Source organism: Mobiluncus porci (assembly GCF_009695935.1).
GTDB classification, from domain to species: domain Bacteria; phylum Actinomycetota; class Actinomycetes; order Actinomycetales; family Actinomycetaceae; genus Mobiluncus; species Mobiluncus porci.
Genome location: NZ_VUMY01000004.1, coordinates 1 through 57671 on the forward strand (window position 1 = coordinate 1; position 57671 = coordinate 57671).

51 protein-coding genes and 4 tRNA genes (1 of these 55 running past the window's edge) are annotated in these 57671 nt (G+C 58.7%); 36 read left to right on the plus strand and 19 right to left on the minus strand.

Going from position 1 to position 57671, the window contains the following annotated elements:
- Positions 1–217 precede the first annotated feature (217 nt).
- Positions 218–299, minus strand: a tRNA-Tyr gene (locus tag FYJ63_RS02730).
- Positions 300–866: 567 nt separating this feature from the next.
- Here FYJ63_RS02730 and FYJ63_RS02735 point away from each other — a divergent pair.
- The 5 genes from FYJ63_RS02735 (at position 867) to purT (ending at position 6665) form a co-directional block, all read left to right on the plus strand.
- On the plus strand, positions 867–2450 hold the full coding sequence (locus tag FYJ63_RS02735; RefSeq protein ID WP_154543741.1) for an MFS transporter: 1584 nt from the start codon (positions 867–869) through the stop codon (positions 2448–2450).
- Positions 2451–2565: 115 nt separating this feature from the next.
- Complete coding sequence (locus FYJ63_RS02740; protein WP_154543573.1) at positions 2566–3723, plus strand: MFS transporter; 1158 nt, start codon at positions 2566–2568, stop codon at positions 3721–3723.
- A 215-nt stretch (positions 3724–3938) separates the two neighbouring features.
- On the plus strand, positions 3939–4367 hold the full coding sequence (gene rplK / locus FYJ63_RS02745) for a 50S ribosomal protein L11 (RefSeq protein WP_154543575.1): 429 nt from the start codon (positions 3939–3941) through the stop codon (positions 4365–4367).
- Positions 4368–4381: 14 nt separating this feature from the next.
- Positions 4382–5074, plus strand: a complete 693-nt coding sequence (rplA, locus tag FYJ63_RS02750) for a 50S ribosomal protein L1 (RefSeq protein ID WP_154543577.1) — start codon at positions 4382–4384, stop codon at positions 5072–5074.
- 316 nt (positions 5075–5390) lie between these two features.
- Entirely contained in the window at positions 5391–6665 is a 1275-nt protein-coding gene (purT, locus tag FYJ63_RS02755) for a formate-dependent phosphoribosylglycinamide formyltransferase (protein ID WP_154543579.1), read from the plus strand.
- 264 nt (positions 6666–6929) lie between these two features.
- On the opposite strand, the gene FYJ63_RS02760 is transcribed toward purT, so the two are convergent.
- Positions 6930–7619 carry a hypothetical protein gene (locus tag FYJ63_RS02760; protein ID WP_154543581.1) on the minus strand — a complete coding sequence of 230 codons (690 nt, stop codon included), beginning with the start codon at positions 7617–7619 and terminating at the stop codon, positions 6930–6932.
- Positions 7620–8149: 530 nt separating this feature from the next.
- On the opposite strand from FYJ63_RS02760, the gene rplJ reads away from it, so the two are divergent.
- Both rplJ and rplL read left to right on the plus strand, forming a co-directional pair.
- On the plus strand, positions 8150–8677 hold the full coding sequence (rplJ, locus tag FYJ63_RS02765) for a 50S ribosomal protein L10 (protein ID WP_154543583.1): 528 nt from the start codon (positions 8150–8152) through the stop codon (positions 8675–8677).
- 78 nt (positions 8678–8755) lie between these two features.
- Entirely contained in the window at positions 8756–9145 is a 390-nt protein-coding gene (rplL, locus tag FYJ63_RS02770) for a 50S ribosomal protein L7/L12 (protein WP_154543585.1), read from the plus strand.
- Positions 9146–9346: 201 nt separating this feature from the next.
- On the opposite strand, the gene brnQ is transcribed toward rplL, so the two are convergent.
- The 5 genes from brnQ to FYJ63_RS02795 all read right to left on the minus strand — a co-directional run bounded on the left by brnQ (position 9347) and on the right by FYJ63_RS02795 (position 15828).
- Positions 9347–10774, minus strand: coding sequence for a branched-chain amino acid transport system II carrier protein (gene brnQ, locus FYJ63_RS02775; RefSeq protein ID WP_154543587.1), 1428 nt, complete (start codon positions 10772–10774; stop codon positions 9347–9349).
- Positions 10775–10875: 101 nt separating this feature from the next.
- The gene (rarD, locus tag FYJ63_RS02780; protein WP_338106797.1) at positions 10876–11964 is read right to left on the minus strand and encodes an EamA family transporter RarD; all 1089 of its coding nucleotides are present in this window, start codon (positions 11962–11964) and stop codon (positions 10876–10878) included.
- A gap of 325 nt (positions 11965–12289) precedes the next feature.
- Positions 12290–13492 (minus strand): site-specific DNA-methyltransferase, encoded by a 1203-nt coding sequence (locus tag FYJ63_RS02785; protein ID WP_338106798.1) that lies wholly within the window; start codon positions 13490–13492, stop codon positions 12290–12292.
- 62 nt (positions 13493–13554) lie between these two features.
- On the minus strand, positions 13555–14877 hold the full coding sequence (locus FYJ63_RS02790) for a HAMP domain-containing sensor histidine kinase (protein WP_154543589.1): 1323 nt from the start codon (positions 14875–14877) through the stop codon (positions 13555–13557).
- Between the two features lie 273 nt (positions 14878–15150).
- Positions 15151–15828 carry a response regulator transcription factor gene (locus FYJ63_RS02795; RefSeq protein ID WP_154543591.1) on the minus strand — a complete coding sequence of 226 codons (678 nt, stop codon included), beginning with the start codon at positions 15826–15828 and terminating at the stop codon, positions 15151–15153.
- A gap of 170 nt (positions 15829–15998) precedes the next feature.
- Here FYJ63_RS02795 and FYJ63_RS02800 point away from each other — a divergent pair, with 170 nt between their 5' ends.
- The 4 genes from FYJ63_RS02800 to FYJ63_RS02815 all read left to right on the plus strand — a co-directional run bounded on the left by FYJ63_RS02800 (position 15999) and on the right by FYJ63_RS02815 (position 18945).
- The gene (locus FYJ63_RS02800; protein ID WP_338106799.1) at positions 15999–16775 is read left to right on the plus strand and encodes a Maf family protein; all 777 of its coding nucleotides are present in this window, start codon (positions 15999–16001) and stop codon (positions 16773–16775) included.
- A 146-nt stretch (positions 16776–16921) separates the two neighbouring features.
- Positions 16922–17278: a GntR family transcriptional regulator gene (locus tag FYJ63_RS02805; protein WP_287847477.1), complete on the plus strand. Its 357-nt coding sequence runs from the start codon at positions 16922–16924 to the stop codon at positions 17276–17278.
- Between the two features lie 67 nt (positions 17279–17345).
- Positions 17346–18080 (plus strand): ABC transporter ATP-binding protein, encoded by a 735-nt coding sequence (locus tag FYJ63_RS02810; protein WP_154543593.1) that lies wholly within the window; start codon positions 17346–17348, stop codon positions 18078–18080.
- Positions 18070–18945, plus strand: coding sequence for a hypothetical protein (locus FYJ63_RS02815; RefSeq protein ID WP_154543595.1), 876 nt, complete (start codon positions 18070–18072; stop codon positions 18943–18945). Before FYJ63_RS02810 ends, FYJ63_RS02815 begins: the two co-directional genes overlap by 11 nt.
- Positions 18946–19119: 174 nt before the next feature.
- Here the strand turns inward: FYJ63_RS02815 and FYJ63_RS11130 are convergent, their stop codons facing one another.
- Positions 19120–20538, minus strand: coding sequence for a 5-(carboxyamino)imidazole ribonucleotide synthase (locus FYJ63_RS11130; protein ID WP_229769901.1), 1419 nt, complete (start codon positions 20536–20538; stop codon positions 19120–19122).
- Positions 20539–20651: 113 nt separating this feature from the next.
- Complete coding sequence (gene purE / locus FYJ63_RS02830; protein ID WP_154543597.1) at positions 20652–21188, minus strand: 5-(carboxyamino)imidazole ribonucleotide mutase; 537 nt, start codon at positions 21186–21188, stop codon at positions 20652–20654.
- A 261-nt stretch (positions 21189–21449) separates the two neighbouring features.
- Between purE and FYJ63_RS02835 the strand changes: the two genes are divergently transcribed.
- The 18 genes from FYJ63_RS02835 to nucS all read left to right on the plus strand — a co-directional run bounded on the left by FYJ63_RS02835 (position 21450) and on the right by nucS (position 37059).
- Positions 21450–23063, plus strand: coding sequence for a sensor histidine kinase (locus FYJ63_RS02835; protein ID WP_229769902.1), 1614 nt, complete (start codon positions 21450–21452; stop codon positions 23061–23063).
- Between the two features lie 74 nt (positions 23064–23137).
- On the plus strand, positions 23138–23626 hold the full coding sequence (locus tag FYJ63_RS02840) for a response regulator (RefSeq protein ID WP_154543599.1): 489 nt from the start codon (positions 23138–23140) through the stop codon (positions 23624–23626).
- 134 nt (positions 23627–23760) lie between these two features.
- Positions 23761–25392 carry an SLC13 family permease gene (locus FYJ63_RS02845; protein WP_229769903.1) on the plus strand — a complete coding sequence of 544 codons (1632 nt, stop codon included), beginning with the start codon at positions 23761–23763 and terminating at the stop codon, positions 25390–25392.
- A 9-nt stretch (positions 25393–25401) separates the two neighbouring features.
- Positions 25402–26073 carry an L-threonylcarbamoyladenylate synthase gene (locus tag FYJ63_RS02850; RefSeq protein WP_154543601.1) on the plus strand — a complete coding sequence of 224 codons (672 nt, stop codon included), beginning with the start codon at positions 25402–25404 and terminating at the stop codon, positions 26071–26073.
- A gap of 180 nt (positions 26074–26253) precedes the next feature.
- Complete coding sequence (locus tag FYJ63_RS02855; protein ID WP_154543603.1) at positions 26254–27405, plus strand: MraY family glycosyltransferase; 1152 nt, start codon at positions 26254–26256, stop codon at positions 27403–27405.
- 53 nt (positions 27406–27458) lie between these two features.
- Positions 27459–27911 carry a Cg1360 family ATP-synthase-associated protein gene (locus FYJ63_RS02860; RefSeq protein WP_277028078.1) on the plus strand — a complete coding sequence of 151 codons (453 nt, stop codon included), beginning with the start codon at positions 27459–27461 and terminating at the stop codon, positions 27909–27911.
- Between the two features lie 104 nt (positions 27912–28015).
- The gene (gene atpB / locus FYJ63_RS02865; RefSeq protein ID WP_154543605.1) at positions 28016–28846 is read left to right on the plus strand and encodes a F0F1 ATP synthase subunit A; all 831 of its coding nucleotides are present in this window, start codon (positions 28016–28018) and stop codon (positions 28844–28846) included.
- A gap of 57 nt (positions 28847–28903) precedes the next feature.
- Positions 28904–29122: an ATP synthase F0 subunit C gene (gene atpE, locus FYJ63_RS02870; RefSeq protein ID WP_154543607.1), complete on the plus strand. Its 219-nt coding sequence runs from the start codon at positions 28904–28906 to the stop codon at positions 29120–29122.
- Positions 29123–29154: 32 nt separating this feature from the next.
- The gene (locus FYJ63_RS02875) at positions 29155–29709 is read left to right on the plus strand and encodes a F0F1 ATP synthase subunit B (protein ID WP_229769910.1); all 555 of its coding nucleotides are present in this window, start codon (positions 29155–29157) and stop codon (positions 29707–29709) included.
- A 45-nt stretch (positions 29710–29754) separates the two neighbouring features.
- A complete protein-coding gene (locus tag FYJ63_RS02880; RefSeq protein WP_154543611.1) occupies positions 29755–30576 on the plus strand; it encodes a F0F1 ATP synthase subunit delta in 822 nt (273 codons plus the stop codon).
- Between the two features lie 56 nt (positions 30577–30632).
- Positions 30633–32252 carry a F0F1 ATP synthase subunit alpha gene (gene atpA / locus FYJ63_RS02885; RefSeq protein ID WP_154543613.1) on the plus strand — a complete coding sequence of 540 codons (1620 nt, stop codon included), beginning with the start codon at positions 30633–30635 and terminating at the stop codon, positions 32250–32252.
- A 20-nt stretch (positions 32253–32272) separates the two neighbouring features.
- Complete coding sequence (locus FYJ63_RS02890) at positions 32273–33205, plus strand: F0F1 ATP synthase subunit gamma (protein WP_154543615.1); 933 nt, start codon at positions 32273–32275, stop codon at positions 33203–33205.
- A gap of 23 nt (positions 33206–33228) precedes the next feature.
- Positions 33229–34665 (plus strand): F0F1 ATP synthase subunit beta, encoded by a 1437-nt coding sequence (gene atpD, locus FYJ63_RS02895; protein WP_154543617.1) that lies wholly within the window; start codon positions 33229–33231, stop codon positions 34663–34665.
- Positions 34666–34667: 2 nt separating this feature from the next.
- Positions 34668–34997 (plus strand): F0F1 ATP synthase subunit delta/epsilon, encoded by a 330-nt coding sequence (locus FYJ63_RS02900; protein ID WP_154543619.1) that lies wholly within the window; start codon positions 34668–34670, stop codon positions 34995–34997.
- Between the two features lie 10 nt (positions 34998–35007).
- Positions 35008–35454: a DUF2550 domain-containing protein gene (locus FYJ63_RS02905; RefSeq protein WP_154543621.1), complete on the plus strand. Its 447-nt coding sequence runs from the start codon at positions 35008–35010 to the stop codon at positions 35452–35454.
- Between the two features lie 77 nt (positions 35455–35531).
- Positions 35532–35735, plus strand: coding sequence for a type II toxin-antitoxin system VapB family antitoxin (locus FYJ63_RS02910; protein WP_154543623.1), 204 nt, complete (start codon positions 35532–35534; stop codon positions 35733–35735).
- Entirely contained in the window at positions 35732–36172 is a 441-nt protein-coding gene (locus tag FYJ63_RS02915) for a PIN domain-containing protein (protein ID WP_154543625.1), read from the plus strand. The genes FYJ63_RS02910 and FYJ63_RS02915 overlap by 4 nt, the downstream gene beginning before the upstream one ends.
- Positions 36173–36303: 131 nt before the next feature.
- Positions 36304–37059 (plus strand): endonuclease NucS, encoded by a 756-nt coding sequence (nucS, locus tag FYJ63_RS02920; RefSeq protein ID WP_277028084.1) that lies wholly within the window; start codon positions 36304–36306, stop codon positions 37057–37059.
- A gap of 7 nt (positions 37060–37066) precedes the next feature.
- Here the strand turns inward: nucS and FYJ63_RS11350 are convergent, their stop codons facing one another.
- Positions 37067–37519: an SDR family NAD(P)-dependent oxidoreductase gene (locus tag FYJ63_RS11350; protein ID WP_268233699.1), complete on the minus strand. Its 453-nt coding sequence runs from the start codon at positions 37517–37519 to the stop codon at positions 37067–37069.
- Complete coding sequence (locus tag FYJ63_RS11355; protein ID WP_268233700.1) at positions 37465–37824, minus strand: SDR family NAD(P)-dependent oxidoreductase; 360 nt, start codon at positions 37822–37824, stop codon at positions 37465–37467. The genes FYJ63_RS11350 and FYJ63_RS11355 overlap by 55 nt, the downstream gene beginning before the upstream one ends.
- 147 nt (positions 37825–37971) lie before the next feature.
- Here FYJ63_RS11355 and FYJ63_RS02930 point away from each other — a divergent pair, with 147 nt between their 5' ends.
- Together FYJ63_RS02930 and FYJ63_RS02935 are read left to right on the plus strand one after the other, a co-directional pair.
- A complete protein-coding gene (locus FYJ63_RS02930) occupies positions 37972–42975 on the plus strand; it encodes a 2-oxoacid:acceptor oxidoreductase family protein (RefSeq protein ID WP_154543627.1) in 5004 nt (1667 codons plus the stop codon).
- Between the two features lie 20 nt (positions 42976–42995).
- Positions 42996–45986 (plus strand): sulfide/dihydroorotate dehydrogenase-like FAD/NAD-binding protein, encoded by a 2991-nt coding sequence (locus FYJ63_RS02935; protein ID WP_154543629.1) that lies wholly within the window; start codon positions 42996–42998, stop codon positions 45984–45986.
- A 375-nt stretch (positions 45987–46361) separates the two neighbouring features.
- On the opposite strand, the gene FYJ63_RS02940 is transcribed toward FYJ63_RS02935, so the two are convergent.
- From FYJ63_RS02940 to FYJ63_RS02950, 3 genes are all read right to left on the minus strand, one after another.
- Positions 46362–46443: transfer RNA gene (locus FYJ63_RS02940), tRNA-Leu, on the minus strand.
- A 283-nt stretch (positions 46444–46726) separates the two neighbouring features.
- Positions 46727–47392: a hypothetical protein gene (locus tag FYJ63_RS02945; RefSeq protein ID WP_154543631.1), complete on the minus strand. Its 666-nt coding sequence runs from the start codon at positions 47390–47392 to the stop codon at positions 46727–46729.
- Positions 47393–47550: 158 nt separating this feature from the next.
- On the minus strand, positions 47551–48249 hold the full coding sequence (locus FYJ63_RS02950) for a vitamin K epoxide reductase family protein (protein ID WP_154543633.1): 699 nt from the start codon (positions 48247–48249) through the stop codon (positions 47551–47553).
- A gap of 122 nt (positions 48250–48371) precedes the next feature.
- Between FYJ63_RS02950 and FYJ63_RS02955 the strand changes: the two genes are divergently transcribed.
- From FYJ63_RS02955 to rpmG, 3 genes are all read left to right on the plus strand, one after another.
- Positions 48372–48444, plus strand: a tRNA-Thr gene (locus FYJ63_RS02955).
- 33 nt (positions 48445–48477) lie between these two features.
- Positions 48478–48551 (plus strand) — tRNA-Met (locus FYJ63_RS02960).
- A gap of 49 nt (positions 48552–48600) precedes the next feature.
- On the plus strand, positions 48601–48771 hold the full coding sequence (rpmG, locus tag FYJ63_RS02965; RefSeq protein ID WP_277028089.1) for a 50S ribosomal protein L33: 171 nt from the start codon (positions 48601–48603) through the stop codon (positions 48769–48771).
- A gap of 311 nt (positions 48772–49082) precedes the next feature.
- On the opposite strand, the gene FYJ63_RS02970 is transcribed toward rpmG, so the two are convergent.
- Positions 49083–50618, minus strand: a complete 1536-nt coding sequence (locus FYJ63_RS02970; protein ID WP_154543635.1) for a cell wall-binding repeat-containing protein — start codon at positions 50616–50618, stop codon at positions 49083–49085.
- 171 nt (positions 50619–50789) lie between these two features.
- On the opposite strand from FYJ63_RS02970, the gene trpS reads away from it, so the two are divergent.
- Together trpS and FYJ63_RS02980 are read left to right on the plus strand one after the other, a co-directional pair.
- On the plus strand, positions 50790–51929 hold the full coding sequence (gene trpS, locus FYJ63_RS02975; RefSeq protein ID WP_420846013.1) for a tryptophan--tRNA ligase: 1140 nt from the start codon (positions 50790–50792) through the stop codon (positions 51927–51929).
- Positions 51930–52226, plus strand: a complete 297-nt coding sequence (locus FYJ63_RS02980) for an isocitrate dehydrogenase (protein ID WP_154543637.1) — start codon at positions 51930–51932, stop codon at positions 52224–52226.
- Positions 52227–52249: 23 nt separating this feature from the next.
- On the opposite strand, the gene glgX is transcribed toward FYJ63_RS02980, so the two are convergent.
- The 4 genes from glgX to FYJ63_RS03000 all read right to left on the minus strand — a co-directional run.
- A complete protein-coding gene (gene glgX, locus FYJ63_RS02985; protein ID WP_154543639.1) occupies positions 52250–54751 on the minus strand; it encodes a glycogen debranching protein GlgX in 2502 nt (833 codons plus the stop codon).
- 194 nt (positions 54752–54945) lie between these two features.
- The gene (mnmA, locus tag FYJ63_RS02990) at positions 54946–56055 is read right to left on the minus strand and encodes a tRNA 2-thiouridine(34) synthase MnmA (protein ID WP_338106800.1); all 1110 of its coding nucleotides are present in this window, start codon (positions 56053–56055) and stop codon (positions 54946–54948) included.
- 21 nt (positions 56056–56076) lie between these two features.
- Positions 56077–56367 carry an ATP/GTP-binding protein gene (locus FYJ63_RS02995; protein WP_277027629.1) on the minus strand — a complete coding sequence of 97 codons (291 nt, stop codon included), beginning with the start codon at positions 56365–56367 and terminating at the stop codon, positions 56077–56079.
- A gap of 159 nt (positions 56368–56526) precedes the next feature.
- Positions 56527–57671 carry the 3' portion of an N-acetylglucosamine-6-phosphate deacetylase gene (locus tag FYJ63_RS03000; RefSeq protein ID WP_154543641.1) on the minus strand. Its footprint extends 112 nt past the window's final position, so only the last 1145 of its 1257 coding nucleotides appear in the window; its start codon lies off the right edge, out of view; the stop codon is at positions 56527–56529.

A 57671-nucleotide genomic window follows, 5' to 3' on the forward strand; every position in this document is an offset into this window, starting at 1 on the left:
ACCCGGGAAAACAGACACACAATTTGACCGACCCCAAAGTTCAGCCAAACCAACTTTCAACCCGACTTTAAGGCTCTACAACAACAAAAATCCCGGATAAAAAACACACAATTTGTCCTTTAACCCCGTTTTTGCTTTAACCACGCTTGCAAGCAAGCTTGCGCGCGGTTAAAGCAAAAACGCAGACCGTCGGCATTTCGCTCGGTCTGCGTCGTTGTGGCGGGTAAGGGATTCGAACCCCTGAAGCATTGCGCAGCTGATTTACAGTCAGTCCCCTTTGGCCACTCGGGAAACCCGCCTTGCCTTGGCTTGCACCAAGAACGCCAAACTAGATTACCAAAAAACGGGGCTGGTTCGCAAAGTGAGGTGAGCTTTGGCCCTCGGACGGAGTCATACGGGAAGTGGTCTCCGTAATTCCTAGCGATGTCTCCCCTTAGCATAGGGGGAAAGTCATCTCTGGGCCCCTCGGAAGTCACCTTGTAAAACCCCAAAATATAGGGAGATCCTCGCTGAAATCTAGGGAATGCCTAAACGCCTTGACTGACTGCAGGGAGTCCGGGGCATCTCCCGTGATGACCACACAGCTGCGTCCTGGGCGGCCACTTTGATCGTGATTCCTATCGACTAGAATTTACATAATCGCTGATCATGGCGATTTGGTTGTCGTCACGACCCCGAAAAATACTACCTAAGCGGCCGCCCAGGACGAGGCGACGGCTGTCAGGTCACTCTGACAACCTCAAAATCTCATCCGCCGGAATAACTGCGTATCTCTTGGTGTTGACAATTTGGGCAATGGGGGTAGCGTAGGCTTGCCAGTCCATTACAATGCCAGAGTACAAATATTTTAAAGATTGACGGTGACCATGACTTTTAACACGAAAAATGCAGGTAAAGAACCTGATGAAGAGCGATTTGTGACAGTCCCGGGAAGTGATAAAAAGTATCGCAAGTCCCTCATCTTGACAGTCGTTCTTGTGGGCCTCTCCCTGACCCTTCTCCAGGTCTCTACCGTCAATGTTTCCCTCGCGCTTCTTCCCAAATCAATCGGCGCTACTCCCCAAGAAGTGCAGTGGGTTATCTCCGGCTACGCGCTCGCCATCGGCCTGTCCCTAGTCCCGATGGGGCGCATTGGTGACCTGTTCGGGCGCTCTTTGATGTTCGTCATCGGTCTTTTCCTCTTCTCGGTGACCTCTCTGGCCTGTGCGGTCTCGAGCGATGGGGCAATGTTGGACTGGATGCGGGTTCTGCAAGGGATTGCCGCAGGTGTCTACAGCCCACAAGCCTCTGGTATTATCCAGCAATATTTCTCCGGTCAAGCCCGCGCTCGCGCCTACGCTTTGATGGGCCTCGTGGTCTCGGTAACGGTCGCCGCCGGCCCCTTGCTTGCCGGAATTCTCATCGCTGCCTTCGGTTCAGAACTGGGATGGCGTCTCGCTTTTTCAATGAACCTGCCTTTGGGACTTATCGGGATTATCTGTGCCGCGCTGTGGCTGCCGTTCAAGCGGGAGCGGATTTTTGCGCGTCGCGCCCGGAAAGAGGCCCTGGAACGCGAAATCGCCGCCGCCGCGAAAGTGGGACACAAACCGCCGAAACGCCAAAAAGTCGACCTGGATCCGCTCGGGATGATACTCCTCGGTGCCGCAGTTATCGGGATCATGCTCCCCTTCGTTACGACCGGTACCCCCTGGCGCTACCTGCTTATTCCTGCGGCTTTGGTCGCGCTCGCAGTCTGGGTGCATTGGGAGAAGTTCTATAAGTCACGCGGCCACTACCCGATGGTTGATTTGGGTTTGTTCAAACTCCCGTCTTTCTCCTATTCAACTGCCATCGGGGCGATTCAGTTCCTCGGCACGACCTCGGTTTGGGCAGTGAATGCGATTTACCTGCAAAATGGCTTCGCGCAATCTGCGCTTATAGCCGGTCTTGTCGGACTCCCTGGGGCGATTATTTCCGGTATCGCTTCGATTGCGGTGGCGCGACACACCATCAAACACGGCGCCGCGATTCAAGTCTGGTCTCTCGTCATCATGATTGTTGGTGTCATCGCGACTGCCGGTCTTGCCTGGATTTATGCCTGGCACGGCAACGTGTGGTTTTTGGCAATCGGGCTTGCCATATTCGGCATCGGCACCGGTGCTATGGGGTCGTCCAACCAGACCCAATCCATGCTCGATGTGCCCCCGTCCCAGGGCGGGATTGCCGGCGGGATTCAACAAACGGGCCAGCGGATTTTCACCGCCATCGGTTCCGCCGTTTTGACCGGCATCTTCTTTGGAGCCACGCTGGGCTTAGAGGCGACCGCGCCGGGGGAGGATCTGGCGCTGGCTGGGAGGTGGACAACCGGATATTCGCTTGCATTCGCGGGTTCGACCGCTTTCCTGGCGGTCGCCTTGGTTGTCGCAATTGTTTACTGGATTCACGTCCGGCGTAAGGCGTGGCGAAATTAGCTTGAGACGGCTTCGCCGGGGGTCAGACCCTTTGGCTTCGTTCGCGTTGCTCACTTCGCCAAGAGGTCTGACCCGCCGGCGATGCCGATGGCTCCGCTAAGTTAGGATTGAACTCATGAGTAAGGCCGACCCTGGGATTTGGCATGACCAGCGACGGATGCTGCCACCGCTGACTGTCGGGCTCATGATTGGCGGCTTCTATGTCACCGCTGCGGGTTCGCTGATAGCGACTCTCTCCCGAGATCTCCGTGTTTCTCCCGCAAGTCTCGCATTTCTCGGCTCCGCCTTCGGCGTGGGAATGCTTGTTTCCGGACTCGCCGCGCCGTTCTTTCTGCGCTACGGGCCGGTGTGGAATCTGCGTTTCGCCCCACTTCTTGCCGCTATCGGGACTTTGCTCACCCTGTGGAGCCCGAATGCTGCCGTCGCCATCACCGGCGTTACTCTGGCTTGCTTTGGGGCAACCCTGGTAACTTCAGCAGTCGCTGGGACCTTTACCGGGGTGGAAGGTGGGAAATATCTAGCCCTGGTAAACGGCGTTTCTTCCGCGGTCTCGATTCTTACGACCATCTTGATAGCGCTGGTAGAGCGGCTTTTTCCGGGCTTCGGACGCTTCGCGGTGCTCTTCGCCTTCATCGCGATTATTCCGACCTTTATTCTCGCTTGGCGACTTCCCGCCGTGCCTTTTGCAACGTTCATCAAACCCCTGAAAGCGGTTGAAGAGTCACCCGCCGAAGTGACGAGAAAAGCCCCGAAATCCCTCCTGGCCTGGCAGATCGTGCGTCTGATCCTGGTGGCGGGAGTGGAGTTCGCGATGTACGCCTGGGCGGTGACACGCCTCCAACAAGTTGGACTCGACCTTGCCGCAGCCTCGGCTTTCGCTACCGCTTTCGCCGTCGGGATGGCGCTCGGGCGTATTTTCGGTGCGCGGTTTACCGCCCTACGTCCGGCCTGGTACGTGTTCCTCGCGCTAGGCGCCCTCGGAACCGCTCTGACCGCCTACAGTCCGCTCACCTGGAGCGTTACTGGCGGACTGGTTTTGGCGGGTCTGGGAGTCAGTTGTCTTTACCCGATTGGGGCCTCGGAGTTCTCGGGGCTTCCCGGCGTGAAAGCGCACAATGCTGCTGGGGTCATCAGTATCCTGTCGGGCACTGGCGCCCTGGTGACGCCGTTGCTCTTGGGGATTTTATTAAACGCTATTGGGCTCCAGATGAGTTTCGCGGTTTTGTTGGTTTTTTATGCGGCGCTGCTCGTTATCCCGCGGCCGCGCGGGTGAGGGGTGTGACTGCGCCGGCTAGGCCTGACTCAAATTGGCGAAACGGCGGGGAAAGTTTTAGAATATTCTTTCGTGCGCCTTGCGGCGCGCGAAAGTTGCCCGAGGGGAGCGAAACGCGGGCTAGCCGAGCTAGTTTGCGGGGCGCGTATCAAAGGGCAACGCCCGGAAGGAATGACCTTCCGGATTGACAATGACCATTGAAAAGGACCCAAAAAATGGCACCTAAGAAAAAAGTTATTGGCTTGATTAAACTTCAGATTCAAGCCGGTTCCGCCAACCCGGCTCCGCCGATTGGCCCCGCGCTGTCTCAGCACGGCGTGAACATCATGGATTTCTGTAAGGAATACAACGCCCAGACCGAATCCATGCGCGGCTCCATCGTTCCGGTGGAAATCACCGTTTACGAAGACCACAGCTTCACCTTCGTCCTGAAGACCTCTCCGGCCTCCGAGATGATTCGCAAGGCTGCCGGCATCCAAAAGGGATCCGGCACTCCGAACACCGTCAAGGTCGCGAACCTCACCTGGGACCAGGTCGAGAAGATCGCCGAGGAAAAGATGAAGGACCTGAACGCCAACGATATCGAGGCGGCGAAGAAGATTATCGCTGGCACCGCTCGTTCTATGGGCGTGACGGTCGGCTAGGGGAAGGAACTGAAATGAAACACGCTAAGAAATACGTTGAAGCAGCGAAGAAGATTCTTCCCGATACTCTCTACCCGATTAACGACGCTTTCAAGCTCGTGCGTGAGACCTCCACGACAAAGTTCGATGCCACCGTCGAAGCGGCGCTGCGCTTGAACGTGGATCCCCGCAAGGCTGACCAGCTCGTTCGCGGAACCGTGAACCTCCCGAACGGTACCGGTAAGACTGCTCGCGTTTTGGTTTTCGCAGTTGGTGAAAAGGCAGCCGACGCCGAGGCAGCCGGCGCTGACGAGGTCGGCGGCGACGAACTCATCGAAAAGGTCTCCAAGGGCTACACCGACTTTGACGTGGCGGTGGCCACCCCGGATTTGATGGGTAAAGTCGGGCGCCTCGGTAAAATCCTCGGCCCTCGCGGTCTTATGCCGAACCCCAAGACAGGCACCGTGACGATGGACGTAGCGAAAGCCGTCAAGGACATCAAGGGTGGCCGTATTGAATTTCGCGTTGACAAGCATGCGAACCTCCAGTTCGTGGTAGGCAAGGTCTCTTTCACTCCCGAGCAGCTCGCGGAAAACTACCGCGCGGTTCTCGATGAGGTGCTGCGTCTGAAGCCGACGACCGTAAAGGGACGCTACCTGAAGAAGGCCTCTATATCGACCACGATGGGACCCTCAATTCCGCTGGTTCTCGCGGAAAAGGAAGCCTAGGGCCTCTTAGGTTTTTGGTTGGCGACTCGGTTTTCCGGGTCGCCAACCTTTTTAAGTTTCGGGAAAGATAGAGCAGTCGGTCGTGCCTTTCGCTGGCATGGGCAACCACAGGGGGCGCGCCGATAACCTCACCCCTCGCGCTACAAGGTAGCATACGGAAAACTGAAGTGCCCTGACCAGCGGGTTTAAAAAGCGCCTTCCAAAAATGCGTGCTACTGTGGTTATTCACGCACTAGCTGTCGAGATTCGGGCCGGCACTTCGTCAGGATTGTCAAAGTTGAAAACTTTAAGGACGCACAGAGACTAGGATGGCACTATGACCTTTCCTGTGACTTTTCCCGCGAAAATCCTCATCCTCGGCTCCGGCGAACTCGGCAAAGAGCTCACGATTTCCTTGCAACGCTTGGGATGTCATGTGATTGCCTGCGACTCCTATGCGGGAGCGCCGGCAATGCAGGTCGCCACGGAAAGCAGGGTTCTCGATATGACCGATTCTGCCGGTCTGGAAAGGCTTATCGCGGAGACTGCCCCTGACCTCGTGGTTCCGGAGGTTGAGAAGCTCGCTGTCGCGGCTCTTGTGGCAGCAGCCGACCGTGGAACTCGGGTCATTCCTTCGGCTCGGGTTGTGGAACTGACGTTCGACCGGCAGGGAATCCGGACGCTCGCTGCCGAGCACGCCAAGGTGCCGACCTCGCGCTATGCCTTTGCTGACTCCCTGGAATCCTTGCGGGCAGCCGCCTCGGAGGTAGGCTTCCCCTGCTTTGTCAAGCCCACTATGTCGTCCTCCGGACACGGCCAATCTCGGGTCGCGGACGCTTCCGAACTCGAAGCGGCCTGGAATGAAGCCCAAGCGGGAGCGCGGGCGGAAACCGGACGGGTTATTGTGGAAGAACAAATCGATTTCGACTTTGAGATCACCTTGCTGACCGTGCGGCACTTAGATACGACTGGAACTGTCGAGACGAGTTTCTGCGCCCCGATTGGACACCGACAGGTCAGTGGGGACTACGTGGAATCCTGGCAGCCCCAACAGATGACTCCAGAACTCCTAGCCAAGGCTCAAGCTACCTCGAAGGCTGTATTGGATGCGCTGGCGCAGGAGACTATGCGCGCCGCGGGGGGATGTGGCTCAGGCATGGAAAGCTCCGCGGGTTCTGCAAACGCCGATGCCACTAACCCGATGCTCGGGATTTTTGGGGTGGAAATGTTCATCAAGGGCGACGAGGTTTATTTCTCCGAACTTTCCCCGCGCCCGCATGATACCGGTATGGTTACAATGATTACCCAGCCGCAAAGCGAATTTGACCTTCACGCGCGGGCGATTCTGGGCCTGCCACTGGATACCTCGATGTACCCACACGTGCCTGCCGGCGCCTCTACGCCATTGAAGTCCCCAGTTGAATCGGAAGATCCGCGCTATTCCAACGTTGATGCGGCTCTCTCGGTGGGGTCGGACGTCCAGGTGCGGATCTTCGGGAAGCCTGTGGCTCACGTGGGGAGGCGGATGGCGGTGGCGCTGGCAACCGGTGCTGACACGAATTCGGCGCGAGCACGCGGGAAGGCCGCCATCGAGAAGCTTCAGATTAGCTAAAACCGCGGATCGCATTTTCCTGAATTCCGAGATACCGTACCCGAATAACCTCAGGATGTACCCGGAAAACCCAATCCAGCCCGGAATCGGGCTTACGAACTGGCTCGAATTTCGATTTTGCGAGGTGAGAGGCAGTCGCTGGCGGTAAGTTCTTTCCGAGGTGGGTATTCAGGTACAGGCTTGGGTTATTCGGGTACGCGTCAATTAACCGTCATTAAAAGGTGACCCCCGCTTCAAGGCGGGGGCACTTTGCTAGCAGGCAACCTACTTGGTTGCTGCTACTGTTTCTGGTTTCTTGCCTTTCACCAAGAAAGGCACCGCCACTAGCAGGATTCCGATTACGATGAGACCGATACCGGCAGCCTTTGCTACGGTTCCAAGCAATCCCCAGCCGTATGCGGACAAGAGTGTCCCGCGAATCATGTTGCCTTGGAAGAAAGTGTTGTTCTTCAGATTATTCAGGGCATTGATTTGCTTGATATCCTCGGCATAAGCCGGATCCTCGGCCTTAGCCTTGAGAACTCCCGGAAGCTGGGCGCGACGGTTTTCGTCCTTCAGAGTTGAATCCTCGGCCTTAGCCTTTTCCCACACCTTATCCTCAAATTGGGCGGTGTATTCGCCGATGCCGTTGAAAGTCGCCATGTCGTCGGGAACTCCGGCACGCTTGGCTGAGCCGGCCATGTGGACAGCCATATAGTTATCGGCGAAAGCCTTTGCCTGGTCGCCATTGGAGAGCTTTTGTCCGTAGTACGGAGCCAGAGCAGCTTTATCTGCGGCGGAGTACTGGTCAGAATTTTCGATTTCTTCCTGTGAGGGCATGATGATTCCCTGAGCCTCGAGTTGAGAAGAAACGAAGTTGTGATCAAAGGTGCCTCCGCCGTAGGCTCCAATGCCCAAAACGATAAGAACCACCCCGACAATGCGGGAAAGGGTTTTGTAGATTTTAGCTTCCATTGAAGCCTCCTTTGGGTGAAAGTCTCTAACCGAGAAATTATCTTGATGTCGAGATAATATGCCAGACTGGAACATTTGGAGTAATGAATCTCGGGTTTTACGTCATTGGCGAACTTGGGAATATAAATGAGATTCTTGAATTTCACATCCACAATCGCTACTCAAACTGGACGCGGCCCACCCCGGTTCGAACGCTACTGCGTAAAGCAAGAATTGGTCTCATCTGATTAGCAAGGTTGAAGCAGCTACCCTCTAGTTCAGAATTTGGTTAAAGTCCTCAATCGTGCTAATCTGGTCACGCCTAAGACCGCCGGTCCAAACGGATAATCTGTCAAAAGACGGAGCCTGCGCAGGAAACGATACGTGAATAAGCGACTGCGGACAACTCGAAGTTGTCGGTAGCGAGTCCACCGGGATAGCCCTTGTTGAACTCGAAAACATAAGTCGCCACGCCCCGGATTTCTGCGCCGGGGCTTTTCTTTTGCTCCTTGACTGTCCGAGAGAACCGGCTTGAAACGGAAGGAGGGCTCATGGCAAAGCCTGAGAAAGTTACAGAGGTGAAGTCTCTTGCGGATTCCGCAAAGGATGCTGCCGCTGTCATCTTGACCGAATACCGTGGTCTGACCGTAAAGCAGATGAAAGAGCTCCGGACGAACCTCGGCACAGACGTGCGTTACGCTGTGGCGAAGAACAAGCTCTCGAAGCTCGCAATGAAGGAAGCCGGTCTGGAAGGCCTCGACGAGATGCTCGTCGGTCCGACCGCGATCGCTTTTGTTGGCGCCGACGGAGATCCGGTGGCGGCCGCGAAGGAGCTTTCTAAGTTTGCCAAAGACAATCCGGCTCTCGTCCTCAAGGGCGGCATGATGGACGGAAACGTCCTCGACGTCGATGAGGTCAAGAAGCTGGCTTCTTTGGAATCTCGCGAGGTTTTGCTGGCGAAGTCCGCTGGCGTCCTCAAGGCGCTCATGTACCGTACGGCGGCTCTCTTGGTGGCTCCGGCTTCCAAGACCGTCCGGACTGTCGATGCGCTGCGTGAAAAGCAGGAAAAGGCTGCCTAGTCTGCGATTACTGACCACTGATTCAACAAAATCGCGCCGAAAAGGAAGGCGCAAAGGAAAACCGAAAGGATGCCGAAAATGGCGAAACTGACTGTGGATGAACTGCTCGATCAGTTCAAGGAAATGACCCTGATTGAAATCTCTGACTTCGTGAAGAAGTTCGAGGAAACCTTCGATGTGACCGCGGCTGCTCCGGCGGCTGTGGCCGTGGCGGCTGCTCCGGCGGCTGGCGACGAAGGTGGCGCTGCTGAAGAGAAGACCGAATTCGATGTCGTGCTCGAAAACCCGGGCGCCGGCAAGGTTCCGGTCATCAAGGTTGTCAAGGCCTTGACCGGCCTGGGCTTGAAGGAAGCCAAGGATCTCGTTGACAACGCCCCGAAGACCATTCTCGAGGGTGTCAAGAAGGAAGACGCTGATAAGGCCAAGGCTGACCTCGAAGAGGCTGGCGCTGAAGTGACCTTGAAGTAGTTTCTGGCTGCAATAATAAGGTGGGCTCGGGAGAAATCCCGAGCCTACCTTTTGCTGACCTCTTTTTTTACTTTCTCAAGCCTGTTCCGGAACCCCAGTTCTTGGGATTGTCGGAATTCGTGGTGAGAATTTCGACACGAGAGCACCTGGAGGCGCCTTGGTGTCGAAATCTTCACCAGTTATTCCGGGATATCCCACTTATCACACTTCCAGATCGGTTTTTGAGGTGCGATCCGGAATGCCACTCGGGGTTAGGGAGTGCGGCAAATTCTCCAAAGAAACCGGTCTGACCAGGTCGATTACTACGCCAATCGCAAAAGCGACCACTGCGGGAACAGTCCAGCCCATCTGGAGGCTCCCTAGAGGTAGCACGTGTAGCACGTCCTGGAGCGCTTGTTGCCACGGACTGACGGACTCCCAAGACGGCAGCGAAAACACCGAAATCGCCTCGAAAATCCCGATAATTCCCGCCACCCAAGCGGGGAGGCGATAGCCCCAGAAGAACTGCGGCCTCACGGCGTAATCGACCAAGGTCACAATAATCAAGCAGATCGCGGGCGGATAGGTGGCGAGCCCAATGGTGACCACTACCGCCAGGATATTATCGAGCCCAAGGTTGGCGACAATCAGCGTCACCACAATGTGCACCGCCATGATAATCCGCCCGTCTACGCGCGGAAACAAATCCCCGAAATACTGGGTCGAGGCGCTCAAGAGCCCGACTGCGGTTGTCAAACAAGCCAGGAAAACAATCAAGGAAAAGAGGACCTTCCCGAAAGGCCCGAAAATCAAGTCCGCAGCGTAGGCCAATCCGGCCGCGGGATTCGCGAAAACCTGGTCGGCAACGCGGGTTCCTACGAACGCCAGTCCGGTGTAGACAATGGCCAACAAGGCTCCTGCCAAGCCGGCAGTGAAAGCGGTGGCGCGAAAAACCGAGCGTTTTTCGTTGTAGCCGTGGGCATGGAGCTGGGTGATGATGACGACCCCGAAAACCAGGGAGGCCAGCGCGTCCATCGTCCCGTAACCGGTTTTGAGTCCGGTGGTAAACGGCGCCGAGGCATACCCTGGATCGAGGTTCAAGGTTTCCACGCTCGGCAACTTGAACATGGCAATCCCCATCATGACCAGCAGTAACACCAGCAAGGCCGGAGTGAGATAGGAACCGATGCGGTCAATCACACGGTCGGGGCGCAACATGAGGACAACGGCGATACCAAAGAAAACTACCGAGTAAATCGCGAGTCCGAGGGTGCTCGCTCCCGTGTCCTCGGCGGGGATGCCGAGAAGGGGCTTTACCGCCATCTCCCAAGACACCGTCCCGACCCGTGGCATAGCGTAGAGCATGCCGGTGAACAAGAAGATTGCCACGGTGAGCATCAACCCCGGCACCCGTCCGATGCGGTCAGCAATGCGCCCGACCCCGTGGGAGTCCGTTGATGAAGCCAACATCCCCGAAACCGGAAGTAACACTCCGGTGAGAAGAATCCCGATGACCGCGGGGATGACGTTCGCTCCGCTCAGAACCCCGACTTGGAAAGGGAAAATGAGGTTGCCGGCGCCGAAAAACATGGCGAAGAGGGCGAATCCGCTGATGAGTAGGTACGTGTCGAAGCCTTTTCGGCTGGTCATAGGTTGGTGCCTTTCTTGGGGCGACAGTTATGTCACTGTGAACTTGGGTCTGTGCGGATTTTCCGCAAATCGACCCCAGTTAGCCTAGCACTCTTGGATATTTATGCCGAATCCGCGGTGGCGGTTTCGGGCTCGTCTCGTCGAGGAGGGCGGTGTAGGGTCAACAAGGTGTCAACCGACAATACAACGAGAGCCAGGACAATGATGCCGGTCGTAATCCAGCGCTCGGGAGCCATTGCCTCGTGGAAAACCCACACCCCAATAGCGAACTGGCCGACTGGGGAGATGTATTGCAACAGGCCGAGCGCATAGAGGGGCAGCGAGCGGGCGGCGCGGGCAAAAAGCAGTAGCGGCACTACGGTGATGGCGCCGGCACCAATGAGCAAAGCCAGGTGCCCCCACCAGGGAAAACCCGTACCGGCCGCGGGGTCGGCGGCAAGCTTTTGGAAGGAAGTCGCACCGGTCGCGACGAGGTAAATGTAGTAAGCGAGCAGGAACGGCGCGGTGGTCGCAGTTTCGACCACCATCCCCGCAAGTGGCTTGACCTGGGACGCTACGGATTTTTTCACGAGCGAATAGAGCCCAAAACTGAAAGCGAGCGCGAGGGAAATCCACGGCACATATCCGAGAGTAAACATCATGTAGAGGACTGCGACTGCACCGAGGGTCACAGCGACGACCTGGAGCGCGCTAAGCCTTTCGCGGAGAAAGACAACCCCGAGGGCGACTGTCAGCAAGGGGTTAGTAAAGTATCCCAGCGCCGCGTCGACAACGTGCCCGTTCATCACGGCATAAACGTAGGTGGTCCAATTGACGATAATCAGGACGCCCGCGAGCATGAGCCTCCACATGGCGCGCCGGTTTCGCCACAGGGCACGTAACTCGCCAATCTCGCGGCGGGCAGTGAGGATAAGCGCGCAAATCACCAGTCCCCAGACACAGCGATGCACTATCACTTCGAGAGAACCCGCCGGTTCGAGCCATACGAAATACAGTGGGAATACTGCCCAGAGGAGGTAGGTGATTGCTCCGAGAGCCCAACCGGTTGCGGGGGAATCCTGTCCGGCCCTTGGATCCTCCGAGGAAGAACCAGTCGCGGCTTTCTGGCGAGGGGATCTGGTGAGGTTCACACTGGGGGTAATCGCGCCAATCTGGGGTTTCGCGCCTGCGGAGCTGTCGGTTCTTTGCACCTCGCAAGTCTAGCGCACAATCTGGTGTTGGCCTGTGTGCGCACGAATAACTACATCCCTTACCCGAACAACCACACTAAACCTAAGGAGCAGGTAAAGCCCTTTGCATTAAAATCTTTCAATCCAGGTGAGCGACTTTCTTAGGTAAAGAGATATGTAAATAAATTTCAAAGCCTGTATTGGTTGTGGTTATTCGGGTACACCGTGTGGTTATTCAGGTACACCTCGCAGTGATTCTGTGTCTCGTCTCCGCCGACGCGGAGACGAGACACCGCTTCTCAACTCAGAGAAGAGACTCCGCCGTAGTTAAGGCTAAATCTGGGGCCTAGATTCTTGCCTCGATATAGTCAACACCTACGCGCCGGAGGCGCTCGGAGGTGAGGTCGGCGATGGTTTCGAGGCCGAGCTCGTGGGCGCGGGCGGTGCGGGGGTCACTGGGGTCAGCAAAGGGCTCTTCGAGTTGGACGAGGATGAACGGGCGCCCCGTCTCGGCCGCGGCCACCCCGAAAGATCCTGAGCCGGCGAAGAAATCCATCACCAGGTCACCAGGTTCGGTTGCCACTTTGAGGAGAACTTTCAAAAGATCCACCGGCTTCGGGGTCTCGAAAATCCCCCCCAGGCCGAGCCTTTCGAGCTCACGTAAACCCGTGACTGTCGAAGGCCCCATAATGAGGTCTTTCAGGGTCGTCGTGTCGAAGTCGCGAATCTTCGTGCGAATCGTGAGCTTGCGCGATGGCCCGCGACCCGTGACCTCGAACTCCAGGTCCTCGCGGTCGGCCAAGACCTTCCCCCGCGACCAGCGCCAGGCGTGCCACTTCACCCCGGGCTTGGCATTCGGATGGGGGAGTGCTGTCACCCAGCCCGAACTTGCTGGTCCCGGGGCGGGTTCGTCGACGTCGGTTACCGCCAGCTCGCCGGTCTTTACGCAGTAATGGATGGCATAAACCATTGACGGTGCCGTGACTTCGTTGAATTTCGAGTTCGTGTTGTAGAGCTCGTTTTTCGTGACGTATTCCCCGCGCGCGTCGCGTTTGACCTCACGCTTGGGGAGGCGGTAGACCTCTGGCATGAGCCGAGTTAGCTCCGCGACCGACCCGCGCAGTTTGCCGACCTGCCGCGCGTCGCGGGCGTAGGTCAGGATATATTCGTGGGTTCCGGCGGGGCCGAAGCCGAGTTGGCGTCCTTTCAGGTTCGAGACCCAGATGAAATTTGCGACAAAGTTTTCCGCGCCAAAGACCTCGTCGCAGAGTCCCTTCAACTCGAAGAGCTCGTTGATGTCTATCGAGATATAAATCAGCCCGTCTTCACGCAACACCTCGCGAGCCAGCCCCAACCGCGGGCGCATCATCCCCGCCCAATCCCCGCGTCGGTCGGCGTAGGCGAAGGTATTGCCGGTGTTATAAGGGGGATCGATGTAGATCATCTTTACCTTCCGAGATGACCCTTGCTGAATCCCCGCAGCCACCGCCCGCAGCCCGTCCAAAGCGTCCCCGCGCAAAAGATAGTTGGCACCTTCCTCAAACTTCACCTAAAAATCCTATCGACCCTTCCGCGCCCCGTCGCGCAAAATCGCCGAGAACCTGCTAAGTCTTAGAACCGCCGTTTGGGGCGGGAAACCGAGATGATGGCGCCTTGGGGAATGACACGGTTCGGATCCAGGGAGGCCGGCACGGTCGCGACGAAAACCTGGAAGGTCGGAGGGCGGCGCACGGTCAACTCCAGTTTCCCTCCATCAGCCTCGATGAGCTGTTTGGCAAGCGCCAACCCGATTCCAGTCGAGCCGTGACCCGAGACGCCCTTCTTGAAAATATCGGGAGCAATCTCATCGTCCACGCCCTCTCCTTCATCGCTGACCTCGAAGAACATCCCCTTCTTATTACCGGCCATTTTCGCGCGCACTGTCGTCGTCCCCGCGCCGTATTTGAGTGAATTCTCCAAGAGGGTGGCGATAACTTGCCCGAGCGATCCCGGGGTCGCGAGAGCCGGACGATCGGTTTCGTTGCGGAAAACCAGGGGGCGGTCGGCGACTTTGAACGGTCCTTCCCATTCGCTTTGTTGGTGGACCAAGAACTCATCAACGTTGATAGCCTGGGTGGTTCCGCCGCCAGCGTGTTGGGAGTTTCGCTTCAAATCCTCGACCACGCCGGCGAGTCGCTCAATCTGGTTCAAAGCCTCACCGGCCTCGTTGCGGACCTCGTCCTCGCTCGAGATCATCTGGATTTCCTCCACCCGCATCGACAGCGCGGTCAAGGGGGTGCGCAATTGGTGAGAGACATCGGAGGCGAACTGTCGCTCGGCCGCGAGCCTCCCCGCGAGGTTTTCCGAGGCGCGCACGAGCTCGTCTTGGACCAAGTCGATTTCTTCGATTCCGGAGGGGTTCACGCGCGGGCGCACCCCACCCGATCCGAGCTGTTGGGCTTGGGCGGATAGATAAATGAGTGGGGCGGAAATCCGGCGCGAAGAGCGGAAGGCAATAAATGCCCCGACCAGGACAGCGGCGGCGACTCCGGTGAGGGCGACCATAATAAAGACTGCCGAGCGGTATTGCACCGAGTCGGAAGAGGCCAAGAGCCTGACTTTCGCGCCGGTGGCAGTCGGAACTTCGGAGATGATCCGCGCGTTTTCTGGGGCTTTCCCGTAGGCAAGAAGGCGTCCGTCACTCGTGGTCACCTCGATGCGCGAATCTGCTCCGCGCCCCGGCCAGAGCCATCCGGCCAAAGTCACATCGGTGACGTATTTTCCCGCGAGCGCGGTTCGGTCGTAGGCCAGCGCGTACTGCTTGGCGGATTGATCCACGTCGGTATGCGCGGCAGCCCACAACTGGTTTACTGCAAAAGCGCACAGCGGCACCCCCAGGAGCAGCACCGCGACGATGACGGCTCCGAGAGTGGAGAGGAGGATCTGTTTGCGCATGGTTTGGGTTCGGGTGCGTTAGGGGTGGGTAGGCGGGGGCAACAAGGGAATGCAACAAAGTGCACGGAGATTTTCGAGGCGTTCCGCTTTTGATGCTTTGGGAGCGGTTTGTGATTTGCGGGGCGGGCTCACAATTTGCGGAGAGGGAGTCCCTGGAATCTGGCGTGATGGCGAGCCTGTCCCGCCAGTCGCTGCCTCTTTGTCTCTTGGCCTCTTGGCCGCGCGAGCGGAGCCGAGAAGAGAGCCCCTTGACCGGCAATCCCTTGTTGAACCCTAAGCCGTTTCGAAGCGGAAACCCATCCCGCGCACGGTCGTGATGTAGTGCGGGGAATTGGCGTCGTCCTCGAGTTTGCGGCGCAGCCAGGACACGTGCATGTCGAGGGTCTTGGTCGAGCCGTTGGGGTCGGAGCCCCAGACCTCGCGCATGACCTGGTCGCGGCTCACGACCGAGCCGGCCTCGCGGACAAGCACGCGCAGGAGTTCAAATTCCTTGGCGGTGAGTTGGAGCTCGCGGTCGCCTTGGAAGGCGCGGTGGGCGGCTACCTCCAGGCGGACGTCCTGGGCTTTGAGCTCCTCTTCTTCGTTGATTTCCCCGCCGGCGCGACGCAGCAGCGCACGGACGCGGGCGAGGAGCTCGCCCAGGCGGAAGGGCTTGGTGACATAGTCATCCGCGCCGGAGTCCAGGCCCACCACCATGTCGACCTCGCCGGTGCGGGCGGTCAAAATGAGAATCGGGATGGTGATACCCTGGGCGCGAATTGTGCGCGCCACATCGAGCCCGTCCATGTCGGGGAGCCCGAGATCCAGAATCACCATGTCGCAGTCGCTGACCTGCTGTAAGGCGCCGCCGCCGGTGGTCTGGGCGCTGACTTCATAGCCTTCGCGACCGAGTGCGCGGGCGAGCGGCTCTGCGATTGCAGGGTCGTCCTCAACTAAAAGAACTTTCGTCATCCTGGCTCCTTTATTTGTGTCTTGGCAGGTTATCCTCGTTTTTATAGGGGAAAACCCGGGTGGGTTGGTAAAATCTTCAGTATTCTTCTAATAAAACTTTACCCTTTTTTGACTCGGGATGCATATTCTTTCGTGGCGGGAAGATTGTCCCAGTGGCTTAGGGTATAACCGTGAGTGAAAAGTATTCCCTGATTCTGGCCTCGGCTTCATCCGCGCGTCTGGCGACCTTGCAGCGTGCTCGATTGACGCCGACAGCTCGTCCGGCAGATATTGACGAGGACGCCTTGTTGGTGCGGTTGCGGGAGGAGGGAGCCTGTCCCGCTCAGCAGGTGCTGGGATTGGCGCAGGCCAAGGCTCGAAAAATTGCGCGGGAGGCAGCGGGGGAGTCTTCTCTTCCTACCCTTATCATCGGGTGCGATTCGATGTTGGAGTTTCACGGCGAGGTTCTCGGCAAGCCTCATTCTCCCGAGGTGGCGTTGGAGCGGGTCAAGGCACTGTCCGGGGAGTCTGGAGTGCTTCATACGGGACATTGGATGATTTTGTTGGTAAGTGAGTTTTTTACCACGAGTTCAATAATCACGGATTTCGCGGCCTTGAAATCCGCCAGCGGGGCAAACGGACTCGGGAAAGCCGAATCGGCGGGGATTTCCGAAACCGAGCCGTCCGGTGATGTCGGCCAGGAGTCGGCTGGGCTTCGGGAGGTAGGAGCGACGGAGTCCACGACAGTGCACTTTGCTGACTTTACTGAGGCGGAGGCGGCGGCCTACGTCGCGACCGGTGAGCCCCTGGAGGTAGCAGGTTCTTTCACGATTGACGGCTACGGCGGGGCTTTCATCAAGGGAATCGAGGGAGATCCGCACAATGTTGTGGGAATCTCGCTGCCTCTACTGCGGAGTCTCGCTTCCGATCTTGGCGTTTTCTGGCCCGATTTGTGGACGAATTCATAGCGTTACCGCGCCTTTCACGTAAGTTGCCTTTTTTGGTATCGACCTGCTTTTCGACTTGACCATTCCGTATTAGTGTATTATATTAGTAATACACTAATACAAAGTCTTGGGTTCGCGCTCAAAACTCAGCAAAGAAAGGAGCCAGCGTGGATTTCGATGCGGGAGTACCTATATGGTCGCAGCTCCTAGACCGCTTCCAACGCCGGATTGTATCCGGAGATTGGACTCCAGGATCGCAGGTTCCCACTGTCCGCGACCTTGCCGCAGACTTTGGAGTGAATCCCAATACAGTCCAGAAGGCACTTGCTGAACTTGAACGTACCGGACTCGCCGAAACACGCCGCGGACTAGGGAGGTTCGTCACTGCTGACCTCAGCGCAATAGGTCGAGTCGGTCGCGAACTAGCCAGTGAGACAACAAACAATTTCGTCTCCACCATGAAATCTCTGGGCCTCGGAAAGACCGAGACCGTCGAACTGGTAGAAAAAATTTGGGAACCCTGAACTCGGTAATCTTCAAACTCGCTAGCCCCTCCCTAATCCCCCTAACCACCCAAGAAAGGAAACGACCATGGGTCACGAAACCTACACCAAGCCCTTAGTGAAAGTAGACAGCCTCACCAAAACCTACGGCGGGGGACGATCCGTTCGCACCGCCCTAAACTCCCTCACTCTCGACCTGAAACCCGGGAAGATTATCGGTCTTCTGGGCGAAAACGGCTCCGGAAAAACTACCTTGCTGAAGATTCTCGCCGGGGTGCTGACCCCGAGCGCCGGAACCGCCACCATTGCTGGAGAGAAACCCAGTTTGAAAACGAAGTCCCTCACCTCGTTCCAGCCGGACGCTTCTGTGCTTCCGAACTCTATTAAAGGGGAGAACGCCATCAAGATGTATGCGGATTTTTTTCCGGACTTCGACGCCGCAAAGGCTCATGAGCTCCTCGAGTTCCTCGGCCTCGAGACCTCCTTGAAGACAAGTGAGATGTCCAAGGGGATGCGCGAAAAACTCCAGCTCGCCCTGGCGATGAGCCGCCATGCCAAACTCTATCTGCTGGATGAACCCATCTCCGGCGTCGATCCCGCCTCCCGCGAGGCATTGCTGCAAACCATCCTCAAGGGATGGAATCCGGAGGCAACCTTGCTGATCTCCACGCACTTGGTGACCGACATCGAAACCGTCCTTGACGAAGTGATTTATCTTCATCAAGGGCGGCTGTTCCGCCATGCCGAAGCCGACGAACTGCGCGAAGAATACGGCCTCAGCCTCGACCAAATCTTCAGAAAGGAATACTCTAATGTTCGCTAAAGTCTTGAAATATGAAGCCAAAGAAACCGGTTTGCTCACGCTGGTTCTCGCGATCGCTGGCGGATTAATTATTTTTCTCTCCGGCCTCGCGGTCTTGGCACCGGATGGCCCTCTGGCCGCAATCCGCGGACTGTCTCTCACCACCGGAGTCCTCATAGGGCTGGCTCTACCCTGTGGTCTCTTCTTTCCCGCTGCAGTCCGCTACTGGAGAACCATGTATGGCCAGCGCGGTTACTTCACCCAGACGCTGCCGGTCGGGAGCGGAGTTATTCTCGCGGCGAAAACCCTGTGGTTGATGCTGGTTACCGGCGTATCAATGGTTCTCTTCTTGGGCGCATTGCTCTGGATGACCACGGTGCAAACACAGACCGAGGAGTTGGCAATGAAAAAGGGAACCTGGACTATCCGGGAGGGAATTGACAAAGTCATAGGTTCGTTTCACGCGGCGTGGGCAGGTTTCCCGGACTTTGTGAAATGGGCGATGATCGCCATCCTGATTATGGGGATTATCGAGACCGTGGTCGGGATGTTATTTGCCTCCGCTTTATCCAACTGGTGGCCGTTCTCCGCGGAATCCCCCGGACTGGGTTTTACGCTGGCTGCGGTTGTCACCTACGCCATGACCCAGGTGTTTGGCGCGATTGTGCTGTTTGTCATACCTGGGTCGCTCTCGATCGTTTCGGTGGGCGAGGAGTCGAAACTGGAATTCGTCAAAGGCTTCTTCTGGCATAACCTCGTTGATAGTGCCGGGGTCAGCGGCAGTGAAAACTATATCCCACTCGGGACGCTGCTTCTGCCGCTGATGGCAATCGCGATGTACGTCTTCGCCCACTATTCTCTCACGAGGCGTCTCAACTTGCGTTGAAGTGGTGTTTTTTCAGCGGGTAGGGTCAAACTGGTAAAATAAACCAGTTTGACCCTACCCGCTGGTGAAAATCTCCTCTTGGCTGGCGTGTCCAATAGTCCTTACGCGTTCCCTCGCGAGCGACCCCGGCGCCTTTTGCGAACGACACCGCGGCCGCCCAGGGTATTAAGAAATCTACTTCCCCATAAGGAGGTCTGCGGCGGCGCGGGCTTTTTCGAGTACCGCCTCCGGATCCTCGCCGGAAACATTGACGTGCCCGAGTTTTCGCTTCGGGCGATTGCCTTTTCGATAAAGGTGGATTTTCGCCTCGGGGCAGTTCGCCATCACCGTCGCCACCGCGTCGGTGGGATCCTCCAGGTTGCTGCCAAGAACATTAGCCATTGCGGTGAAACGCGCAGTCGGGGTTGCCTCACCGAGAGGAAGGTCAAGCGTGGCCCGCAAATGCTGTTCGAACTGGGAAGTTACGCAGCCATCTTGGGTCCAATGTCCGGAGTTGTGGGGGCGCATGGCGAGTTCATTAATGAGCAAGCGGGCCTTACGGGGCTCCGCCATAGAGGTGGACTCGCCGTAACTCGTGGAATTTTGGCCCTTGTTGCCACTATTGGCAGTCATGGCCAAATTCGCACGAGTTACAGAAGAGACTGCCGCTATGCCCCCGTCTCCAGCAAGCGCCGGTGAATCGGGCTGGCCCTTGTTGAACCCCGCTTCACCTGCAGCCACGCCGCTTGAGAGACTGTCGTTTGCTAGACCGTTACCCGTGAGGCCACCGTTTGTGAGCCCGCCGCCCGCGCTCCCATTCTCGGCGGAAGCCTCCACCAGGAACATCTCAACGGCGAAAACGCCGGTCACATCGAGAGTCTCGCTAATAAGACGAGCCATCTCGCGAGCCTGCGTCGCGACCTCTGGCGCCAACCCCGGAGCCGGCGCCAGAACCGCAGCGCACTGCCCTTCCTCCTGCCAGGTTTGTACCGGCTGCCACACGCGAATCTCCCCGCTGGGCCGCCGCCCCGCCATCACCGCCAGCTCGCGAGTGAAAGGCACGCATTCTTCTACGAGGCAGGCTCGACCCTCCTCTAAACCGCCGCGCCACTGCAGAAATTCCTCCCAGGAATCAACCTTTGCCACCCCGCGCCCGTCATAGCCGCCGTGGGAAACCTTCGCAATCAGCGGCCAGCCGCAGCTCTCCCCAAGAGCCTGTACGCCCGCGTCGTCTCGGCCATCAGCCCAACGCGGCATCGGCAACCCCGCCTCCCCCAGACGCCGCCGCATCGCGAGCTTGTCTTTGGCGAATAGCAGCGCCTCGCGAGACGGGCGGGCCGGAATGCCGGCGGAAACGGCGGCGTCAAAGGCCTCGTCAGGGATGAGTTCGTGTTCAAAAGTCAGCGCTTGGGCTCCGTCCAGGAGTGCGCTCAAAGTCTCCGCATCGTCGGGTGAACCCACGATGACCTGATCTGATGGGAGAGCAAAAGCGGCAGAGTCCTCGGTCGAGTTCGCGAGAACCCGCAAGGTGAAGCCGAGTTCACCGGCGGCAGTGGCCATCATGCGGGCAAGTTGTCCCGCGCCAATACAGGCTACAACTGGGGTTTTATGCATTTTTATTCTTTCCGGACGCCAATCTGGCTTTGTCCACTATTCAAGATCTACTAAAACTTTGTCATCAGCGTGTTCTCTCGACGCGTCTCACCTATTGAAAACTTTCCGAGCGGTTAGTGTCCGGATTCTGCAAGGGTCATCGCGGATTGGAGCGCTTCACCCTTGTCGATGGCTACCTGGCGCAACAGTGCCTGGTATTCCGTCATTCGCGCCCGCATCCGCTCGGCCAGCTCAGAGTCTCCGGCTCCGAGGATCCGCGCCGCCAAGAGACCGGCGTTTTTGGCGTTCCCGATCGAAACCGTCGCGACCGGAACGCCGCCCGGCATCTGGACGATGGACAACAGCGAGTCCATTCCATCGAGATATTTCAAGGGCACGGGAACCCCAATAACCGGCAAAACCGTGGCGGCAGCAAGCATTCCCGGGAGGTGGGCTGCCCCACCCGCGCCGGCGATGATGACCCTGAGGCCGCGTTCTTCCGCGGAACGTCCGTATTCGAGCATGTCGATGGGCATTCGGTGGGCCGACACCACCCGAGCTTCATAGGGAATCTCAAAATCGCGGAGTACTTCCGCGGCAGCACTCATCGTTTTCCAATCAGAATCGGAACCCATCACCAATCCGACCAGCGGTTTTTCGTTTTCACCCATTGTTACCTCCTGACGTTTAGCTCTAGCTTACCCGCGCCAGTCTAAATCGGAGTACGCCTCGGCCTCGGGTCCAAACCCAGAAAAAAACTGACCGCACTGCCATTATTTTCACTGCGGTCGATATTCTCCTGGGTTTGGTCCGTCAATCCCGATTGATTCCGGATTCTCCCCGAATTGCCTTCCCGATTCAGCCCCGATTTGCTTTGATTTAGGCACAATTGAGCTATCCCAACAATCGCCAGCCAACCCAGGAAGCCCTTGATGAATCCCGAAAACAACGTCCCAGACACCCCGCCCCAGCCCGCCGCGGCCACCATGCCCTCCCTCGCGGCAAACTCCCTTGTCCCCGCCATTACCGCGCTGGACGAGGATAAAACCCGCTTCGTGTTTGAACTTCCGCAAAGCGACGACGAGATTATCGCCGAAATCGTGCGTCGAGCCGAGCTGATTCTCGGACCTCGAGCTCACGAGACTTTTCCGGTCGGAACTCATCTCACGGAGGAAGGTCAGCCGGTTCAACACGTGATTTTCGCGCTGTCCGGCAAGGTTGCCTTGGAACGTCAATCCGAGGCCGGAGAGATTCTCATGCACCACGCCTCCACCGGTCGAATCATCGGGCTGCTGGGGGCGGGAGACGAGAGCGCGGCGTTCTTCACCTCCATCGTCACCGAGGAAGTCACCGGAATTCGGGCCACTTTGTCGGAACTAAACCAGGTGATTTTTGCCGATTCCTACGTCTTACTCCTGGTGGCGGCCCTGTTCCTCCGGACTTTGGATCGGCGTTTGCGCCGCGCCGAGGCGCTGCACGTGGAGCAGGCCGAACTAGCTGACCAGCTCGCTTTGGAACGAACCAATCTTGCCAAGGCCTTGACGAAACTGCGGGAAACTCGCGAAGAAATGGCAGCCCAAGCGCGGTTTGCCTCCTTGGGGGAGTTGGCGGCGGGGGTTGCCCACGAACTGAACAATCCGGTGGCAGCGATTCGGCGCGGGGCGGACTATCTGGATGAGGACATCAAGGCGTTGATTGCGACCTGTCCGGATCGTGCTTGGCGGGAACTCGCCTTGCAGTCGCTGGGATCGGCGGAGAACGCATCAGTTCGCTCCACGAAAGAGGTGCGCGCGGCGAAGAAAGAGCTTGCGAAAATCATCAAAGACCCGAGCCTGGTGGAGCGCCTGGTAGTCGCCGGAGTCTTCGATACGGACATGGCGCGAGCGCTGCTGGCCTCCGGAAATACCCCTGACCTTGGGGCTTTGGAACAATCGGCGGCTATTGGGACGAATCTTCGCAATCTGCGGAACGCTTCGGGAAGAATCGTGGAACTCGTGGCCTCTTTGCGATCCTATGCGCGTCCGGACGGGGATCCGGTCGAAAACGTCAACGTCAACGACGGTTTGTCGGACACGCTTCGCCTGCTGTCCCACCGTCTCGACAAGGTCGAGGTCAGCGTGGAATACGGCGAGTTGCCGCCGATTTCCTGCCATCCCGGGCAACTTGACCAAGTCTGGACGAACTTGATAACGAACGCGGTGGAAGCCATGACCGATGCGGCTCCGCAAAGCGCCTCAACAAGGGAAGACGCCACCAACCAGCAAACCACCGTCGGCTCGCTGACGATTGAGACCAGCGCCCTCACGTCGGACTCGATCCGGCTCACTTTCCGCGATACTGGCCCGGGAATCGCCGCGGATGTGATCGACTACATTTTTGAACCCCATTTCACGACCAAAGGCGGCGAGGTTCGCTTCGGAATGGGGATTGGCCTCGGGGTTTGTCGCTCGATTGTTGAAAATCACGGCGGAACCATCCGGCTCGAAAATGTCGAAAATCCGACGGGAACGCTCGCGACAGTGGAGCTCCCGACCCACTATTTGTAAGACCGAGCCCCAAATCGTCCCGATTTTCGGGCTTGCTAGGGGATAATAGGAGAAACCAGCCAAAGGAGACTGTTATGAAACTCGCCATCCTAATTCTTGAAGACGAAGCCGAAGTTCGCGCGGCAATCTCCCGCGACCTGCTTGAATTTGCCGATAGCCTCAGGATTGAACCCGCCGAAGACGTGCCGGACGCTTGGGAAGTCGTGGATGAAATCACCACCGACGGGGACGTGCTCGCCCTCGCGCTTTGCGACCATCGTCTTCCCGGCACGACCGGTATCGAATTCATGGGGCAAATGATGCAAGACGAACGCACCGAGCTGACTCGAAAAGTCCTCGTCACCGGCCAAGCAGACCTTGCTGACACCATCCGTGCCGTCAACGAAGCGGGGCTGGATCAATATCTGGCCAAGCCGTGGAAACCGGAGGAACTCGTCGAAGTGGTTCGCGCCATGTTGACTGATTACGTCGAACTCGCGGGGATAGACCCGACGCCGTACTTGTCTGCTTTGGATCAACAACGGGCTCTCGAGATTGCCCGCAACTTTTCTCGGGCTGACTAGCCAAGCGGTTAGTCAACTAAGCAAACTGGAAGACCAAGAAACCAGCAAACTAGAAAATCGCGAGAAAACCGATTACCTACAGATTCGACATTTTCTAATACACGGATGACGTCAAGCGGATAAGGAGCGCCCCCATGAGTGAACAGGACTCTGCCAACGAGATGAACCCCCCGGATTCTCCCCCCGCAGCTAACTCCTCCGCTAGCGCCACTGCTAGCAACTCCGCGGCCGCGACCACCTCCGCGACCGCCCCTGCCTCCGTCGCCTCCGCGACAACCCAGCCGCAAACTCAGCCGCGCCCCAAACCGCATCGCCGCCCGATTCGGACTCTGAAGGCCAAACCGCCTAAAAACGCGACAAAGTCCCAACCCCTGTCCACAAAACAAATCGTGGGCTTGATTCTCGGGGCGATTGTTTTCCTTGTTCCCTTGATTGTGGACATCCCGAATCTCGGGGAGCCCGGGGAACGGATGCTCGCGATTTTCATGCTGGCCATCGTGTTTTGGGTGACCGAGCCGGTGCCGCTCACGGCGACGGCAGTGTTGGTGATTGGACTGGAGGTCTTGATGGTTTCCACCGGAGCCCTCGTCGATCCGACCGGAGGTGACCCCGCCCAAGAGGAATATGTCGCAAAATACTCCCAATATTTTGCCACGCTGGCGAATCCGGTCATTATCCTGTTCCTCGGTGGCTTCATGATTGCTGACGGCGCCGAGAAATATGGTCTGGACCACAACCTCGCTGCCGTCATGTTGAAGCCCTTTCCGGAGAAGGCTCGCTTGACAACCCTCGGCTTGATGCTCATCACCGCCTTGCTGTCCATGTTCATGTCCAACACCGCCACTACCGCCACCATGTTTACCGTGGTCATTCCGATTCTCGGGGCGCTCCCGAAGGGGAAGGCCCGCGCGGGCGTCGCCCTGTCTATCCCACTAGCCGCGAATGTGGGCGGTATCGGGACGCCGGTTGGCACCCCGCCTAACGCCATCGCGGTCGGAGCGCTGGCCGAAAAGGGTCTCCACGTCTCCTTTTTCCAGTGGATGGTGATGGCCGTGCCCTTCATGCTCGTGGTGTTGTTCCTCTCCTGGCTGTTCCTTTGCGCCTTGTTCATCCCCAAAGACGCCGTCATCCACATCGAGATGAACTCGAAGTGGGACACCTCCCGCAAGGCGATTTTGTTCTACATCGTCGCTGTTACGACCATTTTGCTCTGGATGACGGAGTCGATTCACGGCGTGTCTTCGAACATCGTCGGTTTCATTCCGGTGGTGGTTTTGCTGTGCCTCAAGGTGATGGACGGAGAAGACATCAAGAAGCTCGACTGGCCGGTCTTGTGGCTCGTCGCCGGGGGTATCGCCATGGGAGAGGGGATCGGCAACACGGGACTTGATGAGTTCCTCGTCGGATCAGTCCCCTGGGAGACCCTCAGCCCCGTCTTGATTGTGGCCTTGCTGGGTCTGGTCGGTTTCGCCATTGCCAACGTCATCTCCCACTCCGCCTCCGCAAACCTGCTGGTTCCGCTGGCGGTGGCGCTTGCCGTCTCCCTGGAAGGGGTCGATACCGTGACAGTCGCCTGTGCTGTCGCTATCGCTTGTTCGCTCGGGATGTCGATGCCGATTTCCACCCCGCCAAACGCCATCGCCTACGCGACCGGCGAGATCACGGTGAAACAGATGGTCATTCTCGGGCTCGTGGTCGGAACCGGCGCGACGGTGGTCTTGGTGTTTGCCCTCCCGCAGGTGTGGGCGCTGCTGGGGCTGGTTTAAGATAGTCGTATGGAAATCATCAAGGCGGACGGTGGACTTAGCGCCGAGAATCTTGCCACTATCGACGAGGCAGTAAAATCCAGCAAGTTGCTTGTGATGCCAACGGATACGGTTTACGGAATCGCCACGATTCCCTTCGAACCTCAGGCAGTCGAGCGTCTCCAGTCAGCAAAGGGGCGCGGCGAGGATTTTCCCCCGCCGGTTCTCGTTTCCGGCCCTGCTGCCTTGGAGGAATTGTTGGCTTTGCCAAATTCCGGACTCTCGGGAATGCCTCGCGCCCAATTCGAGGCCGCCTCGAAGTTGGCGCAGGCATTTTGGCCCGGGCCCTTGACAATTATCGCCAAGGCCCGTCCGAGTCTTGGTTGGGATTTGGGGAAAACCGGAGGGACTATTGCTTTGCGGATGCCTAACCATCCGGTGGCTCTGGAAATCCTGGGGGCGACCGGCCCGCTCGCGGTCACTTCCGCCAACCGCCACGGTGCTCCTCCGGCGACGAATCTTTCGGCAGCAACGGCCTATTTCTGGGATAAAGTCGCGGTCTATGTGGACGCGGGGGAGTCGCCTAGCGGGTTGCCCTCCACGATTGTGGACGTGACCAGGCTAGACACGGAAACTCGCCTTCCCCGATTGATCCGCCAAGGTGGAGTGAGTCTCGACGAAATCTCCGCCGCACTGGCTTAAGCGTGCACGAATGTACGGTCAAACCCGTTTCTTGCCCCTGCGCGACTCATCCGAAAAAGCGTTTTCACAGGTGAGAGGATTTTGGCTTTCCGGCAATTTCGGGCTCGGAGTTTTCCGCCGTACATTCGTGCACACCACTTGCCGACCGACCCCCCAATTCCTGGTTAAAATAAAACCCAAATGAAGTTCTATGCCCTGATTTTTCTGGTCGCGACCGCGGTGACCTATCTCGCGGTCCCGCTCGTGCGCCAGTTCGCCATTGCGACGGGGACCTTGGCTCCGGTGCGGGAGCGTGACGTTCATCAATTCCCCACCCCGCGACTCGGCGGCCTCGCCATGGGAGTGGGTTTTTTGGTGGCGCTGCTCATCGCCTCCCACACTCCCTACCTCGCCGAGGCGGCCAGTTGGCAACACACTCGAGGTCTCGTCATCGGGGTGGTGCTGATTTGTCTCCTCGGAGTGGCTGACGATATTTGGGATTTGGATTGGTACACGAAACTGGCCGGCCAGATTCTCATTGCCGGACTCATGGCCTATCTCGGAATTCAACTGACGTCTTTTCCGGTTTTCGGCCTCACGATTGGTTCCTCGCGGCTCTCTCTCGTGGTGACAATTCTCGTGGTTGTTGCGGCCATTAATGCGGTGAACTTTGTCGACGGCCTCGACGGGCTGGCCTCGGGCATGATGGCCATTGGCGCCTCGGGACTGTTCATCTACTCCTACACCCTTACTCGGACGCTGGGCACGGAGTCCTACGCCTCGCTCGCCACCACGGTGGCAGCGGCGCTTGCGGGGATTTGCCTGGGATTCTTAGCACATAACTTCAGTCCGGCCTCAATTTTCATGGGTGACACGGGTGCGATGCTCTTGGGGCTGGTGACGGCCGCGGCGGCGATTATTGTTACCGGCCAGATTGATCCGGCAGTGGTTTACTTCCGCCAAGCCTTCCCTTCTTTCCTCCCGATTCTCCTCCCGATTGCGGTTCTCGCGCTGCCCTTGTTTGACATGATTGCCTCGGTGATTCGGCGACTGTACCACCACCAGTCTCCCTTCCAGGCTGATGCCGGCCACCTCCACCATCGTTTGAGCCACGCGGGGCGTTCGCGGGTGCGGGCGGTGCTGGTGATGTATATCTGGACCGCGGTGTTTTCCCTAGGGGCGGCTTCACTAACGCTGCTGCGGATGCGCTACGTTGCCGTCGTGGTGGGAGTGGCTTCGTTGTTGGCATTAATTGCCACCATCGAGATCCTTCCCGCGGCGCGTGAAGGAATTCGTCGGCGGCTAAACCCCCGCTACGAGACTCCCCAGGCCCCCGCCCACGCTCTGGACTAAGTGGAGCAAACGGGGACGGTTACTATTTCGCCGTGCCGTGATAGCGTAAAAGCGTGTCGAAACCAGAACCGCCCCCAGAAAATCGCATCGGGCCTCTCACCAAGAAGGCCGTGAAATACTCCCTGAAATTCACCGCGCTTGCCATGCTCGTGACCCTGATTCTCGCCGCCCTCATCGCCGCCCTTGCTACCGGCATCCCCGGCCTCAAAGCCGTCGGTCTCTCGGCCGCAGCCGGCGCCGCCATGATGCTTGCCACCGCGGCCTCCCACACTTTCACCATCAACCATCCGGATTTGATGATGGCCGGAATGGGAGGGGATTTCCTCTGCAAAATCCTCATCCTCCTGGGAACCCTCGCCGTCGCCCGCGCCATCCCCGACCTCAACCCGATGGTAATTTTCTTGACTATGCTCGCGTTAATCCTGGTCCAAACCGTGGCTTTTCCCGTGGCGGTCACACGCGCTCGGGTGCCACTCCTCGACCCGCCAGAGGATGAAAATTCCTAAATTTTCACAAAGTGAGAACCCGAGGAGTGTTCAAACTGCTCTAAAATTTATGGTAGCGTTGTCTTTGCGCGTTTCACCCGCCAAGATCATTTCGAAGGAGAACAATGGGAGTGCTCACAACTGCGGCAATGCTGCCAGCACTATTGCCAACCGAAGGTGATACTTTCCACGCCCCCACCATCATGGACTTGTTCCCTCCCGTTTTTGCTTTTGCGGGAACGCCCTTTGCGATTGATCGCGTGATGATGATTCGTCTCATCATGATGCTGGTGTTGATTCTGTGCTTGGTCCTCTACGCCATGCGCGCGAAGCTCATTCCGGGACGCGCCCAGTTCGCGATGGAATTCCTCTTTGACTTCACCCGCAAGTCCATCTCCGAAGAAATCATCGGGAAGGAACTCGGTCGTAAATACGCTCCGATTATCACCTCAATCTTCTTCACGGTTCTCTTCATGAACATTGCGGGCATCATCCCCGGCTTCAACCTTGCCGGAACCGCGAAACCGGGTTTCCCGCTCTTGCTGGCAATCTTCGCCTGGTTCGTTTTCGTCTACGCCGGCATCCGGGAGACGGGCCTGGGACAGTTCCTGAAGTCCTCTCTCTTCCCGCCGGGAGTGCCCTGGCCGCTGTATATCCTCTTGACCCCGATTGAGGCCATCTCGACCTTCGTGATTCGCCCCTTCACCCTGTTCGTCCGTCTCTTGGCGAACATGATTGCGGGCCACTTCCTGCTGGCACTTACGCTGAGCGCATCGAACTTCTTCTTGTTCACGCTCCTGAGCCAGCACGTCCAGGCGATTTCCCTCATCGGAATCTTGACCTTCCTCGCGGCTTTCGCCTTCACCCTGTTCGAAATCCTGGTGGCTTTCCTACAGGCCTATATCTTTGCGGTCTTGACCGCGGTGTATGTGAACCTCTCCGTACACGCCCACTAAATAACAAGCTTCTTGCGTCAACCGGCGTGAGAATACCAAGAATAAGGAAAGAAAAACATGACTGGAAGTTTGGCAGTTCTTGCAACCATCGGTTACGGTTTGGCCGCCATCGGCCCGGGCATCGGCTTGGGTATCTTGATTGGCCACACTCAAGACTCCATCGCTCGCCAGCCGGAACTCTCCGGCAAGCTCACGGTGAACATGTTCATCGGTATCGCCTTCGTCGAAGCCTTGGCTTTGATCGGTTTGGTGATGGGCTTCCTGTTCCCGGCATAAAGAAATCTTCAACCTACTAAGGCGAAAACATGATGAACAGTTTGTTAGTACTGGCCGAGGCTGCCGCTGAGGAGGGTGCAAAGCCGAATCCTTTGCTCCCGCCTCTGTACGACATTGTTTGGTCAGGGATTATCTTCATCATCATCTTGTTCTTTGTCATCAAGGTGGCTCTGCCGAAATACAACGCTCTCGTTGATGAGCGCGCTAGGAGGCTCCAAGAGGGCCTCGATGCGACGGTGAAGGCTCAGGAAGATTCCAAGAAGGCCGCCGCTCGGATTGAGACGGAGCTTGCGGATGCCAAGGCGGAAGCCGCGGCTATTCGCGACAAAGCCAATGCTCAGGCCGAAGACATCGTGGCACGCGCCCAGGCGCGCGCCGAACAAGAGGCCAAGCGCATCCAGGAGACTGCCGAGCGGCAGATTGAAGCGGAGCGCGCGGCGGCGGCTGAGTCCTTGAAGAAGGACGTTGGTGCCCTCGCGACCCAATTGGCAGACAAGATTGTTGGTGAACACTTGCAAGACGAAGCACTCTCGGCTCGCGTGGTCGATCGTTTCCTCGACGAGTTGGAGAAGCAGCCGGTAGCCTAGCCCGCTTATGCGCTAGGAGCGGTTGGAAGGATTATAAGGAGTTTCATGAGAGCCTCATCGGTGCGGACCCTGGCCACTATGGTGGCGGCCGTGGATAAGGATCTGGGGAAAGCCTCTGAAAAGGACGGCACCCAGGTCGCCGAAGAGCTTTTCGCGTTGTCAGACCTGTTTGACAGCAACATTCGGCTCACACGCAACCTTTCCGATCCGGCGCGGACAGCAGCGGACAAACAAGCCTTGGTCACCAAGATTTTCCAAGGCAATCTTTCCGCTCCCGTTCTGGATGGGGTTATGGCTTTGGCTGCGGGTCGTTGGTCAACAGAGGCCGACCTTGGCGAGGCCGCGAGGATTCTCGGCAAGCACGTCCTCCTGAAGACCGCCCAAGACAACGGCAAACTCGACGATGTGGAGCGCGATATCTTCGCCATGGGACAGGTGATTGGCAAAAACCGCGAGTTGCGGAACTTCTTGACCGACTCTCACCGCGCTCCGGCTAACGAGCGGATTGAGACTTTCAACAAGCTCATCGGCGAGAAGGTCGAACCGCTGGCTTTGCGGCTGGTCGACGCGGTGATTGAGCGGGCTCTGCCGGGGCACCTCGGCGCAGATATTCGGGCCTTGCTCGATTCTGCCGCCCAGTTGCGCTCCCGCGCGATGGCAACCATCTACACGGCGGCCCCGCTGAGCGATACCCAACAGTCGCGGCTGGTGAACCTGCTGTCGAAGCGGGCCGGTCACGATGTCGTGGTGAACGTTGTGGTGGATCCGAGCCTCATTGGTGGAGTGAAGATTCGACGCGGAGATGTCGTCGTGGACGGCGCCGTCTCCACTCGGGCGGCTGAGTTCCGCCGGAAACTGGCTAGTTAGATAAAGAAAAACTAGGGAACCACCCTAGTGAAGACATAAAAAAGAAGGAAAGACGGATGGCTGAGCTATCAATTAGTCCCCAGGACATCAAGAGTGCCTTGGACCAGTTCGTGGACGCCTACGAACCGGCCGCTGCCACTGCTGAGGAAATCGGCTACGTCACCGAGACTGCCGACGGTATCGCCCATATCGAGGGCCTGCCCGGCACGATGGCGAACGAGTTGCTGCGCTTCCAAGACGGAACGCTGGGGCTGGCGATGAACCTCGATGTGCGCGAGATTGGCGCTATCGTTCTCGGTGATTTCACCGGTATCGAGGAAGGCCAGGAGGTTTACCGCACGGGAGACGTGCTGTCCGTTCCGGTTGGTGACGGCTACCTCGGTCGCGTCGTTGACCCGCTGGGTAACCCCATTGATGGCTTGGGCGAGATTAAGGACATGACCGAAAGGCGCGCTCTGGAACTCCAGGCGCCCGGCGTAATGATGCGCCGCTCGGTCTACGAGCCCCTCCAGACCGGCCTCAAAGCCATCGACTCGATGATTCCGATTGGCCGCGGCCAGCGCGAGCTCATCATTGGTGACCGTCAAACCGGCAAGACTGCCATCGCGATCGACACGATTTTGAACCAGCGCGACAACTGGAAGTCCGGTGACCCCAACAAGCAGGTGCGTTGTATCTATGTTGCCGTGGGCCAGAAGGGCTCCACCATTGCTTCCGTAAAGGGCGCGCTCGAAGACGCCGGCGCGATGGAGTTCACAACCATCGTCGCCTCTCCGGCTTCTGACGCCGCGGGCTTCAAGTACCTCGCTCCCTACACCGGCTCGGCCATCGGCCAGCACTGGATGTACCAGGGCAAACACGTCCTAATCATCTTTGATGACCTCTCCAAACAGGCTGAAGCCTACCGCGCGGTGTCCCTCTTGCTGCGCCGCCCGCCGGGGCGTGAAGCCTACCCGGGCGACGTGTTCTACCTCCACTCGCGCTTGCTGGAGCGTTGCGCGAAGCTCTCAGATGAGCTCGGCGGTGGCTCGATGACCGGCCTGCCGATTATCGAAACCAAGGCTAACGACGTCTCGGCCTACATTCCGACCAACGTTATCTCCATTACAGACGGCCAGATTTTCTTGCAGTCTGACCTGTTCAACGCGAACCAACGTCCGGCGGTAGATGTCGGTATCTCGGTGTCCCGCGTTGGTGGTGACGCCCAGGTCAAGGCGATGAAGAAGGTCGCCGGTACCTTGAAGATTACGCTCGCCCAGTACCGCTCGATGGCGGCCTTCGCGATGCTCGCTTCCGACTTGGATGCCACGACTCGCAAGCAGTTGACCCGCGGCGAGAGGCTGATGGAACTCCTAAAGCAGCCGCAGTACACACCTTATCCCGTGGAGGAACAGGTCGTTTCCATCTGGGCCGGCACCAACGGCTACCTCGACGACATCCCGACCGACAAGGTGCTTGACTTCGAGAAAGACTGGCTGGACTACCTCCGCAACGAAGGCACTATCCTAGCCGAGCTGCGGGAAACCGGCGCGTGGCCTGATGAGCTGGTGGCTCGTCTCGAAACCGCGGTCAAGGACTTCCGTGCGGGCTACGATCTCGTCCCCACCAAGGGTGACGCGATGGAGGGCGAGGCTGAGGCCGAACGTTCTGAAGAACAGATTGTGGTTCGGAAGTAGGCTAGAGGAAAGCAAAGGTTATGGCAGGTTCGCAAAGAGCGCTGAAACAGCGGATTCGCTCCACGGAGACGCTGCAAAAGATTTTCCGCGCGATGGAGATGATTGCGGCTTCCCGCGTCGGGAAGGCCCGCGCGGCGGCGGAGTCGATTACGACTTACGATTCCGCGATTGCTGCCGCGGTGGCCGCTGTCTCCGCGCATACGCAGTTAGACCATCCGCTCATCAAGGAGCGCACCGACACGAATCGCGTGGCTGTTTTGGCGGTGACTTCCGACCGCGGGATGGCGGGGGCTTATTCCGCGTCTATCTTGCGGGAAACGGAACGCTTGCTCGAACAGCTCCAAGATGAGGGCAAAGATCCGGTTATTTTTGTCTCGGGTCGCCGCGGCTTGAACTACTTCAACTTCCGCGGCGTGGAAGTCGCCAACTCCTGGATTGGGGACTCGGACAAGCCTTCAGAGGCGCGCTCGCAAGAGATTGCTCGCTCGCTGTTGGAGGCCTTCTTGTTGCCGGCTGACAAAGGCGGGGTGAGCGGCCTCTACATGGTCTACACCAAGTTCCGCTCCATGGTTTCCCAAGTCCCGCAGGTTCGCAAGATGCTCCCGATTAAGGTCATCGACCCGGATGAAGCCATTCAGATTGACGGGATGGGACTCGAAGATGTCGGGACTTCCGATGTACTCCCGCTCTATGAGTTCGAACCGAGCGCGGAGGAAGTGCTGGAGACGGTGATGCCGCTCTACGTGGAGTCGCGGATTCGGACCGCCCTGTTGCACGCGGCGGCCGCCGAGTTGGCCTCCCGCCAAAACGCGATGCACTCCGCTACGGATAACGCCCAAGACCTGATTACTGGCCTGACCCGCGAGATGAACCAGGCTCGCCAGGCTGAAATCACCACAGAAATCTCTGAAATCGTGTCCGGCGCGGACGCGCTGAAGGAAACGAAGAAGTAACCACGAAAGCAAGGAAATAAACAATGGCTGAAGAGAAGAATCTTGGAACCGGTCGGATCGCCCGCGTGATTGGCCCGGTCGTGGACATCGAGTTCCCCCCGGATCAACTGCCGGACATGTATAACGCCCTGACCGTCACCTTCAAAGGCATGGGTGGCGAAGAACAGATCATGACCTTGGAGGTCGCCCAACACCTCGGCGACAACATTGTGCGCTCTATTGCCCTGAAGCCGACTGACGGTTTGGTGCGCGGCGCCAAGGTGGTCGACACCGGCGCCCCGATCTCCGTACCGGTAGGGGATGTCACCAAGGGCCACGTCTTCAACGTGATTGGTGAATGTTTGAACCTGAAGGAAGGCGAGAAGCTCGATGTCAAAGAGCGCTGGTCCATTCACCGCACCCCGCCGGCTTTCGACAAGTTGGAATCCAAGACCCAGATGTTCGAAACCGGCATCAAGGTTATCGACTTGTTGACTCCCTACGTCCAAGGCGGCAAGATTGGCCTCTTCGGCGGCGCGGGTGTCGGCAAGACGGTTTTGATTCAGGAAATGATTCAGCGCGTGGCTCAAGACCACGGTGGCGTGTCCGTGTTCGCGGGCGTCGGCGAACGTACCCGTGAGGGCAACGACTTGATTCACGAAATGGAAGACGCCGGCGTTTTGGACAAGACCGCCATGGTCTTCGGCCAGATGGACGAGCCGCCGGGGACGCGTCTTCGCGTGGCACTGAGCGGTTTGACGATGGCGGAATACTTCCGCGATGTCCAAAACCAGGACGTGCTGTTGTTCATCGACAACATCTTCCGCTTCACCCAGGCGGGTTCTGAGGTTTCGACCCTGCTCGGCCGCATGCCTTCCGCCGTGGGCTATCAGCCTAACCTGGCTGATGAGATGGGCCAGCTCCAGGAGCGCATTACCTCCGCGGGCGGCCACTCGATTACGTCCCTCCAGGCGATTTACGTCCCGGCGGACGACTACACCGACCCGGCTCCGGCAACAACCTTCGCCCACTTGGACGCGACGACGAACCTTTCACGCGACATCGCCTCGCGCGGTCTATATCCGGCGGTGGATCCGTTGGCTTCGACTTCCCGGATTCTCGACCCGCGCTATGTCGGCAAGGAACACTACGAAGTCGCGACCCAGGTCAAGATGATCCTCCAGAAGAACAAGGAACTTCAGGACATCATCGCGATTCTCGGTGTGGACGAACTTTCCGAAGAGGACAAGGTCACCGTGGCTCGCGCGCGCCGCATTGAACAGTTCCTAAGCCAGAACACCTACATGGCGGAGAAGTTCACCGGCGTGGCCGGTTCGACCGTCCCCTTGTCGGAGACGGTTGAGGCCTTCAAGCGCATCGCGAATGGCGTGTACGACCACATTCCGGAACAGGCGTTCTTCAACATCGGCGGTATCGAAGATCTCGAGGCTGCCTGGGCCAAGCTCCAGAAGGAAATGTAATCATGAGCCTCAAAGTTGCCGTCGTCGACCGCGCCAACACCTTGTTCCAAGGTGAAGCCGCGCAGGTCGTCGTCCCCTCCGCGGAAGGTGACCTCGGGATTTTGCCAGGTCACCAACCGCTTTTGGTGGTGCTTCGCCCCGGGACCGTCAGGGTGATTGCTGACAAGACCACAGAAATCCCCGTTTCCGCCGGTTTTGCTTCGACTGATAATGACGCGGTGACCGTGGTTTTGGAACGCGACTTGAAACCCGTTTCGGGTGAACTTGCTGAGGAAATTGAAGCTGCGGAAGTTGCAGAGGTTACGTCGGCCCTCGCGGGCAGCAAGAACTAGGTGAACGGCCATGTCTGGAGCGACTGGTTCAGTCATCACGGCCATGGTTTTTGTCCTGATATTCATCTGTGCCCTGGCGATTTATTTCGTCGCGCGGTTGCGCTTCAAGGCCCAAAATGTCGGATCTTTCAATGTGGCGTATCGCCGTCGCCCCGAGGACGTGTGGGTGGCGGGAGTGTGCCACTATTCCGAGGATCTCTTAAAGTGGTACCGGATTATTTCCCTCAAGTGGGGCTCGACCCTGCGCTGGACCCGCCACGGTTTCGAGATTCTCGACGCCCAGGTGCAAGAAGCCGACGGGGTGCGGCTCGCGATTTTGCATTGCCGAGCCCAAGAGGCCAAGCGTGGGGTTTTCCTCCCGCCCGCCGATTTTTGGCTGGCAATGGGGGAGCCGGACTATTCCGGACTCGTCTCCTGGATGGAATCCGCCCCGCCCCAATCCATCGAAATCTATTAGTCGAGGTATCAGATTTCTCTTGACACCGAGCCTTCGTATATCTATAATGACTTATTAGGATATACGGAGGTGGGGGTATGAAAACGCTGGTAGATATTGATGAAAACTTGCTGTCTGAGGCGATGGCATTTGCGGAAACCAACACCAAGAAAGCCACCATCGCCGCGGCTTTGGAGACCTTTGTGCGACGTGAGCGGGCGGCTCGCTATGTGGTGGCGCTACGACTTGGTCAAGCGAAAGACCTTGATGACCCTGAGTTGATTGCTGGAGCGCAGCGTTGAGGCTGGTCTACCTGGTCGATAACTCGGTAATCCAGCGGGTTCACCGTAGCCGAGCTGTAGCTGACGCACTTTTGAGCCTCTTGAACACTGGCGACCTAGCTGGTTGTCTCCCGCAAGCGCTGGAAGAAGGTTACAGCGCCCGCAATCTCGCAGAGTGGGAGGAAATCAACGACAGTGCTTTGCGGGCCAAGGTCTTTTTGGCCCCAAATCCTGAAATCGCGGAGATAACGAGGCAAATGCAGCGCGCGCTGTTTGCCGCCGGTCAAGGGAGGGCCGTGGGAGTGAGTGACCTGCAGATTGCGGCGACCGCGGTAGCCTACAGTAATGCGAGGCAAAGTGTCGTCGTGGTGCATTATGATGCGGATTTTGAGACGCTGGCAGCCCTCTATCCCACACTTTCGACCCAGTGGATAGTTCCGCGCGGGACCGTGGACTAAACTGTGCTTGCAATTTTGCTTCGCAAAATTGCGCACTGACTCCTTGGCCTCGGAAGTGATCGTGCAAGCACGTCACTTCACTCGGCCTGCGTCGCGGTAGGCTCTTTGAAAATCTTTGATAGGCTTACCGAGTGCGTTTGGTGATTGCGGATTGCGAAGTGAATTATTCCGGTCGTCTCGACGCGCATCTTGCCCCCGCCAAGCGGCTTATCATGGTCAAGGCTGACGGCTCGGTCCTGATTCACTCCGATGGTGGCTCCTACAAGCCTTTGAACTGGATGAGCGCGCCGTGTCACCTCTCAATTGAGGCCAACTCTATCGTCACGACTAGCGCCGCTGCCGACGAGACAGACGCAGACGCTCCGGACGGCGCAGACAACGCGATCGACGCGGGCGAAACCGCCCAAATCTGGACCGTCACGACGAAGAAAAACGAAGCCCTTGTCATCACGCTTTTCCGCGTTTACTCAGACGAAACCTTTGAACTCGGAATCGATCCCGGTCTCGAAAAAGACGGGGTCGAGGCCCATCTCCAAGAACTCTTGGCGGAGCAAGTCGAAGCAGTTCTCGGGGTGGGCTGGTCTCTCATCCGTCGCGAATGGCCGACCCCGATTGGGCCGGTGGATCTGCTCGTGCGCGATCCGGCGGGCCAGCCGGTCGCCATCGAGGTGAAGCGTCGCGGGGAAATCGACGGCGTGGAGCAGTTGACTCGCTACCTCGAACTGCTGGGGCGGCAAGTTGATTTACAAGGGATTACCGGCATTTTTGCGGCGCAAGAAATCAAACCCCAGGCGCGAACGCTCGCCGAAGACCGTGAAATCCGTTGCCTCTTGCTGGACTACGACGCGATGCGCGGCCTTGATGACCCCACCAACCGCCTGTTCTGAGCTTCGACTAAGCGCTTGCGGCCTGGGCGCGCCGAGTCATTTTGGTCGTCAAGCGCCCGATGAAAAGCGGATGCCGGTAGGTTAGAGCCATTTGGAGAGACTGCCCGAAAGAGTGGCAGATGACGAACCGTTTTGAGAAAATGTGTTTCGCTAAACCGAGGCCGACCTTTTTCGCGTCCACCTTGAACTCCTTGGGGATCGGTAGGCCGGAGGTGGAGGCGGTATTCGTCAAGGGCGGGTGGAACAGGTGGAAAGAGATTCCGTAGGGCTGATTCTCGATTTCCAGGCACTTTGCGAGCGCTTCGATGGCGCCTTTGGAGGAGGCATAGGGGGAGATGTTCATGAAACCCGTCACCCCGACGCCGGAACTTGAAAAAATCACCCGCCCGTGTCCGGCTCGGCGCATCAACGGCAACACCGTTTTGGCAAGCCGCAAGGCCCCAAAAAAGTTGATATCCATAACTTTCTTATAGGTGTCGTAGTCCGTTCGGGTTCGCTGTCGAAGGTGCAAAGGCAGGCATTGTGGATGGCGACATCGAGGTCTCCCCACTTTTCGTGGACGAGAGCGACGCCTTGTTGAATACTTTCCAAGTCTTGGGAGTCGGCCAGGATAGGGAGCAATCGCTCGGGATAGTGCGCTCGCAACTTTTCGAGATTATGCAACTTGATATCCAGCACAGCGACCGAATGATTCATCCGCAACAGGCTTTGTGCCAGGTAAAACCCAATCCCCTGGTTGGCTCCGACAATAACGATAGTAGACATCAGTCCTCCTCAGCTCCCCCGCCCCTATTGGCAAATGCTGAGGGGTTGAAGCGGCTGAAAAATATGGCAAAAGCAACTAAACTTCTAGAGTGTGCGTTTCGCCCTCAGGGCCGCAGGTATCGCGCACTTATCGAGGAGGATAGCTTAATGAGTGAACCGAAATACCCAGGTAAAACCGAAGTAATCAACGGAAACGGCGCGGTGGCGCGAGTGATGAACCAGGTGTGCGGGGGTGTTATCGGCTACCCCATCACGCCCTCGACGGAAATCTCCGAAACCTTTCAGATGAGCTTGGCTCAGGGCCAAAGAAACGTCTGGGGTCGCCACCCCTTCTTCTTTGAACCCGAAGGCGAACACTCGGCTCAATCCGGTGCGATGGGCGCGGCCCTGACCGGCGGGAAATTCATCTCCAATGCCTCAAGCTCCCAGGGCATCCTCTACGGTCTGGAGTCTCACTTCGTTACGGTCGGCAAGCGCATCGGCGGTTTCGTCCTACAGGTCGCGGCTCGCGTGGTGTCGCGCCATTCCCTAAACGTCATGGGTGGTCACGACGATGTCTATTCCCTGCTTCCCGCCGGCTACACGATTCTTTTCGGGGCTAATCCGGAGGAGGCCGCGGATCTCGCGCTCGTGTCCTACCGCGCCTCGTCTCTATCGCTGATTCCCGTGGCGAACTGCATGGATGGTTTCGCGACCTCCCACATGATGAGCGAAGCGCGCCTTCCCGAAGCGGAACTCGTCCGCGAGTATCTCGGCGACCCCGAGGGCTACATTCCCTCCCCGACGACTGCCCAAGAAATCCTGTTTGGCGCCAAGGGGCGGGTTTTCCAGTTCCGCCAATACCTCACGGCTCACGAATCCGAACTCGCCGAGGCCTCCCGCGATGCCATCGTCACCGTCCTCGAAACTCGGGCGGATGATATCGAGAAAGACATCGCGGGCTGGGTGTTTGATGAATCCATCGCGCCCCAACTCCCTAGCGACCTGATTCCCGCGTGGCGACGCCAATACGTCAACGCACCCGTCCGTGGCACCCGCCAACTCATCCCGAGCCTCGTGGATGTCAACAATCCCGGGCTGACCGGTCCGGTCCAAAACCAGCCGGACTTCCAAGCCGGCGTGGCCGACCACCGCACCCACTTCTTGGCTGACGTGCCGCGCCTGGTTCGCCAAGCCATGAAGGAATACAACGCGCTGACCGGTCGCGATCTTGCCCCCATCAAGTGCTTCGACACGGACGACGCCGACTTCATCTTCGTCGGCATGGGTTCTATCTGTGAAGATGTCCGCGCGGTCCTCCCGCACCTGCGCGCCCAAGGTCTCAAAGTCGGCCTCGTCCAGGTCATGCTCCTCCAGCCCTTCCCGGAGGCCGAAGTCGTGGCGGCTCTCAAGGGGGCGAAACACGTCACGGTGTTGGAGCGCTCCGACCAGGCTGCTCTCGTGAAATTCGTGGAGGCCGCCTTGGTGAAGGCCGGACAAAACGCGGCGGCCGCGAAACATGATCGTCCCGCCCGCTATCCCGATATTCCCCCGCTAAAAACCGGAGAACTCCCGATTCTCTCCACCGGCTTCTTCGGTCTCGGCGGCCACGATGTCCAGCCCCGCCACCTCATCGCTACTGCGAAGGCGATGGCGGCGAAAGACCTCGCCCCCGAGTTCTATATCGGCTCGACGTTCTTTGACGAGTCAGCAACGGGGGCTCAAAAGGAGCTCCAAGACCGGCTCCGTGAGGCCTATCCGGAAACCACCAAGATGGCGCTCCACTTGGAGGAGAACCCGAAAGATCTTCTCCCGCCGGAAACCATGCGGATTCGCTTCCACTCGGTGGGTGGCTACGGGACGATTGCGACGGGCAAGTTGCTCACCGACATTCTCGCCGAAATGCTGCATCTGCATTCCAAGGCCGCCCCGAAGTACGGCTCGGAGAAGTCCGGCGCGGCGACGAACTACTACATAACGTTGTCTCCGGAGCCCATCAAGATCACGAACGCCGAGCTCGAGGACGTCGAAATCGTCGTCTCCCCAGACCACATGGTGTTCTCCCACACGAACCCACTAAAGGGTCTCGCCGAGGGCGGCACGTTTATCCTCCAGTCCTCCGAAAGTCCGGAGAAACTGTGGGCAACGCTGCCGGCCAAGGCTCGGAAAACCATCCGCGAGAAGCGCATCAACCTCTTTATTCTCGACGCTTTCGCCGTCGCGAAGGAACACGCTCCCGACCCGGGCCTCCAGACCCGCATGATGGGCGTGGCTTTCATCGGCGCGATTGCGACCAAGGTAGACCGGATTGCTTCGGGAGCCTCCGAAGAGGACATGCTCGCGAAGATCCACGAACAGATTGACCACAAGTTCGGCGCTAAGGGCAAGAAGATTGTGGACGCAAACATGGAGGTCGTCCGCGACGGGGCTTCCCACGCCGTGAGGATCGAGTGGGAGAACCTTCCAGATCCAGAAGAAAACAACTCCGGCAAGTGCTTCCTGCCAGTGCTTTCCGCCCAGATGTGCCAGCGCGGCTCGAACGGCTGTGCGCTCACGAACGGTTTGTTCGACCGTCACTACTTCAACAAGGTGGTGGCCGAACCCTTTGCGGAAGGCACGATTGGGGAATCACCGGTTTACCCGGGCGCAGGCTACTTCATTCCGCCCGCCTCATCGGCGGCCAAGGATAAAGGCATGTTCCGCCGCGAGATGCCCGTCTTTGACGCGAGCCTTTGCACCGGCTGTATGGAGTGTGCCCTGGTTTGCCCAGACGGCGCGATTCCGAACACGGTCTTCACGATCGAAACCCTTTTGAACACGGCCGCAAAGGAGGCCGGAGACGCGGGGGCTCCGGTGTCGGCCGCGGCTCGTTCGGTGGCTGACGCAATGCGCGCCGCACTGTTGGCAACCAAACAGCGTCCCGCGATGGCCGACGTGTTCCGCGAGGCCGCGGGCACAGTCGGGTTAGAGGGCGGCGCCGTGGAGGCGGTAGCGGGTGTTTTGGGCACTTATCCGGTTTCCCGCACCCGTCCCTTCTTCGATTCGACCGAGAAACAGGCCGCCGGCACGGGCGTCTTGTTCAGCGCCACCATCGACCCGTGGAAGTGTACCGGATGTCTCGAATGTGTGGCGGTTTGTGGCCCGAACGCGCTGATTGCTACGGATCAAGATGCTGCCGTTTTGGAGGACGCCCAAACGCGTTTCGCCTTCTTGACGAAGCTACCGAATTCACCGAAGGAGTTCTCCGACCCGAACAGCGGGCCGAGCGTGGACATGAAGCGGATTTTCTTGAACCGCGACAACTACTATGCCACCATCGGCGGTCACGGCGCCTGCAAGGGCTGCGGTGAGGTCACGGCGATTCGGCAAACGATGGCTCTGGCCAACGAGATTAACCACGGGCGGGTCGCCGGACACCGCGCCGAACTCGAGGAGCTCGTTGGTGGGTTGAAAGACAAGTTGAAGACCCTGGACGAGTCTTCCGAGTTGGCCGCGATTGCGAAGTCAGCAATGGAGCGCCTGGATCGGCGCCTCTACCGCTACGAGGGGCCCGGCGGCGGGCGCGGACCGGCGGGAACCGTGGTCGCGAACTCCACCGGTTGCTCCTCGGTTTACGCCTCTACGGCGCCGTTCAACCCCTATCAAGAACCGTGGGTCAACGGCCTGTTCCAAGACGCTCAGCCCTTGGCCAAAGGCATTTTCGAGGGCTTGGCGGCGGATCTCTCCACCGATGTGTTGGCGCTGCGTCAAGCGCGGGCTATCTTGGACGGAGCCACGGATCCGGCGAAAATCCCGAGCGATGCCCCGGAGTGGAAGAAGTTTACCGACGAGGAACTCGCGCTGTTGCCGGCAGTAATGAGTATCTCCGGAGACGGCGCGGCCTACGATATCGGTTTCGGGGCGATGAGCCGCGTGCTGGCTTCGGGAACCCCGATCAAGATGCTGGTTTTGAACACCGGCGCCTACTCCAACACGGGTGGCCAGGCCTCCACGGCCTCGCTCGAAGGCCAAGATTCCGACCTGTCGCGCTACGGCACCTTCCAAAAAGGCAAGTCCGAGCAACGCAAAGAACTGGGGCTGCTCGCGGCCATGCACCCGAATGTTTTGGTGGTTTCCACCTCGACTTCCTACCAAGGGCATTTCTTGAAGAACGTGTCCCACGCTTTGAGCCAGACGGATTTCCCGGCGGTGATCGATGTCTATACGCCTTGCCAGCCCGAGCACGGTATCGGGGATGACCAAGCCGCGGAACAGTCGCGTCTCGCCGTGAAGTCCCGCATCTCCCCGCTCTATGTCCATGAGCCGGCGAACGCGGAGTTCACCGACCGGTTCATGCTGGACGGGAATCCGGATCCGAAGAAACTGTGGTCGCACTACAAGCTGAGCTATAAAGACGAGGAAGGCAAGACCAAACTCATGGATTTGCCTTACACTCCGGCCGATTTTGCTTACTCCGAGCTGCGGTTCAAGAAGCATTTCGGGAAACTCGCCGAGGATGCCACGAACCCGACTCCGCTGGCGGACTTTATTGAAATGCCGCCGGAGGCGCGCGCGGGTTCCACCCCGTTTATCTACGCCGCGGGTCGCGGCGGCGCCTTGGTGAAGGTACGGGTCTCTCCGGAGATGGTGAAACTCACCAACCAGTGCAAACAGTACTGGACATTCCTCCAGTACCTCTCAGGTCAAGACTTGAAAGACCTGCGTAAAGCCAATGGTGAACTCGAAAAGGACTTTGCGGACAAGCTCAAAGCCGCCGAGGCCGAAAAGGAAGAGACCCTGGACCTGATTGCCCAGGCCATGGCCGAGGTTGCGGCTACCGGCTCGACCGATGTACCGCTGCCGTTTATCGGCGGAGTCGGCGGCGGCGCGGCTGGGGCGAGCGGAGCGGCCGGGGCCGCGGGGGCCGGTGCGGCCGGCTCGGGTGACGCTGGCGGGGATGGCGGGGCGCCGTTTATCTACGACCCCGCAACCATCGTCAAGTGTACGGACTGCAAGACCTGTTACCAGGAGATTCCCGAGTATTTCGAGGCTTCTACAGAGGTCATCAATGGAGTGCCGACTCCGGTGGCGCGGCTTATCCCCGGTTCTATCGAGTCCGTGGAAGTCACGCCGGAACTTCGCGCTCGGATTAAGAAGGTCATTGCGAACTGTGACGCGGAGATTATTCTCTAGGGGCTTTGAAAGGAGTAACAATGCCAACTTTGGAAGCCACAAAAACTTCAAGAAGTGATGCCATCGGACAGGCCGTCGAAATGCAGGTGCTGCAGCGCCGGTTCCAGGCCAATCCGCGAATGTTCCAATCCATGTTTGTTGCCGAGGGCTTGGCCCAGCTTCGCGCCGCCTTCGACGCCGGTGAGATTCCGGCGGAACTCACCTGGAAGATTTGGGATTTGCTGCTTCGCGATGATGCGGTCGGCCAGGTCATGATGCGGTTCGTGTGGGATTTGCCCCTCCCGAAAAAACGTGTCTTCATCAAGGCGATCGACACGCACCTTCGCGACCGCTACCCGATGTTCGCCGGTCTTTCCGAGAACTGGCCGGCGGGAAACCACATTCCGCCCTATGTTCGGCCGGCGAACCAGCGCGTCCATGACTTCGACCTCGTCACCCAGGGGTATCTGGGCTATTTGACCCAGGGCTATTCCCAGCGCGAGGTGGATCTCTTTGTCTGGCTCGAGGCCGTGCGCGACAAACATTGCGCGGACCGGCCCTGTGAACTCGGGGAGCTCCTGAAAGGCAAGAAGGTCGGGGGCTGTCCGGTTCAGATTCACATTCCCGAAGTCATGCAGGCTATTGCGGAAGGAAAATTTGATGAGGCGTTACGCATCGTGGAGTTCTCCAATCCCTTGCCGAATGTGACCGGGCGGGTGTGTCCCCAAGAGTTGCAGTGCCAAGGTGTGTGTGTCCACAAGGCTCGGCCCATCGAAATTGGTCAACTCGAGTGGTTCTTGCCTCAAAGGGACAAGCTCGTCAACGGTCGAGACGAGATCATGTCGCGCTACCAGGGGCGTCCCGACCCGTGGGTGGCGGCGAATAAGCCGCCGATTGCGATTGTGGGCTCGGGTCCCGCGGGGCTCATTAATGCGTTCTTGCTCGCGAACCAGGGTTTTCCGGTGACGGTTTTCGAGGCTTTCCACACTCTCGGTGGCGTTTTGAAATACGGCATCCCCGAGTTCCGGCTTCCTAACGAGCTCGTTGATGACGTCGTGGATAAGATTGAGGCCCTGGGCGGGCGGTTCGTGACGAACTTTATTGTCGGGAAAACCGCGACTTTGGACGATTTGAAAGCCGCGGGATTCTGGCGGATTTTCGTCGGTACCGGCGCGGGGCTCCCGAAGTTCATGAATGTTCCCGGGGAGCATTTGAACGGGGTTTTGAGCGCGAATGAGTTCCTGACTCGCGTGAATCTCATGCACGGCAACCTTGATGAATACGACACGCCCCTGCCCGAGACCGCCGGCAAGGAAGTCCTCGTCATCGGTGGCGGAAACACGGCGATGGATGCGGCTCGGACCGCGAAACGTCTCGGCGGGAAGGTCACGATTGTTTATCGCCGGACGAAGGCCGAGATGCCGGCGCGCGTCGAAGAACTCCACCACGCCTTGGAAGAGGGCATCGTGGTCGCGGAGCTGCGCTCTCCGGCCGAGTTCTTTGGAGGGGACGAGTCTCGCGGGGGAGACCCCCATCACGTGACTCGCGCCGCGGTTGACGTGATGCAACTTGGTGAACCCGACGCTTCCGGGAGGCGCCGCCCTGAACGAACCGGCGAACAGGTCGAGATGGCCGCGGACCTCGTCATCATGGCACTCGGTAACGGGTCGAACCCGATTATTCGGGACTCCCAGCCGGACCTCGCGGTTCAGGATTGGGGCGCGATCAAGGTCGGTAAGGAGGCGAACCCGAATGGGCTGCCGGACGGGCGGATTGCCGGGTCGAATGCGCGGGTCGAGAATCCGGATGCGCCGGTTTCCCACAGTAACGCCGAGGTCACACCGATTGCTTCGACCGGAGTGGAGGCGACCGGTGTCACGATGACGCCGACGGCAGGTTTCGAGGACGGGGTTCCGACCCAGGCCACGAACCTTACGGGGATTTACTCCGGCGGGGACGCGGCGCGCGGCGGGTCGACGGCGATTAAGGCTGCCGGTGACGGCCAGGCGGCGGCTCACCAAATGTGGGAGGACATGCCCACTTTGGATCCCGACGAGGTGCGCGACTGGGTGGGGCGGGCCTTGGCCTACACTCGGGAGGCCGCGGCGCCTTTCAAGATCTTGGAAAAACGCCAACTGTCAGAGCGGACTTGGGAGATGAAACTCCACGCCCCGATGGTGGCGCGCGCGACTCTCGCCGGACAGTTTGCCAGGTTCATGACCCACGAGAAGGGTGAGCTCATTCCTTTGACCGTGGCCGATTTTGACCGCGAAGAGGGCTGGATCACGATTGTCACCCAGTCGGTCGGGGTCTCCTCGATTCACTTGAATGCGATGGAGGTCGGCGAGGCGTTTTACGGGATTGCCGGGCCTCTCGGGATGGCTTCCAAGATGGAGCGCTTTAATCCCACGACCGAGACCGTGTGCTTTGTGGCCGGCGGGGTCGGGCTCGCTCCGGCTTTCCCGATTGTGCGGGCGCATTTGGAACTTGGGAACCACGTGACGTTGATTTGCGGGGCGCGGAATCGAGATTTGCTGTTCTGGGCCGATCCGGACGGGGACGTTGACGGGACTTCTTCGGAGCGCGTCGATGTTTTGCGGCGGCAGTATCCAGATTTGTTGGATGTCGTGCTGGCTTCCGATGACGGGTCTTTCGGGGTCCACGGGACTGTCACCGTTCCGCTGGAATCGATGCTTCGGGATGGGCGCGAAGACGGTCGAAAGATTGTGGAGGTCACGACTCTGGGCCCGCCGATCATGATGAAGTTCGTGTCGTTGTTGACGAAGCAGTATGGCGTTCCGACTGCCGCTTCGATCAACTCGATTATGGTGGACGCTACGGGGATGTGCGGGGCGTGCATGGTGCCGTTCATTGACCCGTCAACCGGGAAGATGGTGCGGAAACACGCCTGTGTGGATGGGCCGGAGATTGATGGACACTGTATCGATTGGGACAAGTTCTTGCCTAGATTTAATCAGTTCCGTCCCCAGGAAGCGGCGGCGATGCGCGCGGCGAACTCGCGAAGCGCTTGAACCGTAACCGCCGACCAGAGCCACGGAGTCAGATTTCCGCGGAGCCACGGGATCAGACCTCTCAGCGCGCGCTGGCAGCGAAGCATTAGCCAGCGCGTAATAGTGTGGAGCCGCCCGGAAAAACGGAGTTTTTCAGGCGGAACACCTCTCACGGCGCTTGCGCCGTGTGGAGCCAGAAGGGTCTGACCCCTGTGCGCGCAACTTTGCTTCGCAAAGCTGCGCGCCGTTTCACAAGGCCATCGGCAATGCTCAGGTCTTGCTCGGCATTGCGCTTGACCTTCATCGCGGTGCTTGTAACACTAGCGTATTGCGCGCCGCTTCCTTGACCTCGGAAATGCTCGAGCAAGCTCGGCATTTCCTCGGCCTGCGTCGTTGTGCGCGAGAGGGGACTTGAACCCCTACGTCGTAAGACACTAGAACCTAAATCTAGCGCGTCTACCAATTCCGCCACTCGCGCGATTCCAGACCATTTTAGGGGAAAGACTCGGACGCTCAAAACCAGTGGACGAGTCCAGGAGGTGTTTTCACAGGGAATGCCTGTCCTGAATAACCACAGGGGTGTCCTGAATGACCACATTAACGCCCCAGTAATGTAGCATAAAACGTATCAAATCGCTTTGAACTGGTGTTTTAATAATCCTACCTGATGAATTTTCATGCTACTGTGGTTATTCGGGACAGGGGTGTGGTTGCCCAGGGTGGGGTAACAATCGGGAAGCCGGATTTCTGCCTAAAAAGAGTTAGCCGATTCGCGGAAGCGTCCGCGCGACAGCGATTAACTCGGCGGCGGCGAGTGAAGCCGCCGCCGGATTCCCAGACTGCGCGGCTTGACGCAAAGCCTCGATTGGGGGAAGGCCATTTAGCGGCTTCTTCGTCCCGAACGAAGCACCCGCTGACTTGCCCGCCGAAGCACCCGTTGACTTGCCCGCCGATGTGCCCGCTGCCACACCCGTCGCCGCAACCGCTGCCGCACCCATCCCGCCAGCCCTGCTGGTGAGAAACCACATCGCCGCGTCGGGGCCGGTCAAACCCCGAGAGGCCAGCACGTCCAACACCTGCGGGAGCACCTTCACGCAGACCGCGTAGAGCTCCGGAGACTCGAACTGCCACTGCGGATAGTGCCACTTTCTATCGGGGGTCTGGAACCCGAGAATCCGCTTCTCTCGCGTGGCTTTGGCTACTGCCTGGCGGGAAACCCCGAGCCAATCGCAGACCTCTCCGGTTCGAACTGTGGGTCCCGCGAGGTCTGCGAGGGCGGGCGTGGGGCGAAGTGCGTGGCGGGCAAAACGAAGGATGCGGTGGGACTGGTCGGAGGTCAGCGCAGCATCCTCGGGCTGCGACAATAGTAGCGCGCGCATTTTGTCCAAGAAGGTTTGTTCCTCGGCGGTGGGTGTTTGGCGCGTCACCTTTGCCTCCTCCTTCTTAGGTGGTTCAGTAAGCTGCAGTTCCGGCAAGGCCTCGCGACCAAGCGTGGCCACGGCGTGGCCCAAGTGTGACCCCGCGCGACCCCGCAACCCAGCGTGGCCGGTGTGCTAGTGGGGTAGCTCTGCGAGGACGAAACTGGTCAGAACAGGTAAGCCAGCTTATCTGACATGGTCAGGGCTATTACCAAGACTATCAGTAGCAGGACGGCGACCGTGAGAAGCCACCGCTGGGAGACCCAAAATCCGCGCAAACCTGCGGGTAGGAAATCCAGCCACCCGAGGCGGGCAAGCAGTGCCCCGAGGTGAATCCACAGGACAATCGTGGCGACCCAGACAATCATGCAGAACGGGCACAGTGTCCGGAAGACGGTTACGGACTGGTGAAGGAAAAAAATGATGAGGAAGAGCGCGGCGGTGAGGCCGGCCTCGATTGTGAGCGGGAGCCAGCGGGGGAGTCGTCCACCGACCCAACCGAGGAAAACCCCGGCGAGTCCGGCGAAGAGAGCCGTACCTACCAGCGCGTTTGGGATTCCGAAAAGGAGATGCGCCTGCCACTGGAGGAGCGAGGAAGAACAACCGATAAGCGGGTTGATGTCGCAGCCGAGAGCGGCGGAAGGGTCTTTGAGGGTTTTCAGCTCGGACAAGACGAGTTCCGCGCTCGCGGCTAGGGCGATCAGGGAAACTGTCACCAAAAAGACGACGGTTTTCAGTGGGGTTTCCAGCGGGGTTTCCAGCGGGGGAGTGGAGTCAGTGGTGTTTTCTGAAATCAGCGATACTTCGCGCTGACGAGACAGAGAGGTGGGAGGTAACTCTTCTGATTCTTCCGCGGTTTTCTTCATAGCCCGATTCTAGCCCACGAGTGTCTTTGCCACGGGTTTAACCGGCTTGATTCCAAGAGAAAACCGCGATTGCAGTCTCAGTTTGTCACGGCGGAAATAATTCGGTAAACTTGACTGTCGTTGCCCCGGTAGCTCAGTCGGCAGAGCGTCTCCATGGTAAGGAGAAGGTCCAGAGTTCGATTCTCTGCCGGGGCTCGCTTGACGGTTTCCAGGCCGTCAAAATTTTGCGGCGGGGTAGCTCAGTTGGTGAGAGCGCACGACTCATAATCGTGAGGTCGCGGGTTCGAACCCCGCCCCCGCTACGGACCGGGGGGAATGCCCGGGAAAAGCTAGGAATAAAGGAAAAGAACAGTGGCTGCAAAATCGAAAGACATCCGCCCGAAGATTACTCTGGCGTGCTCGGTGTGCAAAGAGCGTAACTACATCACGAAGAAGAACCGTCGTAACACGCCGGATCGTTTGGAGCTCAACAAGTACTGCCCGCGTTGCCGGAAGTCTACCTCTCATAAGGAAACTCGCTAAACTCGAGGCTCGGCCGAGAGTCGAGTGTGGAGTATTCAGACATAGAAAAGCGCCGACGTTACCGCGTCGGCGCTTTTCCTTTCGACTTATCTTGCGCAGATTAAGCAACTTGGGACATTTGCCCCGGTAAAATTGAGCCTTTAAGACGGCGAGCGGAAAAGCGGAATCGTGGTGAACTGAGAGTATATCTCGAGCAGTGAAAGCCATACCGGATGGTAAATGTTCGAAGTTGCTTAAGAAGGGGAGATGAGACGGTTAAATTGCTTTGGGCTGGGGCGCGAACCCCAGCCCAAACAGTCTAATCAGCGAGCCTACTTGAGCAAATCAAGCATTCCGGTAACAACAGAGTCGGCAATCACGCCGTTTCCGCCCAGGGCCTTGAACTTGCCAGCAAGCGCAGAGTTCCCAGCTTTTGCAGCCTTGACATAAGCATCGGTGGTGGCCGGGATGGTGTCGAGTGCGACGAGCACAACCGGACCGGCGAGTTCAGCCTTGTTGTCGAGGTAACCCGCCACGGAGGCGTCCGCGAAAGCAGAGCCGTTAGCGGCGTAAACCATGGCAGCACCGGTTCCATTCGGGTAAGCCACGGCAGCAATCGCGGCTGCGGTCTCGAAGCGGTTGTTGCCAGCTATGCGGTTCTCAGCCGCACCAGTCTCGTACTTGGCGATCTGTTCCTTGGTCGGACCAGCAGCGACCGCAGCGTCAGCGTCGGTGATGGCCTTATTGGCGGCGATCAGAGCATCAGCGGACTGACCCTTTGCCGTGTTGGTGGCTCCGGTATCGGCCTGGATGGCTTTATCAATAGCCTGGAGACCCTTGTAGGTCTTGGCATCCGTCTTGTCAGTTGCGGCATTGGTCGCGGCTTTGGCGGTGCCGACAGCAGCTGCGCCATCCACGCCGAAGATAGCCTCGGTATCCTCGTCAGTCTTCACATCCGTGGGCAACACCTTGGGGAAAGTGAGTGCGAGAGCGGCTTTCGCCTTAGCGTAGTCGTCCTTCGCGGTCTGATCTGCACTAGCAGCCAGAGGCGCCAGAGGCGCCAGAGTCGCAGCCTTAGAAGCCAGGAACTCGTCCAGCGTCTTGCCGGAAACCGTGTACCAGCCTTCAACCGCCATGTGAGCCTCACGGGAAGCCTTCACCAGGTCAGCCCTCGCCTTGGTCTCAGCGTTAGCGGTCGGGGTCTTGCCGAGCTTCGCGGCCTCGGTCAACTCGGAGGGCAACACGGCGCCCTCGCCACCGAGCGCGGTAACCTTAGCGGGAGCTAGGCGCTTAATCTCATCAGCGGTTTCCTTCGGAAGAGCGCCGGATCCGTTGGTCAAGAGAATCGGGGCTTTGCCCTTAATCTGACCACCGACGAGGGCATCAACCAGGGTCAAGCCATTGGCGAGGTAAACCTCGGTGCCGTCACCGTCAGACGGGTGCAACGACTTAGAGATTGCGACAGCGGTTCCGAAACGGTTCGCACCAGCCAAACGGGAGACGGTGGCATCGCCGGCAACTGCCTTGGCAGCAGCTTCGCTCACGGCACCTTCACCACCGAGCACAACCACCTTGGTGGCCTTGAGATCGGCAATCTTGGATTTCACGAGAGCCTGTACCGCGGCATCTTCGTTCACGAGTAAAACCGGACCAGTCTGGAGCCTACCGCCGGAAACGGCGTCGACCTGCTGGTCGCCACGGGCCAGGTAGACCACGTCAGCAGTGCCAAATGCGCTCGCGACCGCGATAGCGGTTTCAAAGCGGTTCGGTCCGGCGTAACGGTCGGCATCAGCAGCCATAGCCGTGGCCGGAGCCACGAGGGACAGGGCGGCAATTGCTGCCCCTAGGGTCAAAAATGATTTCCTCATGTTGATAATCCTTTTCAGTAGGGGATGAGGTCTTAGCCCATCCTAGTGTGTTGTGGAATGGAGCGCTAGGGTTGAGGGCCTGTTTACGCGAAACGCTTTCCACCCCTTATATGTAATCGGGATTCTGGTTCTTACATTTTGGGTTCGCTGTGCTGCGTTAGACTGTTAACCGTGAGTGAAGAAAACACAGAAAACGTCAACCAAACCGAATCCGAGGAACGCGCCACCCTGGTCGCTGCCCGTGAGTCTTCCGAACGCATTTGGGAGGATATCAACTCCGGAGACGTGAGCCGCTATCGTATCTTGACCGGCGACCGCCCGACCGGATTCCTCCACATCGGCCACTATTTCGGAACGCTTAAGACTCGCGTAGAACTTCAGAACAAGGGCATCGACACGGCCGTCCTCATTGCTGACTACCAGGTCATCACCGATCGGGAAAACATCGGCAACGTCCGCGAATACGTCTTGAACCTCGTCGCAGACTATCTCGCCGCCGGCATTGACCCGACCCGCTCCACGATTTTTTGCCACTCCCAGGTTCCGGCCATCCACGAGATGCTCGTCATTTTCCTATCGCTCGTCACCGAGGCGGAACTCCACCGCAACCCCACGGTGAAGGCGGAACTCGAGGCTTCGAAACAATCCATGAGCGGGCTCTTGTTGACCTATCCCGTTCATCAAGCGGCCGATATTCTTTGTGCGCGAGCGAATCTCGTGCCGGTGGGTCGCGACCAGCTCCCGCACCTGGAACAGACGCGCGTGGTGGCGAAACGATTCAACAAGCGCTATCCGGAACGCGATGCGGCAGGCAGCAAGGTCAAGGATTCGCGCGGAGTTCTCCCGATGGCTCAAGCGCTTCTAAGCAGTGGTGGGGCGATTATTCTTGGCACTGATGGCCAGAAAATGTCAAAATCGCGCCACAATACAGTAGAGCTCAAAGCGACTGCGGATGAGACCGCAGCGATTATCAAGAAAGCCGTTACTGATTCAGATCGGGTAATCACCTATGATCCCGTATCGCGCCCGGAAGTGGCCAACCTCTTGCTGATTGCTTCGCTGTGTACCGGTGAGGCTCCGGAGGTCCTGGCTGAGCGGATTGGTGATGGCGGCGGCGGAGCTTTGAAGAAGCTCGTGACCGAAGCCCTGAACGACCACCTGGCTCCGCATCGGGATCGCCGCGCGGAGCTTATGGAAGACGAAGGTTACCTGTGGAGTGTCCTCAAGGAGGGAAACGAGAAGATTGCGGATCTCGGCGCCGACACCTTGCGCCAGATGAAGCACGCCATGGGGATGGATTACGGATTGTAGATGGATCAGAAAAACCAGCAAATCAAACGCCACGACCACGCCCAGGCGGTGGCAAACCGCATGGTAGAGCGTGCTTTGTGGATTATCAACCTGGAAAACGATTCTGCGCATGTCTCGGAGGAGACACGCTCGGCGCTCCTTGCCGAGACTACCGATATGCTCCTGCAATGGGCCTACGAGGTCGGGGAGGAGAACTTCCGCGCCGGCGAGTTCACGACCCGCGAAAGCGCCGCCGGCGAACTCATTGCCTATCCCGAAACTCCGCCCAAGGCTTCCGACAAACCTCTCGGCCAATAAATGCCCTGTTCAGCAAGCCGGCATTACTCGCCTTGAACCCGCTTCAACACATTCAACAGGTCAATCTTCGCGTTTCCGGAAGGATTCTCGGGAACCTCGGCGAAGAAAATTCGCATCGACATGGCCTCCATCTTCGAAGTCATCCCGCGAACCGTCACGGGAAGCTCCGAGATAACCTCGGCGAGCCGCAACCCCGAACCGGGAGTCACCCCCACTTCCGCAGCGAGCCGGTCCACCGCCTCAGCCGGAGGCTTTTCCCCCTTAGTGAGCGCGCTAAACGGCAGGTCATAGCCGGGAACCCCGAGAGAATCCGGAGATTCCTCCGAGCGATTCGTCGGATTAGGCCAGGTCGAGTCCCACACGAGCCGGAAAACCCGCGAGCGCGCCGGCGGGGGGTTGACCTCGACTTGATCCATGGTCCCGTTAATCATGACCAGTAAGTCCACGTCCCCCCACGGCGCCCCTGAGCGCAACATCTGCACCACGCGGTTTCGCGGATCGTGCCACGCCCCCGGAGTCAAGGCAGCTCCCGTGCGGTCATACCACGACAAATCCGCGAGTTTATCGCCCTGAACCGGCATCCCTGACGCAAAAGAATCCGGTCGCATCACCGGATGGTCGGCCCGCAACCGCAATAAGTACTGCACCGTCTCGTGCAGGGCCTTTTGCCACGGCAGCCACCGCCAATCGAGCCAGCTCAGCGGCGCATCGACGCAGTAGGCATTGTTGTTGCCTTCCTGGGAGTTCCCAAACTCATCGCCGGCCAAAAACATCGGAGTTCCCGCCGAAATCGCGAGGGTCCCCCACATATTCCTCAGGTTTCGAAGCCGCAGCGGCGCAATCGAAACTACTTCCTCGAGAACCTTCGGGTCGTCGGAATACTGCAACCCGCGCAGGACGTGCCCCTCATATTCGTGATTCCACGAGTTGTTGTTATTCGTCCCGTCGTGGTTGTTCTCCCCATTGGCTTCGTTGTGTTTGTGGTTGTAAGTTACGAGGTCAGCAAGGGTAAACCCGTCGTGGGCGGCAATAAAGTTGATGGACGCTCCCGGTCCGCGGTTGAGTTCAGGCACGATTGAACTGTAGAAATCCGCCGATCCGGAGATGCGGGTCGCGAGTTCGTGGGGGCCGTGGGCGTGGCGGCCGTGGACCTGGGCGGCTCCGTCAGTAAGCCAAAATCCGCGGATTGCGTCGCGGTAGCGGTCGTTCCAGTCAGCAAAGGGGGACGGGAAATTGCCAGTTTGCCAACCATTCGGACCCATATCCCACGGTTCAGCAATCAGCTTGCAACCGGCCAAAATCGGATCGGTTGCCATCCCGACAAAGGAGGGGTGCCGCACCGCAAATTGCTCGCGGTTTCGCCCAATAGTGACCCCGAGATCGAAACGGAACCCATCAATCCCGACCTCACCGGCCCAATACCGCAGCGAATCGAGCATCAGCCCCACTGCCTCGTTGGAAGTGAAATCCACGGTATTTCCGCAGCCCGTATAGTCAACCATCCGGTTGGGAGAGCCGTGATCCCACACGTAGTAGCGCTGGGGGTCAAGCCCGCGCAGCGACACGGAAGTCCCGTGAGTCCCGCCTTCGGCCGTGTGATTGTAGACCACGTCCAAGAACACTTCGATGCCGGCTTGATGAAGGAGTGAAACCATCCCGCGCACCTCGTCGAGAACCGCTTGGGGGCCTTGCCGCTGGGCGTACTCGGTGGCGTAAGAGGGTTCCGGTGCGAAGTAAGACAGCGTGGAGTAACCCCAATAATTCGTCCGCCCGTTGTCCTGGAGGAAGGGTTCGGAGAACTTGGCATGAATGGGGAGGAGTTCGATCGCGGTTACGCCGAGATCCTTCAGATATTGGATGGTGACTGGATTGGCCAGGCCGGCGTAGGTTCCTTGCAGATCCGGCGGAATCCCGGGCAGCGTCCTGGTGAGACCCTTCACATGCGCCTCGTAGATAACCGTGTCGCGCCAGGACCTTCGCGGCTTGTCAGAGACGGGAAAAGACTGGGTGTTGACGACGACACCGAGGGCGGCGTCGGGAAGCGAATCGAGCGGGTCAAGTTTCAGTTCACGGGTGGCGGGCTCGAGCTTGTCGTTGACCTGGTGGGCATAGAGTCGCGGAGTGAGGCGCGGGGACTTCGTGATGGCCTTGGCATAGGGGTCAAGGAGAATCTTCTGGGGGTTATAGAACAGCCCCGCGTTCGGATCCCACGGCCCGTAACAGCGGTAGCCGTAAATCTGGCCGGGGCGAATCCCCGGGATATTGCCGTGCCAGATACCGCGGAATGGACCGAGGAGTCGGATGCGGCGCTCTTCGTAGAGGACTCCGTCCGGATCGTCGGGGTCGTCTTGGGGGGAGAGAAGGCACAGTTCGACGGCGGTCGCTTGGCGCGCGTAGACGGAGAAGGCGACTCCGGAATCAGTAAGGTGCGCGCCGAGACGATGTGGATCGAGTTTAGGTTCGGGGGCGAAATCCTCAGTCGGGGTGAAAGTTGGGCCCTCTTCCGGCTGCGGTTTCTTGGTCATAACGGGAGGATAACAGGGATTTGACGGTTTTGTTTGGCTTCGGGGGGATGCCCGTGGTGGCGGGGAACTTCCGGTTTACGCGATTCGGGCGGCCCGCGGATTTGGATAAGCCTTACCTTGCTTAATTCCCCACCAGACCCTCTTCCGGACACTAACTTCCCTTCAAGATAGTGTCCGCAAGGTGGCGGGGTGGGTCAGGAAGCGGCGCGGATTTCGGCTTGGGCGATGACCCAATCGCCGCGGTAAACCACCAAGGACTGACCAGCGGCGACACCGCGAATCTCGGAGGAAACCTCCGGATCGAATCTCACGGTGAGGCAATCTTCGCTGTCCACCTCGAAACTCGCAGGCAAGGGCCGCCCGTGCGCCCGAAACTGCACCGTGAGTTCTCGGCTATCCCTTGTTGAATCCGTCAACAAACTCCGCCCGAACTCCGGCGCAACCAGCCAGTTAGCCTTCCCGCACTGAATCGTATCGACCGACAAATCCGCGAGCGGACCCACCCGAACCGTGTTCGACTCAACATCAATGCCGGTTACATAGCGCGGCTCCCCATCCGCGTGAGGGCGCGGCAAGTGCAGTCCGCGACGCTGGCCGACGGTGTAGAGGAAAGCACCAAGGTGTTCGCCGACTACTGCGCCGGATTCATCAAGAATCGGCCCGGGTTCCTCGCCGAGCCTCCCGCGCAGGAACCCACGGGTGTCCCCGTCATGAATGAAACAAATGTCGAAAGAGTCGCGCTTGGCGGCAACCGGCAGCCCGCGGCGCGTCGCCTCGGCGCGAGTATCATCCTTGGAAGTCACGTCCCACAGGGGGAAAAGCGCGTGAGCCAGCATCTCGGCGCGGGCTCCGGCGAGGACATAACTCTGATCTTTTTCGAAACTAGCCCCGCGACGTAGCCGGAATCCCCGAGGTGAGTCGCGCTCGATTCGCGCATAATGGCCGGTCGCGACGAAATCGAAGCCTTCCCGAAGGGCGCGCTCCACTACTGAGCCAAACTTGAAAACTCGGTTGCATCTCACACAGGGATTCGGGGTGAGTCCTTTTCCGTAGGCTCCCACAAAGGGCGCAATCACTCCGCGCTCAAACTCGGCGCTGAGGTCCCAGACATGGTGTTTTTCCGGGGCAATCCCGAGCACGGCAGCGACCTGGCGGGAATCTTCGAGCGCGGCGGCGGTCTCGGGCGCGTCGGCTTCCAGCCACATAAAGAAGGCTTCCACGTCATAACCAGCGTCAATAAGTCGCGCGGCGGCGACCGCGGAGTCCACCCCGCCACTAAGTCCAACCAAAACCCGTTTTTTCACGGGCTCAATTCTAATCTAGTTTCAGTCCCAGCATCGGGTGTGCCAGTGGCGCCGTTCCGCTGGGCCAGTCTCAAGCCCAAAAGGAGCGAAGCCGTCATCGGAAGGCCACGCCACTATATGGGGAGTTCCCGGGGCTATTTCGTGGTGACAGCCCGGGCAAGTGTAGGACTTTGTGGAACCGGACAAGTGCGCGACCTGGTAATTCACCCCGCGGCGCTCGATCGTGCGCGGCAGGGACGCGAGCCGCTCCATGTTTAGCGGCGTCCAATCCTGGCGCGGCTGCTGGCGCCTTCCCTTTCTTCCCGTTGGCACGGTTCTATTCTAGCCGCGCTACGCCGTTTGGGTCAGACCCTTCTGGCTACATTCGTTCCCTCATTAGGCCAGAGAGGTCTGACCCGCCGGCTGCGCCAATCATAGGTACGCACTAGTGCGACGCGACGTGAGCACGGTCTATTTAAGAGAAAAGAGCGGCTAGGCCTCGGGAACGGACGCAATCTGAATCCCGCGCCGGAAGACCTGTAAAGGATAGAGATTCTCATCGGCAACGACGAGGTCGGCGCGTTTACCGGCCTCCAGAGACCCAATCTCGGCTTCCTTCCCGAGAATCTTCGCCCCCTGCATCGACCCGCAATACACCGCGTCAACCAGCGACATTCCGCTGTTCTTCCAGGAATTCCGCACCACATCGAGCAGGTGCGCCGTCCCGCCGGCAAGTGACCCGGGAGTCCCATCCTCCCCACGAAGATAAGCCTTCCCATCCATCACAATAACGGCTTGACCTCCGAGAACATAGTCGCCGTCATCCATCCCCGCTGCCGCCATCGCATCGGTTACTAAAACCATCGAATCGCGCCCCACCAGTTCATAAACAGAGCGAACCGCGTCGGGGTGGACATGTGTCCCGTCCCCGATCAGCTCCAGCACGGCTCCGCCACCAGCGGCGTCAGCAATCGCCTCCAGGACAGGGCCGGGCTTGCGGTGGTGGAAGGGTTCCATTCCGTTGAACAAGTGGGTAATGGTGTAGCGCGGCGAGAGGCGGGTTTCTTCCGGCGTCAACCCGAGTTTTTCGCGGGTCCACCTCGCCGCCGCACGCATGGTGGCAGAATCGCAATCAGTGTGGCCATAAGAGGGCAACGCCCCGTTCTCAATCAAAACCTCCGCCACAGAACCGGAACCAAAGGCTCGCTTCCCCTCCGGAGCGAGCGTCATCGTGACGGTGTGGCCGCGGGTGACAATCATCAACTCCCTCATCAAGGCCGGATTCGGCGCTTGAATATAGTGAGGATCCTGGGCGCCTTTGTGAGCCTCAGCCACAAAAGGTCCTTCAAAGTGGATTCCGGCAATCTCTCCAGCGTCGGCCAAATCCGCAAGCATCTGCGCTTGGCGACGCAACGCCTCCGGAGACTGGGTGACGAGCGAAGTCACAATCGAAGTTGTCCCGTGGAGCCGGTGCTCCCACACGGCCACCATCGCGTCGTCAGCAGTCGCTGCGTCGGGGAAGGACTGCCCGCCGCCGCCGTGACAGTGGACATCAACCAGGCCGGGGATAATATAACGGCCATCGGTAGGGGAGTCAGCAGCCGCCACCTCCGCTCCGAAGCCAGCCCCTTGCGCCG

Coding starts and splice junctions, on each gene's coding strand:
- FYJ63_RS11355 (WP_268233700.1), bottom strand. CDS start 37,824: ATGTCTACTATCGTTATTGTCGGAGCCAACCAGGGGATTGGGTTTTAC.
- FYJ63_RS02930 (WP_154543627.1), top strand. CDS start 37,972: ATGAGTGAACCGAAATACCCAGGTAAAACCGAAGTAATCAACGGAAAC.
- rplK (WP_154543575.1), top strand. CDS start 3,939: ATGGCACCTAAGAAAAAAGTTATTGGCTTGATTAAACTTCAGATTCAA.
- atpE (WP_154543607.1), top strand. CDS start 28,904: ATGACTGGAAGTTTGGCAGTTCTTGCAACCATCGGTTACGGTTTGGCC.
- FYJ63_RS02845 (WP_229769903.1), top strand. CDS start 23,761: ATGAGTGAACAGGACTCTGCCAACGAGATGAACCCCCCGGATTCTCCC.
- FYJ63_RS02980 (WP_154543637.1), top strand. CDS start 51,930: ATGGATCAGAAAAACCAGCAAATCAAACGCCACGACCACGCCCAGGCG.
- FYJ63_RS11350 (WP_268233699.1), bottom strand. CDS start 37,519: ATGGATATCAACTTTTTTGGGGCCTTGCGGCTTGCCAAAACGGTGTTG.
- FYJ63_RS02760 (WP_154543581.1), bottom strand. CDS start 7,619: ATGGAAGCTAAAATCTACAAAACCCTTTCCCGCATTGTCGGGGTGGTT.
- FYJ63_RS02905 (WP_154543621.1), top strand. CDS start 35,008: ATGTCTGGAGCGACTGGTTCAGTCATCACGGCCATGGTTTTTGTCCTG.
- FYJ63_RS02740 (WP_154543573.1), top strand. CDS start 2,566: ATGAGTAAGGCCGACCCTGGGATTTGGCATGACCAGCGACGGATGCTG.
- FYJ63_RS02880 (WP_154543611.1), top strand. CDS start 29,755: ATGAGAGCCTCATCGGTGCGGACCCTGGCCACTATGGTGGCGGCCGTG.
- FYJ63_RS02900 (WP_154543619.1), top strand. CDS start 34,668: ATGAGCCTCAAAGTTGCCGTCGTCGACCGCGCCAACACCTTGTTCCAA.
- atpD (WP_154543617.1), top strand. CDS start 33,229: ATGGCTGAAGAGAAGAATCTTGGAACCGGTCGGATCGCCCGCGTGATT.
- FYJ63_RS02855 (WP_154543603.1), top strand. CDS start 26,254: ATGAAGTTCTATGCCCTGATTTTTCTGGTCGCGACCGCGGTGACCTAT.
- FYJ63_RS02875 (WP_229769910.1), top strand. CDS start 29,155: ATGAACAGTTTGTTAGTACTGGCCGAGGCTGCCGCTGAGGAGGGTGCA.
- FYJ63_RS02890 (WP_154543615.1), top strand. CDS start 32,273: ATGGCAGGTTCGCAAAGAGCGCTGAAACAGCGGATTCGCTCCACGGAG.
- FYJ63_RS11130 (WP_229769901.1), bottom strand. CDS start 20,538: ATGCATAAAACCCCAGTTGTAGCCTGTATTGGCGCGGGACAACTTGCC.
- FYJ63_RS02810 (WP_154543593.1), top strand. CDS start 17,346: ATGGGTCACGAAACCTACACCAAGCCCTTAGTGAAAGTAGACAGCCTC.
- FYJ63_RS02790 (WP_154543589.1), bottom strand. CDS start 14,877: ATGCGCAAACAGATCCTCCTCTCCACTCTCGGAGCCGTCATCGTCGCG.
- FYJ63_RS02840 (WP_154543599.1), top strand. CDS start 23,138: ATGAAACTCGCCATCCTAATTCTTGAAGACGAAGCCGAAGTTCGCGCG.
- purT (WP_154543579.1), top strand. CDS start 5,391: ATGACCTTTCCTGTGACTTTTCCCGCGAAAATCCTCATCCTCGGCTCC.
- FYJ63_RS02835 (WP_229769902.1), top strand. CDS start 21,450: ATGAATCCCGAAAACAACGTCCCAGACACCCCGCCCCAGCCCGCCGCG.
- FYJ63_RS02795 (WP_154543591.1), bottom strand. CDS start 15,828: ATGACGAAAGTTCTTTTAGTTGAGGACGACCCTGCAATCGCAGAGCCG.
- purE (WP_154543597.1), bottom strand. CDS start 21,188: ATGGGTGAAAACGAAAAACCGCTGGTCGGATTGGTGATGGGTTCCGAT.
- FYJ63_RS02970 (WP_154543635.1), bottom strand. CDS start 50,618: ATGAGGAAATCATTTTTGACCCTAGGGGCAGCAATTGCCGCCCTGTCC.
- rplJ (WP_154543583.1), top strand. CDS start 8,150: ATGGCAAAGCCTGAGAAAGTTACAGAGGTGAAGTCTCTTGCGGATTCC.
- FYJ63_RS02910 (WP_154543623.1), top strand. CDS start 35,532: ATGAAAACGCTGGTAGATATTGATGAAAACTTGCTGTCTGAGGCGATG.
- atpA (WP_154543613.1), top strand. CDS start 30,633: ATGGCTGAGCTATCAATTAGTCCCCAGGACATCAAGAGTGCCTTGGAC.
- rplA (WP_154543577.1), top strand. CDS start 4,382: ATGAAACACGCTAAGAAATACGTTGAAGCAGCGAAGAAGATTCTTCCC.
- glgX (WP_154543639.1), bottom strand. CDS start 54,751: ATGACCAAGAAACCGCAGCCGGAAGAGGGCCCAACTTTCACCCCGACT.
- FYJ63_RS02935 (WP_154543629.1), top strand. CDS start 42,996: ATGCCAACTTTGGAAGCCACAAAAACTTCAAGAAGTGATGCCATCGGA.
- FYJ63_RS02950 (WP_154543633.1), bottom strand. CDS start 48,249: ATGAAGAAAACCGCGGAAGAATCAGAAGAGTTACCTCCCACCTCTCTG.
- rplL (WP_154543585.1), top strand. CDS start 8,756: ATGGCGAAACTGACTGTGGATGAACTGCTCGATCAGTTCAAGGAAATG.
- FYJ63_RS02850 (WP_154543601.1), top strand. CDS start 25,402: ATGGAAATCATCAAGGCGGACGGTGGACTTAGCGCCGAGAATCTTGCC.
- FYJ63_RS02735 (WP_154543741.1), top strand. CDS start 867: ATGACTTTTAACACGAAAAATGCAGGTAAAGAACCTGATGAAGAGCGA.
- atpB (WP_154543605.1), top strand. CDS start 28,016: ATGGGAGTGCTCACAACTGCGGCAATGCTGCCAGCACTATTGCCAACC.
- brnQ (WP_154543587.1), bottom strand. CDS start 10,774: ATGACCAGCCGAAAAGGCTTCGACACGTACCTACTCATCAGCGGATTC.
- FYJ63_RS02815 (WP_154543595.1), top strand. CDS start 18,070: ATGTTCGCTAAAGTCTTGAAATATGAAGCCAAAGAAACCGGTTTGCTC.